The organism is Aestuariivirga sp., assembly GCF_041738905.1.
Lineage (GTDB): Bacteria > Pseudomonadota > Alphaproteobacteria > Rhizobiales > Aestuariivirgaceae > Aestuariivirga.
The window spans coordinates 1-46,965 of sequence record NZ_JBGSOZ010000132.1 but is presented as its reverse complement, the minus strand read 5'-3'; the positions used below and the strand labels follow the sequence as shown (position 1 = coordinate 46,965).

The window sequence follows — 46,965 nt, the reverse complement described above, 5'->3', positions numbered from 1 at the left end:
GCTCAATCGCTGCCGAAGGCTGGCCAAAGATTGGGAATGCTTCAACCGAAAAGCCCTCTCCTTTCTGCACCTCGCCTCAATCAGGCTCATGCTCAGGAAACTATGCAACCCAGCATGAACTCTTCGGACAGACACTTAGGTCTTCGCCCCGCGACAGCGGGGAGAAGAAAGGGGCCCGCCGCAAAGCGGTGGGATAGATGAGGGGCAACCGGGCCTTGCTCATTGGAGAAACCCGGTTGCCCCTCTCCTCCCCCAACTTCGTTGGGTCCCCTTCCTCTCCCCTCTGTCGAGGGGCGAGGACATTCATAAATCCTGCACGTCCACCACGCCGGAGATCGCCTTGATCGCGCCCTTGATCTGCGGGGTCACCGTGAACTTGTTGCCGAGCGAGACATGGACCTCGCGGCCCTTGTCCATCATCATCACCAGCCGCACCGGCGCCCGGCCGCCATTGCTCAACCGCGCAGCGATGGACTCGATCGACTTCGCATCGCGCACGAAGATCTCGAGCCCCGTCACCATCTGTGCGGCGGCCTTGTCGAGCATTTCGACGCCCTGAAGCCTGAGCTTCACTTCCTCGCCTTCGACATCCGCCTCAACCCGCGCGATGACCGCGTTGCCGGGTTCGAGGAACTCGCGGCAGGCTGCGAGCGTGTCGGAAAAGCAGATCGACTCGAACTGCCCGGTGGGATCGGAGAAGCCCACGAAGGCAAACTTGTTGCCGGATTTCGAGCGCCGCTCCTGCCGGTGGGTGATGGTGCCCGCAAGCTTCGCGGCGCGGGCACCCTTGGTCAGCGCCTTCTCGTGGAAGGAGGCCCAGGTATCCACACCAAGCTTCTGCAACGGCTTCATGTAATCGTCGAGCGGGTGGCCCGAGAGATAGAAACCCACAGCCTCGAATTCCTGCGCCAGCTTGTCCATCGGCAGCCACGCATCGCGGCGCGGCAGCACCAGATCGTCCGATGAACTCGCCATGCCTCCGAAAAGATCGTTCTGCCCCGCCTGCGCCGCGCTCGCCGCGCGGTTGGCCATGGAGAGGATGGATTCGACCGCGTCCAGCACCTGCGCCCGGTTGGGGTTGAGGCAGTCGAATGCGCCCGCCTTCGCCATGCTCTCCAACGCGCGCTTGTTCAGCATCCGCGCATCGACGCGCTTGGCGAAATCACCGATCGACTTGAACGGCCCGCCCTCCTCGCGCACCTTCACCAGATGCTCGATGGCGCCGCCGCCCACGTTCTTCAGCGCGGCCAGCGAATAGAGGATCGCGCCCTTGGTGACCGCAAAATCCAGTCCGCTCGCATTGACTGAAGGCGGGATCACCTTCACGCCCACGCGCTGCGCCTCGCTGCGGAACAGCATCAGCTTGTCGGTGTTGCCCATGTCGAGCGTCATCGAGGCGGCGATGAATTCGACCGGGTAATTGGCCTTGAGATAGGCCGTCTGGTATGAAACGACCGCGTAGGCCGCCGCGTGCGACTTGTTGAAGCCATAGCCTGCGAATTTCTGCACCAGTTCGAAGATGAAATCGGCCTGGTTGGCATCGACGCCCTTGGCGGTGGCGCCCTTCACGAAGTCCGCCTTCTGGGCGTCCATCTCGGCCTTGATCTTCTTGCCCATGGCGCGGCGCAGAAGGTCGGCCTGTCCCAGCGAATAGCCCGAGAGCACCTGGGCGATCTGCATCACCTGTTCCTGATAGACCATGATGCCATAGGTCTCTTTCAGGATCGGTTCGAGCATCGGGTGCAGATAGTCCGGCTGCTCCTCGCCCTTCTTGCAGGCGATGTAGCGCGGGATGTTGTCCATTGGCCCCGGCCGGTACAGCGCCACGATGGCGATGATGTCCTCGATGCAGTCAGCGCGCATCTTCTTCAGAACGTCGCGCATGCCCGAACTTTCGAGCTGGAACACGCCGACCGTATCGCCGTGGCCCAGCATCTCATAGGTCTTGGGATCGTCGAAGGGCACCTTCTCGATGTCGAAGCCGGGCTCCCGCACGCGGATCAGGTGCTGCGCCTTCTCGATGACGGTGAGCGTCTTGAGGCCGAGGAAGTCGAACTTCACGAGTCCGGCCTTCTCGACATATTTCATGTTGTACTGCGTCGCCGGAATCTCCGAGCGCGGGTCGCGGTAGAGCGGCACCAGTTCTTCGAGCGGCCTGTCGCCGATGACGACGCCCGCCGCATGGGTGGACGCATTGCGGTAGAGGCCTTCGAGCTTCAGCGCAATCTCGAACAGCGTGCGGACGGTCGGGTCCTTGTCGCGCTCCTCCTGCAGCTTGGGCTCGCCGTCGAGCGCCTGTTGCAGGGTGACCGGATTGGCCGGATTGTTGGGGATCAACTTCGAGAGTCGGTCCACCTGGCCATAGGGCATCTGCAGCACGCGGCCCACGTCGCGCGTCACCATGCGGGCCTGCAGCTTGCCGAAGGTGATGATCTGCGCCACGCGGTCCGAGCCGTAGCGCTGCTGCACGTAGGTGATCACTTCACCGCGCCGGTCCTGGCAGAAGTCGATGTCGAAGTCCGGCATCGACACGCGCTCGGGGTTGAGGAAGCGCTCGAACAGCAGGTTGAAGCGGAACGGGTCGAGATCGGTGATGGTGAGCACGTAAGCGACGAGCGAGCCCGCACCCGAGCCACGGCCCGGCCCCACCGGAATGCCCTTCGCCTTCGCCCACTTGATGAAGTCCGACACGATGAGGAAGTAGCCGGGGAACTTCATCGCCGTGATCACGTCGAGTTCGAAGTCGAGCCGCTTGACGTATTCTTCCTCGGAGCGTCCCTCGACCAGCCCGCGCGTGGCGAGGCGGTGGGCGAGGCCCTCGTGCGCCTGCCGCCGCAGTTCCTCCGCCTCATCGCCGTCGGCAAAGCGCGGCAGGATGGGAGCACGCGACTCCACCCGGTAGGCGCAGCGCATGGCGATCTCGATCGTGTTCTCGATGGCCTCCGGAATGTCGGCGAAGAGAGCGGCCATTTCGGACTGGCTCTTGAAATAGTGCTCGGGCGTCAGCCGCCGCCGGTCCTCGGTGATGAGAACCTCGCCCTCCGCGATGCAGATCAGCGCGTCATGCGCGGCATAGTCCGCGGCCTTGGCGAAATAGGCCTCGTTGGTGGCGACCAGCGGAATTTCGAGGCTGTAGGCCAGGTCGATCAGGCCACGCTCGGTATCGCGCTCGGCGGGCAGTCCATGGCGCTGCAGTTCGATATAGAGCCGGTCGCCGAACACGGCCTTGAGGCGCTCAAGCTGCTCGGCGGCAAGCGGCCCTTGTCCCGCGAGAAGTGCATCGTTGATCGGTCCGGCCGGACCACCCGTGAGGCAGATCAGCCCGCCAGAGTGTTCCGCCAGATAGTTCCACTGGATGTGATGCTCGGCATTGTCGGGCGTCGAGAGATAGGCCCGGCTCGACAGCTTCATCAGGTTGCCATAACCCTCCTCGTTCTTGGCGAGGAAGGCGAGCGAGGGGATGCGGCGAAGGCCGCCTGTATGCTTGAGGCCGCCCTCTTTCTGTTCCACGAGGTCTATTTTCAGCGTGCAGCCGATGATGGGCTGGATGCCCTTTTCGGCCATGGCATCGGAAAATTCGAGCGCGCCGAAGAGATTGCCGGTGTCGGTGATCGCCACCGCCGGCATGCCCGCGTCCTTCGCCATCTGGGCGAGCGCCTTGATCTGCAAAGCCCCTTCGGACAGCGAAAAGGCCGAGTGCGTGCGCAGATGCACGAAGGTGACGCGTGTGTTGACCGATTCCGCCATAGGCGCATCATAGCGCCCGGCGGCGTGGGGTTACACCTCCGGCGGCGCCTCATGCACAGGAACCGCATGCGCCCCTTCAAAGGAGGTCAGGAACATCGCGAGGTTGTCGGGCAGGTGCTCCGTCAGGTAGCCGCCCTCCTGCACGATCACTGTCGGCAGGCCCAATGAGGCAACCTGCTCCGCAATCCGCGCGAAGCCGGCTTGCGTGACCGTGCCGCCCTTCAAGGGGTCGGCCTCGTGGGCATCGAGCCCCAGCGCGATCACCAGCACGCCCGGCTTGTAGGCATCGACCTTCGCCAGCGCGAGGTCGAGTGCGGCAAGCCACGGATCGTCGCCGCTGCCGACGGGAAGCGGCAGGTTCAGGTTGAAGCCGCGGCCCTCGCCCTCGCCCTCCTCGTCCGCTCCACCCCAATAGAACGGGTAATAGCTGGCGGGATCGGCATGGAGAGAGACGGTGAGCACATCGGGCCGCGAATAGAAGATCGCCTGCGTGCCATTGCCGTGGTGAACGTCGACATCGAGGATCGCCACCCGGTCATGGACGGAGCGCAGGTGCTGGACGGCAATCGCCGTATTGTTGAGATAGCAGAAGCCACCCGCCCGCTGGACATAGGCATGATGACCCGGCGGACGGCACAAGGCATAGGCCACGGGCTCTCCCTTGAGAACCAGATCGGCCGCCGTCAGCGCCGTCATTGCGGAGGCTGACACCGAGCTCCAGGTCTTCTCGGTGATGGCACAGGAGAAATCCATCATGAACCGCCCAGCCAGCGCCAGCACATGGGTCGGGGTCTGGAGGATGGGAGCCATGGCCCTCAGACTCGGCATTAGATCCGGGCCGGTTCCCTCGATCTTCGACCACTCGTCGAACGAGGTTCTGAGAAAGTTGAGATAGCGCTGGTTGTGAACGGCGCTGATCGTCTCCTCGCCGAAGCGGCGCGATGCGCAGATCTGCGCGCCGGATTGCCTGGCCCCTTCGAGCAGTGCACGCGCCCGGTCCGGGCTTTCGGGATAACCGACGATATTGCCCTTGCTCAGAAACTTGCTCGGCGCGTGGCCAAGCTGGATGGCGGAAAATACTGCCTTCATGTCAGTCCTCGAAAATCCGGCCCTGTTCCAGCCGGGCGATGCGGCTCATGCCCCGGGCGAGTTCATGGTTGTGGGTTGCGACCAGCGCTCCAAGGCCTTCCTCGGAGATAAGCCGCAGAAGCTCCTCGTGGACGCGCGCGGCGGTCGATGGGTCCAGGTTGCCTGTCGGTTCGTCGGCCAGCAGCAGCAATGGCCGATTGGCGAGTGCGCGCGCGATTGCCACGCGCTGCTGTTCGCCGCCCGAGAGTTCGGAAGGCCGATGTTCGATTCTGGGCTCAAGTCCCATCCGCACAAGAAGCTCTCGGGCCCGGTCCGTCGCGGCCTTCTTCGGCGTACCGGCAATGAGTTGCGGAATGACCACGTTCTCGATGGCCGAGAATTCCGGGAGCAGATGATGGAACTGATAGACGAAGCCGATGCCGATGCGCCGGATGCGGGTGCGGGCCGTGTCGTCGAGCGACGCGCAGTTCTGGCCGGCGATCAGCACTTCTCCCGCCGTGGGGGCTTCGAGAAGTCCCGCGATGTGCAGCAGCGACGACTTGCCGGAGCCCGACTGCCCGACCAGGGCCACGATCTCGCCGGGCCTCACAGTGAGGTCCAGGTCCTTGAATATCTCGAGTTTGCCCTTGCCCTCGGCAAAGGAGCGCGCGAGACCGCGCAGTTCGAGCGCTGGCGTCATGCTGGTCATTCGTACCTGAGCGCCTCGACGGGATCGAGCTTGGCGGCCCGCCACGATGGATAGAGAGTTGCCGCAAACGATAGTCCCAGCGCCATCAGCACGATCAGCACGGTCTGCCACGAGTCCATCCGGGCCGGTAGCTGGGCCAGGTAATAGAGCTCCGGGTTGAAGGGATCGACACCCGACACCCACGAGATGAACTGCCGGATGCGTTCCGTGTTGAGGCAGATGAGAAGCCCCACGACGAAGCCGCCAAAGGTTCCTGCCGTGCCGATCGCCGCACCCGTCAGGAAGAACACGCGCTGGATGGTACCGCGAGACGCGCCCATGGTTCGCAGGATCGCGATGTCGCGGCCCTTGTCCTTCACCAGCATGATGAGCCCGGAAATGATGTTCAGTGCGGCAACAAGGATGATCATCGTCAGCACAAGGAACATCACGTTCCGCTCGACGGCCAGCGCGTTGAAGAACGTCATGTTGCGTTCTTTCCAGGTGTTGACCGACATGTTGGCGCCGGCTTCCGCCATCAGTGGCAGGACCAGTTCCTCGACTTCATCGGGCTTTTCGACCATCACCTCGATCTGGCTCACGCCCTCGTCGGTTACGAAATAATCCTGCGCCTCGGACATCGGCATGTAGACGACGTTCTCGTCATAGTCCGACATGCCCACCTTGAAGATTGCCACAATCGGATAATCGCGGATGCGCGGTGCCGTGCCCATCACCGTGTCGGGGCCTTCCGGCGAAATGATCGTCAGACGCGAGCCCAGCCCCAACTGGTGCCGCCAGGCCATGCGTTCGCCGATGGCGATGCCGCCCGAGGCATCGAAACCGACGAAGGAGGCCGTTTCGTCCTGCACGTCCTCCTGCTGCATGGCGGTCCGGAGATTGTCGTTGTTGAGGCTCGGCAGCTTCTGGATGTCGGCTTCCGAAATCCCGCGCACCAGCGCTCCGGTATTGTTGCGGAGGCTCGAGGCCATCGCCTGACCCTCGACCAGGGCCACGACCCGCGTGACGCCCGGAATCTTCGACAGCCGCTCCTGGATTTCCACATAGTTGAGGATCGGGCTGATGTCGGAGTGATAGACGCTGGCATGGCCCTGGAAGCCGAGGATCTTGTCCAGCAACTCACCGCGAAAGCCATTCAGCACCGCCATCACCACGATGAGGGTGGCAACGCCCAGCAGGATCCCCAGGAACGAGAACAGCGAGATCACCGAGATGAAACCCTCGCGGCGGCGCGCACGCAGGTAACGCGCCGCGAGCATCCACTCGAAGGCGGCGAAGGGCTTCGTATCGGTCTGGCTTTTCACCATCAGGAGGTGAAGCGGCCGATGATCTGGTCCAGCGCCACGTTTTCGCGGGCACCCGTCTTGCGGTTCTTCACTTCGGCGATACCGTCCTTCAGGCCGCGCGGTCCGATGATGACCTGCCACGGCAGCCCGATGAGGTCCATGGTGCCGAACTTGGCCCCGGCACGGTCGTCGCGGTCGTCGTAGAGAACGTCAACGCCCTTGGCTTCCAAAGCCTTGTAGATATTCATGCAGGCGGCGTCGGTGTCGGCTTCTCCGGCCTTCAGGTTGATGAGACCGATCTTGAACGGAGCAACCGGCTCCGGCCAGATGATCCCCGCGTCGTCGTGGCTGGCCTCGATGATGCCGCCCACGAGGCGCGACACGCCGATGCCGTAGGAACCGGACTGCACCGTCACCTTCTTGCCGTCCGGCCCCTGCACTTCGCAGCCCATGGGCTCTGAATACTTGGTGCCGAAGAAGAAGATGTGCCCGACCTCGATGCCGCGGCCCGAGAGCCTGCGCTCCGCCGGCACCCGCTTCTCGAATTCCGCAGCGTCGTGCTTCTCGTCGGTCGCGGCATATTTCGAGGTGAAGTCGTTCACTACCCTGGCGACGGCTTCGACATCATCATAGTCGATGTCGAAGGCCGACCAGTCCATGTCGAAGAAATCCTTGTCGAAGAACACGCCGCTTTCGCCCGTTTCGGCAAGGATCAGGAACTCGTGGCTGTCGTCGCCGCCGATCGGTCCCGTCTCGGCGCGCATCGGCACGGCTTTGAGGCCGAGCCTCGCGAAGGTTCTCAGATAGCTCACGAACATCTTGTTGTAGGAATGTTGGCCCGCTTCGCGCGAGAGGTCGAAGGAATACGCGTCCTTCATCAGGAATTCGCGGCCGCGCATCACGCCGAAGCGGGGGCGCACCTCGTCGCGGAACTTCCACTGGATGTGATAGAGGTTGCGCGGCAGATCCTTGTAGCTCTGCACGCCCTGCCGGAAGATGTCGGTGATCATCTCCTCGTTGGTGGGCCCGAACAGCATGTCGCGGTCATGCCGGTCCTTGATGCGGAGCATTTCCTTGCCATAGGCGTCATAACGCCCGGACTTCCGCCACAGGTCGGCGGGTTGGATCGTCGGCATCAGCACCTCGATAGCGCCGGCGCGATTCTGTTCCTCGCGCACGATCTGCTCGATCTTTCGGAGAACCCGGTAGCCCATCGGAAGCCACGAATAGCTCCCCGCCGCCTCCTGACGGATCATCCCCGTCCGCAGCATCAGCTTGTGGGAAACGATCTCCGCTTCCTTGGGGTCGTCACGCAGAATCGGCATGAAGTATTGGGAAAGGCGCATTGGAATCCCTGCTTGCGGAGAATTTGCGCCCTTTTAAGGGAAACCCCCGGGAACTCAAGACAGCGGCCCCGCAATTCGGCATTTCCCCGGAAATGGCGTGCCGCCTTGCCCGGACCAATTGTGTCCGGACTGTGACATTTTTAACTCGACAACGAATCCGGTTGTGCTAGCTTTCGTCACAATAAGAACAAGACCACGGTGTTGCACTCAGGTGGACCCAGGTCTGGGGAGGTAAGTTTCCGGGCGCGCAGTCATGTGCAGCAGCCCCGCCGGTCAGGTCACCGGACGATAAGGAAACACAGTCGTAGAGAAGGCGGGGCCCAAAGCTCCGCCTTTCTTGATTCTTGCGGCACTCACTCCGTCGGCATGTTCTTCAGGAAGGGAATGTCGTCGAAGCCGATCCAGCCATAGGTCATCTGCCCCCAGATCAGCGCGAAGACCACGCCGGCGAGAACCGTGGTGGCCAGCACCTTGCGGACGAGCATCGGATTGACGGGCGCACCCGCCTCGTTGCCCTGCTCCACGCCCACGCCCGTTTCGTTGGCATTCCGCACGCCGAAGGGCAGCACCGCGAACAGGCAGATCCACCAGATGATGAAATAGATGGCGATGGCACTGGGAATGCTCATGCCTGTTCAAGCTCCACCAGTGTTCCGCAGAAGTCCTTGGGGTGCAGGAACAGCACCGGCTTGCCATGTGCCCCAATCTTCGGGTTGCCATCGCCCAGCACCCGCGCGCCCTGCGATTTCAGGTGATCGCGCGCCGCGAGTATGTCTTCGACCTCGTAGCAGACATGATGAATGCCGCCCGAAGGATTCTTGTCGAGGAAAGCCTTGATCGGAGAAGCCTCGCCCAGAGGCTCCAGCAACTCGATCTTGGTATTGGGCAGCATCACGAACACCACCGTCACGCCATGGTCCGGTTCGGCCTGGGGTGCGGACACCTCGGCACCCAGCATGGTCCGGTAGACCTCTGTCCCCTTGGCCAGGTCGGGCACGGCGATGGCCACATGATTGAGTTTTCCGAGCATGGACGGTCTCTCCTCTTCGCGGCGGTGTTTAGAGGCGTGAGCCTGTTGGCTCAATGCGTCCTTTCGGCCAAGGCGCGCATGATCCACTCCTGCTGCTCGGGTATCTGCGCGCCGCGCGGCTCGAAGACGTGGCGGTGAAGAAAGTATCCGGTGATCCGCAACCCGTCGATCACGTCAACGGCACTGGCCGGCACGTTTCCGATGAGGAAGGGCGGAAGCCGGAACAACCTGTCGCGGAAGGGTGCTCCAGCCTCATCGGATACGGCCTTGCCGCTCCGTGGCGAAACATAGGCGAGACGGTCCTTCGCGCCGGTCGCCGCGCATTTCGAAAGGTCGAGGCCAAAACCCAGTTCGTCCAGAAGCCCCAGCTGCCATCGCACCAGCAGTGCTGGCCAGACTTCGTCATGCTCGATGGCATCGAGCACTACCCGCAGCGCCTCGTAGACCCTTCCGTGGGGCTCCCGTTCGGGCAGGAGCTGCGCCAGCCCGGCGAGCGTCGCGAGGCCAGCAAGCCGGAACGGTTCCACCATGATGGCGCCGGCCTTCAGATCAAGCGGCTCCAGCGTGTAGGTCCCGAGTTGCTCTTCAAGCCGTGCACGCCAGACCGCCTGCACCACATTTCCGGCCTGCAGGACCGGCCGCTGCGCGCGTGAACGGCCGCCGCGCACCAGCCCCATGCAGCGGCCATGTCCGGCCGTGAGAATTTCCGCGATGGCGCTCGTCTCGCCATGGCGGCGCACCGACAGGATCACCCCCTCGTCGCGCCATTCCATGGGATCAGACGTCGAGGCCCATCATGCGCAGGCGCTCCTTGTCCTCGGTCCAGTTCTCGCGAACCTTCACGAACAGGAACAGATGCACCTTGCGCTCGAAATATTTTTCCATGTCGGCGCGCGCCAGCTGGTTGATGAGCTTCACCGTCTGGCCGCCCTTGCCCAGCACGATGGCCTTCTGGCTGTCGCGCTGAACATAGATGACCTGGTCGATCTTCACCGACCCGTCCTTGCGCTCTTCCCAGCCTTCGGTTTCGACGGTCGAGGAGTAAGGGAGCTCCTCATGCAGCCGCTCGTAGATCTTCTCGCGCGTCATTTCGGCGGCCATAAAGCGGAGTTGAACGTCCGCCACCTGGTCTTCCGGGTAGAGCCAGGGACCTGGAGGCATGCGCTCGGCTATGGCTTTGCGGAGATCGGCCGTTCCCGAGCCGTTGAGCGCACTGACCATGAAGGTTTTCTCGAAAGGATAGACCTCGTTGAAGGCCGCCGCGGTCTCCATGAGCTTTTCCCGCGGCATCAGGTCGATCTTGTTGATGACGAGCATCGCCTTGGTCTTTGTTGCGCCCAACTGGGCCATGATTTCCCTGGCTTCGTCGGTGACGCCAGGGCGTCCATCGACCAGGTAGACCACGGCGTCTGCGTCGCCTGCGCCGCCCCAAGCATTGTTCACCATGGTCCGGTCGAGCAGGCGCTTCGGCTTGAAGATGCCGGGCGTGTCGACCAGCACGATCTGGGTGTTGCCCTCCATGGCGATGGCGCGGATGCGCGCCCTCGTGGTCTGCACCTTGTGGCTGACGATCGACACCTTGGAGCCGGTGATCTGGTTCACCAGTGTCGACTTGCCGGCATTGGGCGCACCGATGATGGCGCAGAACCCGCTGTGCTTCGGGGGCATTGGCACGGCCTGAGTTTCGGTCTGTTCGGTCATGGCCTTATCCCTTCGCGTTTCAGAAACAGGTCCGCCGCTTCCTGTTCGGCAGCCCGCTTGCTCTTGGCCGTACCTTCCGCGGAAGGCTTGCCCTTGACTTCGACAGATACCACGAACATCGGCTCGTGTTCGGGTCCATCGCGGCTGATGACCCGGTATGCAGGTATCGGCAATGCCCGTGCCAGTGCCCACTCCTGCAGATAGGTCTTGGCATCCTTCGCCGTCACCGAAGGATGGGCCAGCAAGGGCGCCCAGTTCTTCAAGACGAATGATCGCGCCTGATCCAGTCCGCCATCGATGTAGATGGCTGCGATCAAGGCTTCCATCACATCGCCTTGAACAGTCCGGTTCAGGTGCATGCCCTTGGCGCGCTCACTGGCTCCCGTGATGACGATATCGGAGAGCCCGATCCCTTCGCCGGCCTGGGCGCAGGCCTCGCTCCGCACCACCACGCTCAGGATCGAGGACAGTTCGCCCTCGGTCTTTTCAGGATAGGCCCGGAACAGTTCCTCTGCGATGCAAAGACCCAGCACCCGGTCTCCAAGGAATTCCAGACGTTGATAGTCGCCCTTGTGCTTCTGGGTCGAGGGATGTGTCAGCGCCCGCAGCAGAAGCGCAGGATCTTTGAAGCGATAGCCGATCCTTTTGGCAATCTCTTCAATTCGCGCCGGGGTGAAGAGGAGCAAGCGAATCAGATCAAGTTGAAGAAGCGGCTCCAGCGAACCACGAAGGGCCACCGCCACACTTCGAACAGGCTGGCATCAGGTGAGACCGAGAAGAAGATGATGTCGGCACGGCCCACGAAATTCTCGATCGGCACATAGCCCACACGGTTCATGTAGCGCGAGTCCTGCGAGTTGTCGCGATTGTCGCCCATCATGAAATAGTGGCCCTCGGGCACCACGTATTCCTCGGTATTGTCGGCCTCGCCCATCGGTTCCGTATCGAGCACATGATAGGTGACGCCGTTGGGAAGCGTCTCCTGGAACTGCGCGACGGGGGCACTCAAACCCCGCTCGGAGAGGTCCATGAAGTCCTCGATCCGCTCCTTCTTCACGGCCTGGCCATTGATGAAGAGAATGCCGTCGCGCATCTGCACGCGGTCGCCGGGCAATCCGATCACGCGCTTGATGTAGTCGATGTCGGTATCCGTCGGCAGCTTGAATACCGCAACGTCACCGCGCTCCGGCGTATCCGCCAGCACTACGCGGCCGGGGAAATCGATCGGGCAGCAACTTACGAGTTCCTTGCCGAACATGCCAAGCGAGAAGTTGAAGGAATACTTCCCATAGCCATAGGAAAGCTTTGAAACAAAAAGATAATCGCCCACTTTCAACGTCGGGTACATCGACGCGGATGGGATGTTGAAAGGTTGGTAGAAGAAAGTCCTGACGACGAAGGCGATGAGCAACGCCTGGATGATAACCTTTACGGTCTCCCACAAGCCGTCTTCCGACTTACGCCGCGTGTCCTGTGCCGCCGCCATTGTATGGTCTTTCTTGTGCATTCAAGCCAAGCCAATGCTCACTTGGTCCAATACGTCCGGCGTATAGACCTTGATCATATGTGATGCAACGCAACACGCTTCAAGCCAAGGCACTGTGGCGTTTTGGTTACACTTCATTCACCATGCCGTTCATTCACCATGCCGTCAGGCGGGCACGGCCTCGATCATCACGAAGGCATGAGCATAGGGAAAGTCGTCGGTGATGGTGAGATGGATTCGGATCGCGTGGCCGGGCGGCGTCAGCCTGTCGAGACGGTCCTTGGCCCCGCCGGTCAGGATCATGGTGGGCTTGCCTGATGGCTCGTTCACCACACCCAGGTCCTTCCAGAAGACACTGGCCCGGAAGCCGGTGCCCAGGGCTTTGGAACAGGCTTCCTTCGCAGCGAATCGCTTGGCGTAGGACGCCGCCCGCTGTGCCCGCTTCTCTGATTTCCGGATCTCGACCTCGGTAAAGATGCGCTGTACGAAGCGTTCGCCATACTTCTCAAGGGTTTCCTCGATCCGCCGGATGTCGATCACGTCATTGCCGATGCCGACGATCATTTCAGCCCCCGGCTCCCCGGCTTGATGGCGGGAATGGCTTGCAGTTCAGGCGGCAGCTTGTCTGCGGCATAAGCGGGGATGTCGAGCGTGGTCAGGGCTGCGAGCGGCACGCCGATTTCGGCCTTGCCGCCAGAGCGGTCAATGAGGCAGGCGGCACCGACCGTGCTGCCGCCCTCCTCGTTGATGCCGGCGATGCACTCGCGCGACGACAGCCCTGTGGTCACAATGTCTTCGACCATCAGCACCCTGGCGCCCTTGGGAATGGAAAAACCGCGCCGCAGCATGAGCTTGCCATCCACCCGCTCGAAGAACAGCGACGGCACCCCAAGCTGGCGGCCCATCTCATAGCCGACAACCACGCCGCCCATCGCGGGCGAGGCCACCAGATCGATGGGAGACTTCACCAGCGCTTTCACCTTGGCGGCGAGCGAGGCGCAGAGCCGTTCGGCCCGCTTCGGGTCCATCAGCACGCGGGCGCATTGCAGGTAGCGGCTGGAGTGAAGCCCGGAAGAGAGAATGAAATGCCCCTCCAGCAGGGCCCCGGCAGCGCGGAATTCGTCGAGAACTTGGTCGTGGCTCAGCATTGTCCCCTATCCTGTCTTGCGGGTCACGGTGCTCACGGCACTCTTTCCCCGCAAGCCCGTCATGATTTCATTCAGGTGCTTCAAGTCATGGACCTCGAGCGTGATGTCGAGGTCAAAGAAGTCGCGGGCTCCCTCGCGCGCCACCATTTGGAGCGCGTCGATGTTGCCGCCCAGATCACTGATGACCTGCGCCACCTGGGCGAGCGAACCCACCTCGTTGAGGATCGACACCGTGAGCCGCACCGGAAAACGCTGCTCTTCAGCTCCCGTATCCCAGGCGAGGTCGACCCAGCGCTCGGGCTGATTGTCGAACTGTTCCAATGCCTTGGCGAAGATCGGGTAGATGGTGATGCCAACGCCCGGCATGATGATGCCGACGATGCGCTCGCCCGGCACTGCTCCGGTTTCGGGCGATATCCGCAGCGCGGTGGTGCGCGATACGCCGCGCACAGGAATGGAATTGTCGTCGCCATCGGTCTTGCGGCTTGGAGCCTTTCGGCGCAGTTCCTTGAGCTTCGTGTCATCAATCGTAAGACCCATGGCCGTCAGAACGTCGACCGCGGAAAGTTCGCCCCGGCCGATCGCCGCCAGCGCATCTTCCACATTCTTGTGCCCGAGGCGAGGGATTGCGGCCGTAATTTCCTTTTCGACGAAAGCCCGGTCCAGCTTCGCCAGCATTCTCTCAACGATCTCGCGGCCAAGCCCCGCGAATTGCTTGCGTGCGGCGGCCCTGGTTGCACGGCGGATCGCGGCGCGCGCCTTGCCTGTCACCGCAAGCCCTTCCCAAGCCGCCGGCGGGGTCTGCGCTTCGGAACGGATAATGTCGACCTCGTCGCCGTTCTGCAGTTCGGTTACGAGCGGCGCATGGCTGCCATTGACCTTGGCGCCCACGCAACTGTCGCCAACGGACGTGTGGACCGCATAGGCAAAATCGATGGGCGTCGCTCCTCTCGGCAGCGCGATCAGCTTGCCCTTGGGCGTGAAGCAGAACACCTGGTCGTGGAACAGCTCCAGCTTGGTATGCTCCAGGAACTCGCGGGGGCTCTCGCCCTCCTGCAGCATCTCAACGAGATGGCGCAACCATCTGTAGGCATTGGATTCCGCGGCAGGAGCCTTGAACCCGTCGAGCGCCTCCTTGGCGTCTGGCGCGTCCTTGTAGATGGCGTGGGCGGCGACACCCCGCTCGGCGATCTCGTGCATCAGCCGGGTGCGGATCTGCATTTCGACCCGCATGTGGTGGGGCCCGATGACGGTCGTATGGATCGAGCGGTAGTCATTCTGCTTCGGTGTCGAGATATAGTCCTTGAACCGTCCCGGCACGGCCCGGTAGGTGCGGTGGACGATGCCGAGTGCGCGGTAGCACTGGTCCACCGTGCCGACGATGACGCGAAAACCGAAGATGTCGGAGAGTTGCCCGAGCGAGAGCAGCTTCCGCTCCATCTTGCGGAAGATCGAGAAGGGCCGCTTCTCGCGGCCATGAACCTCGGCCTTGATGCCGTTCTCGGCCAGTTTCTGGGTGAGTTCCTGTTCGATGGACTTCAGGATGCCGCCACTCTCGGCATGAAGCTTGGCGAGCCGGTCGAGGATGATCTTGTTGGCTTCCGGGTTCAGCACCTGGAAGGCGATGTCCTCCAGTTCGTCCCTCACCGCCTGCATGCCCATGCGGCCCGCGAGCGGGGCATAGATATCCATCGTCTCCTGTGCGATGCGCACGCGCTTCTCGGGCTTCACATGATGGAGCGTGCGCATGTTGTGGAGCCGGTCCGCCAGCTTCACCAGCAGGACCCGCACATCCTTCGACATGGCGAGCAGAAGTTTCCGGAGGTTTTCAGCCTGCGCAGCCTCCTTGGTGACAAGGTCGAGCTTGGCGATCTTGGTGAGCCCGTCGACCAGAGAGGCAATCTCGGGACCGAATTTTTCCTCGATTTCCTGGTGGGTTGCCTCGGTGTCCTCCACAGTATCGTGAAGCAAGGCTGCGGCGATGGTGGCCGAATCGAGCTTCATTTCCGTGAGGATGGCGGCCACTTCGAGGGGGTGGTTGAAATAGGCCTCTCCGCTCGCCCGCGTCTGGCTGCCGTGCGCCTTCATGGCATAGACATAGGCGCGGTTGAGGAGGTCCTCATCCGCATCCGGATCATACTTGGTGACCCGTTCCACAAGCTCGTATTGGCGCATCATGCAGGCAGCTTACGACAAAAAAGACCGGACTCTAGAAGTCCGGCCTGAAAATTGTTGATGCAAAACGGCTCAGTAGCCGTTGCGCTGGCTTCCGGGGCTCTCGGCCGGGGGCATTCCTTCGAGACCACGGAGAAGGTCTTCCTCGGTCATGCGTTCCATTTCGGGAGCATCCTCGTCGGAGGCCTGGTCATTGACCATGACCATGTCACCCGACTGCTGGATGAGTGGCACTTCCGTCGCTTCCGGCTCGTCCACCTCGACATGCTTCTGCATGGAGTGGATGTATTCCTCGCGGAGGTCTTCCGGAACGATGGTCTCGTCGGCGATCTCGCGGAGCGCAACGACGGGGTTCTTGTCGTTGTCCCGGTCCACGGTGATGGGAGCGCCCTGCGAGACCATGCGGGCGCGATGGGCGGCCAGCAGGACCAGTTCAAACCGGTTAGGGAGCTTGTCGATGCAGTCTTCAACGGTGACGCGCGCCATGGGGCTCGTGCACTCCTCTTGAATTGACGGGAATTTCGGGTTCTTAGAAGGATTTTACGGCCAAATCAAGCCCGGCCTTGACAAATCGGCAATACCTGATCCCGGTCCATGTTGGCGGATCACTTTCTATTTTCCCGTTTGGCCAAGGCTGGAAAGTCCACAAGGCAATGTTTTAAGGCTATGACTTGCGAATGACTTCTGCAACCGAACGCCCCAATACCATTCCATGGCCGCCCCTCATTTACCTGGGCTTCGCAGGTGCGGGCGTAATCTTGCATCAACTGTTGCCGCTCGGCTGGCCTGAAGGTCTACTCCGCATGGTATTGGCGGCGATAGGTCTCTGCCTTGTCTGCGGCGGGCTGGCGCTGGAACTGGTCACCGCCCTCACCTTCCGGCGCCATCGCACCACGATCCTCCCGCACAGGGGCGCAACCGCCCTCATCACCGATGGACCATTCGCCCGATCGCGAAACCCGATCTATGTCGGAAACACGCTGCTGGTGTTGGGCGCAGGCCTTCTCATGGGAGCCGCCTGGCTCATTCCCGCTGCTTTCGCCGCCGCCTTCACCACCCAGAAGCTCGCAATCGAGCGGGAGGAACGCCACCTAAGCGCTCGCTTTGGAAAAGCGTGGGACGACTATGCCGCGCGAACCCCGCGCTGGCTGGCATTCTGACGGCCGGGATGCTAGCGAGCCTGCCATGGCAAAGACATTCTTCCTCCATGCAGGACCGCCCAAGACCGGCTCGACGGCGATTCAGGAATTCTTCCGCGACAATGCCGCAGTCTTCGCCCGTCACGGGCTGTTCCGCCCTCTCACCGGAACAGAGCATCGAAGCCATTATCATTTCGATCTGGTGGAGGCCTTCCGGCCCGGCTCAAGCACCCGGCCTCTCCTTGCCCGGCTGTCACAGGAAATCGAAGCCCATGGCCGTCCGGAGCGCGTCTTCATCTCAGCCGAGCATTTTTCCCACCGGCTTTCGGACCCTGGTTATCTCGCCGCCCTCACCGGCTTCTGCAGCAATCTTGGCTACCGGCTCCATGTCATCGCCTATGCGAGGCCGCACGCGGCATTGCTCAATTCGCTCTATACCCAGAACGTGAAGAGCTGGCGGCCGGTACCGCCCATCGACGCCTTCGTCACCAGGGAAATCCAGTCTGGCCGCCATGACTATCTCCATCACTTCGCTGCGTTGCGAAACCTGAAGGAGGCCGACGTCACGCTCCGTCCCTTCAGCCGGGCGGTCTTGAAGCGCGGCCTCACAGTCGACATCTGCGCGGTCATGGGGCTGGACATGACGGGTGAAACACTGGTCGCCGCCGAGGAGGACAAGAACGCTTCACCCGGGCCCATGACCGTCGCCGCCTTCGAGCGCCTGCGCCGGAGGATCAACAGGGACCACCCGGACCTTTCGCGTGAAGCCCTTGCTCCGCTGACCTGGCCCCTGCTCCGCGCTGCCGGTGCGCTGGGTTGGAACGCCGAGAAATATGGCGGCATCTCGACTGCGGTGCACACCATGATCGAACGGTCCTTTGCGAAATCGAATGCGGAAGTCGCGCGGCTGCATTGGTCAAAGGATTGGGCTGACGTTTTCACGGAAGCCGATCTTTCACCGACGCCCTACAATGTCTTCGACCCTGCCATTGCCAACCCTCCAGCCCGCCGGGCGTTCCGGGACTTCATCGAACAATCGGCGGAAGCCATCGCGGAGATCGCGGCGCTTCACCAGGACCAGGGCCGCCGCAAGTAGCGGAGATAGGGCGAACGCGTGGCGCGCCTGTCGTAAAAGCCCTGCAACCCGGGATCATCAGTATCCACCATCCAGAACACCTGGGAGGCGTTGACGGCGTCGGCATGGGCAAAGATTCCCTCGACAAGCGCTGATCCCGCGCCGCGACCTCGTGCGTCCGGCATCACGAACAGGTCTTGCAGGTAGAGAATGTCCTCGCCCGTCCACGCAAAGAAGGTTCGGCTGACGATGCCGAAGCCCAGTGCCGCGTCGCCATCGAAAGCGAGAAGGCATTCGATGCCGCTTGCCGGTGTCACCATGTTTGTCCAGCTCCGCATGGTGACATCTGCGGGAACCTGCCCGCCCATGTGCCGCTGCCAGTTTTGCCACAAAGCCGACCAAGCCACGCGGTCCGCCTCCGTGGCCAGCCGGACGCTCAGTTCACCAGCCATATGGCCGCCAGTCCCAGAAACGAAAAGAAACCCACGACATCGGTGACCGTGGTGACGAAAGTTCCGGAAGATATCGCTGGATCGATATCGAAATGGTCGAGCGTGATCGGCACAAGGATGCCGGCCAGTGCAGCTGCCAGCAGGTTGATGATCATCGCCGCACCGATGACGAGGCCGAGGCGGTCGGACCCGAACCATGCCCATGCGAAGACGCCCATGATGATGGCGAAGAGAAGCCCGTTGATAAGACCGACCGTGCATTCGCGCATCGACACGCGAAAGGCGTTGAGCGGGCTGAGGCTGCGCGTGGCAAGGGCCCGGACCGCCACCGTCATCGTCTGCGTTCCCGCATTGCCGCCCATCGAGGCCACGATGGGCATCAGGATCGCCAGCGCCACCATCTGTTCCAGCGTTGCGCCGAACAGGGAGATGACCCACGAGGCGAGGATGGCGGTCAGAAGATTGATGAAGAGCCACGCGAAACGGGATTTCGTTGTATCGAAGACATTGCCGGAAATCGTCTCCTCCGAGCCGACGCCGCCCAGATGCAGCATGGTTTCCTCGGCCTCCTCAGAAATCACTTCCACGATGTCGTCAGCCATGAGGGTACCAAGAAGGCGGCCGCTCTCGTCGATGACTGCCGCCGACACGAGATTATATTTCTCGAATTTCCAAGCGACGTCGGCCTGCTCGTCGGTCGCCCGGAACACGGTCTGCTCGGCGTCCATGATGCCGCCGATCTTCTTCTCGCGCGCCGAGCGCATCAGGCGCGACACCGGCACCGTGCCGACGAGATGGAAGCCGGGATCGACGACATAGACTTCAATGAATTCGTCCGGAAGGCCCTTCTCACTGCGGATGAAATCGGTGGCTTCGCCCACTGTCCACACATTCGGAACGGCGACGAACTCCGTCTTCATCAGGCGGCCGGCCGTGTATTCAGGATACTCGAGTCCACGGGCGAGCGCGGCGCGCTCCTCCTTCGGCACCTTCGACAGGATCTCGCGCTGGTCCTCGTCCTCAAGATCCTCGATCAGGTACAGCGCGTCGTCGGTATCGAGCTTCTTGATGGCCGACGCGATGACGTCGTTCGGCAATGCCTCCATCAGCTCGTCGCGGACATCCTCGTCCAGTTCCGCCAGCGCTTCGGGATTGAAGGAGCGCCCCAGCGACGATATGAGCCGGACGCGGTCGGCCTGATCCAGATTTTCGATGACATCGGCAAGGTCCGCCGCGTGAAGATCGCGGGTAAGCGCGCGCAATGCCTTGGGCTCGCCCCCGTCGAGAGCCGAAACAACGCGTGCGATGAAGTCGGGGTTCACCACACCCCATTCGTCATGCGTTCTGACCGCGTCTCCTGGCTCGCTCATGCTGTCTCTCAAACGCATTCCAGCCAGTTGCGCAAGGCGAAAGCGTTTGGCTGGCCCTTCACCGAGAACTCCTTTGGCTTTAGATTTCACCGTGGGATTGGGTGAACGGAGACAGCGCCCATGTTGGTAGCCAGGCTCAGCCGAAGGTCATTGCTCGCCGCCGGTGCAGCACTTCTTGCGCCTCGCGCTGCTTTCGCCGTCTCGTCCACGAAAGCTCTCTACCAGGCGCGCACGATCGTGACCGGCCAGCGTGCCGAGACGCGGATACCGGGACTGGAGCGATGCATTGAGGAGGTGCTCGTCCGTGTCTCCGGCGACCAGCGTGTCGCCGGCCATCCTGATGTGACTGAGTTGGCAAGAACGCCAGAAGCCGCGGTCACACATCTCTATTACCGCGACCTCTACGCCTTCCGTCCGATCCGAGACGAACAGGGCACGCGCGACCGCCCCTACGAGATGACCGCCGAATACGACCCTGCGAAGATCGACATGATGCTGGCATCATTGGGTTCAAGACCCTGGCTTGCCGACAGGGCGCGGCTCGTGGTCTTCCTGGCGGCCAGGCACATCGGGAGCAGCTACATCCTCGACTCCGTCATCGACATGGGCACGCTGCAGCGCGAATCCTTCGCGGATGCATCGTGGAAATACGCCATGGATGTGGTCATTCCCTCACGCGCGACGCTGGACCGGGCGGAACTCACTTTCGGCAACCTTCCCCAGACACCGCTCAAGGACCTCGCGAAGCTCGTCGACTCATCGGTTGGCCAGATTCCTCTCGCCGGGACGCTGAGCTGGGATCGGGACCTGCTCGGCTGGGTTGCCGGGTGGCGGATGGCGGCGGGCGGCAAGGAACACAGCTGGGGAATCGGTGGCGTGAACTTCGATGCCGCATTCCGCAATGCCGTCGGCGGAGCGGCTCAAATCCTGTCCGGAAACGGCGCGCCTGCATGAAGCAGAACGCCGCGCCCCTGGCGCAAGGACGCGGCCCTCTCGTCGTCTGCTCACCGCCTGGCGGCGCCGGCCCAGTCCGGGGACGGCCCGCAAGCGCTGGACTGTCTGCTATTCCGCGCGGAGCTGGTCGGCGGAGGCCTTGCCGCTCCGCCGGTCAGTCACAATCTCATAGGAGACCTTCTGTCCGTCCTTCAGGCCTGCGAGCCCTGCGCGTTCGACTGCGCTGATATGGACGAACACATCGGGTCCACCCGCCGAGGGCTGGATGAAACCATAGCCCTTCTGGGCGTTGAACCACTTCACCGTACCTGTCTGCACGAGACTTCCTTTCGGGACCGCCTGAGCGGCGTGCCCCGGGCACAGCGCCTCTCATTTCTGCCGGTAATGCTGATTGTCGTGAGCACCTGCAAATTGAAGACTGGCCTTGAACTGGCCGGCGTCCGTCCGCTCTGCATCTGGCACGCCCTCCCCGAACTGCAAGCTATGCCAGCGCGAAACGCATGACTCTGGCTATGGTTCCCGCCGTCTTCTAAAAAAAATCTCTTGTTGCCTCCCGAGGCATCAAAACGCCATGACTGACAGTGGTGCGAGAGGTAGGCCAGCGCAACGGACAACTTTCCGGTGTGCGCCCAATCTTCGGAACGCGGCGTCAAGGAGAGCATCATGTTTGGGATTGCCAAAGAGGGAATATCTCCGCGTGTACCGAGATGGTGGGCACTCAGGGCTGCGACGGCTGCTCTTGCACTTGGTATCGGGCACCAGGCCATTGCGCAGGAGGCGGTCGGATTAGCCGTTGTCGGCTCCGACCAGATGGCCTTCAGCCGCGAGAACATGGATCCGAACGTCTCCCCCGCTCGGGATTTCTACAGGTATGCCGCAGGCGGCTGGCTGGACCGGGTCAAACGGCCCGAGCGTCACGGCAGTTACGGCTTCTTTGAAATCGTGGCAGATCGGGTCGAGGAGCAGATGCGGCAGGTATTGAAGCAGGCCGCCATGGACGCAAAGACCGCATCCAAGGGAAGCCCCGCGCAACAGGTCGGCACGTTCTATAATGCCTACATGAATGTGGATGCGCGGAACGCCGCCGGACTGGCGCCGATCAAGCCCTATCTGGAAAGCGCCTCGGCCATTCAGGACATAAATGGTCTTGTGCGATTCATGGCGCAGATGGCCGAGGTCGGTGGCCCGACCCTCTTCCTCAATGTCGGGCCCGATGTCGATTTCATGGATAACACCAGAAATGTCATGTTCATCGGCGGGGGCGCGCTGGGCCTTTCCAACATCATGGAAGACGTCTTCGAAGAACCCGACGGCAGCCCACGGATTTCCGGCTACCGCACGTTCCTGATCGAGACCTTGAAGGTGGCCGGCACGCCGGACGCCGAAGCCGCCCGCATCGCCGATCTGTCGATCGCGATCGATCGCAAGCTTCACGCAGCCAAGCTGCCCCCTGTCGAGGCCAACGACCCGAGCGTCGCCTATAACCAGACAACGCTTCCTGCGCTGCAGACCCAGATCCCGCAGCTCGACCTGCAACTCCTGCTGAAGACGCTGGACTTCCCCGTGCCCGATCGGGTCATCCTCACGGAACCCCGATATCTGCCGGTCCTCTCTGGCCTTCTGGCCGAGCGTTCGATCAAGGACATCCGTGACTACGCAAGGCTGCGGGTCATTCTGGCATTCTCATCCTATCTCGGCACGGGCTTCGACAAGCCGCTCATGATCCTCAGCCAGGCGCTGGTCGGCGTCGGCGTCCTGCCTCCCATGGAGGAGCGCGCCCTCGACCAGATCAAGGCGGCGCTTGGGCAGCCCGTCAGCAGGCTTTACGTCGACAACTTCTTCAGCGGGGAAACGCGGCAGAAGGCCGCCGAGATGGTTGGCCTGATCAAGGGCGCCTTCGCCGAGCGCATGCCCGGGCGGGCCTGGCTCTCGGACCAGACGCGCGCTGCGGCCATCGAGAAACTCGACAAGCTGTCCTACAAGATCGGTTCTCCCGAGGAGTGGGTCGACTACTCGCAAGTCGACGTGACGGATGATCTGGTCGCCACCGTGGCCGCGATCTCACGCTTCAACACCGAGCGCCAACGCAAGAAGTTCGGCCAGCCGGCGGAGCACGAGTATTTCAATACGCCGGATACCCTGCCCATGGTCGTCAATGCCGGGTACAATCCGCTGGTCAATGGCTTCGAGGTCCCCGCGGCCATCATTCAGGCCCCCATGTTCGACGCCGCGCTGGACCCCGCCCTCAATTTCTGCCGCATGGGCGCTGTTCTGGGCCATGAGATGACTCACGGCTTCGACTGGACGGGCAAGCAATTCGACCAAGACGGAAACATGAAGAACTGGTGGCAGCCCTCGGATGGCGAAGCCTTCGATGCTCTGGCGCAGAAGCTCATCACGCAGGCAAACCAGTATGAGGTGTTGCCCGGCTTCATGAACGGCAGCGGCGCGCAGCAGGTCGGCGAGAACATGGCCGATCTGGGCGGAATCACCCTCGCCCGTGCCGCGCTCCGCACCTATCTCGCAAAGCACCCCGACGAAGATGTCGTGATCGATGGCCTGACACAGGACCAAAGGTGCTTTCTGGCCTGGACACAGATCTGGGCCTGGAAGGGCAAGGACGAGCTCTTGCGGTCGCAGGTCGCCCGCGATGCCCATCCGCCCAATGCCTATCGCGCCGTGGCCCCGCTCCTGCATCTTGATGCGTTCTACGAGGCTTTCGGAATCAAGGAAGGCGACCCGATGTGGCTCGATCCCGCGAGGCGAGTCGAGGCCTGGTGAGGCTGTTCTCCAGACACGCCTGACCAGGACGGCGGCGACGCCGAGGAACTGGTGCGGGCGGTGGGACTCGAACCCACACTTCCATACGGAAAACGGATTTTAAGTCCGTTGCGTCTACCATTCCGCCACGCCCGCGAGCCGCCAGACGTGTCTACACGCAGCGGCCCAAGCGTGCCACAGCCACGTCGCCTTCCGCCGCAATTCATGACAACAAAAAGGCAGCCAGTCTGACCTGCTGCCCGTTCTTGAACTGATAACTATCCGGAGGATTGGTGCGGCCAAGAGGACTCGAACCTCCACGATGTTACTCGCTACCACCTCAAGGTAGTGCGTCTACCAATTCCGCCATGGCCGCACGCCATTTCATTGGTGGCGCGGTGTCTAACAGGCGTTCCCCCATTAATCAACCCCCTTGGAGAGGCTCTTTTCGAGCCCGGCATGGTGAATCCATTGCTAACCGAACCCCGCCATTTTGGGGGTGCGCCTGAACCCCGTCTCAAAGCCTCTTAGCTATTGTGGCCATAATAAGAAATCGGATGGGGCGTAACATGAAGATCAGGACCGCTGTGGGGGCGGCACTTCTCGGACTTCTGCTGGGATCGCAGGTGGCAGGTGCCACCGGCAACTCCGGCGAGGTTCGCAACAAGGAGCCGAGGACCCAATTCGCCACGACCTATGGCAAGGCACTTCCGCCGGTCGGTTTCGTGAACTTCTGCGCGCGGAACCCTGAGAACTGCAAGACGGGCGGCCCCAGCCGCGCAGTGAAGCTGGCGATGTCGCCGGAGCGCTGGAACCTGATCTACCAGGTCAACACCTACGTGAACGGCAAGGTTGCTCCGGTGAGCGACGAGGATCTCTACGGTGAGCCCGAGTTCTGGGCTTACCCCACCGATGCGGGCGACTGCGAGGACTACGTGCTGATGAAGCAGCGCTTCCTCGAGGGACTTGGCTTTGCCCGCGCGGCGCTGCTGATCACGGTGGTGCTGGACGAGAAGAACGAAGGCCATGCCGTGCTGACGGTGACGACGGATGAGGGCGACTTCGTTCTCGACAACCGCCGCAACGAAATCCGCCGCTGGCGCGATCTCGACTACACGTTCCTGAAGCGGCAGTCCCCGCGCGATCCGCGCGCCTGGGTATCGCTGGTCAAGGACAAGACGATCGCAAACGGCATTCTGGCCGGCGGCACGGACAGGTAACAAGGGCCGGGCGACCGCGCCCGGAGCAAAGAGTTCAGGAGAGTTTGGCCCGGTCGGCGTCCCCTCCCCATCCCCCACCAGACCGGGCTTCTAGGAGCCGGCACAGCCCCACCCTGTGCCGGCTCCACCCTTTTTTGCGGACGCACAAGGCAAGGCCTTGACCAAGCCACCGGCTTCGCGAAACCTGTGTCTTCCCAAACAGGCGGCGAACATCATGGACACGGCACAATTCTGGTCGCTCATCGACCGAACGACGTCCTTCAAGGATCAGGACGGACAGCTCGAGGCTCTCGACAGCTTGCTCGATCGCCTGCCGCCTGACGGGATCGGGGACTTCGAGCGGGCATTCCAGCATGAGCTTGCGCGGACGCGAACCTGGGATCTGTGGGGCGCCTATGCCGTCATCCATGGCGGCTCGGTCGAAGAGGGTTTCGAGTATTTCCAGCGCTGGCTGATCTCCAGGGGCCGCGACGTGTTCGAGTTCGTCCTGACCGACGCCGATGAACTGGCCGACATCATCCCGGAAGGAACGGACGAGCCCTGCGAGTTCGAGGAGTTCAGCCTGGTCGCCACCGATGTCTGGGCGCGGAAGACTGGGAACGACCCGCTGGACGATCCGTCGGGCCCCCTCAATCCCGGCCGCAAGGGGCCAGCAAAGCTCGCGGGAACGCCCGTGAAGGAAACCCCGGCGCATCTGTCCAGGCGCTATCCGCGACTGTGGGAGAGATTTGGCGACGAGCCGCTCGGCTGATCGGCTCGACCCTACCCCTTGTTCTTGTAATAGACGTCGAGGAACACGGCGAGCATCAGAACGGCGCCCTTGATCACCTGCTGCAGGTCGATGCCCACGCCGAGGATCGACATCCCGTTGTTCATCACGCCGATGATGAAGGCGCCGATGACGGCCCCGATGATCTTGCCGACGCCGCCTGTCACGGCCGCGCCGCCGATGAAGCAGGCGGCGATCACTTCCAGCTCAAAGCCGAGTCCGGCCTTTGGAGTCGCCACGTTGAGCCGGGCAGCAAAGATCAGCCCTGCCAGCGCTGCCAGCGTTCCCATGATCGCAAAGATCAGGAAGGTCATCCGTTCGGTGTTGATGCCGGAAAGCTTGGCGGCCTTCTCGTTGCCGCCCATCGCATAGACGCGGCGGCCAAATGTCGTGCGGGTGGTGATGAAGACGAAAAGCGCTATCAGCGTGAACATGACGATCAGCACGTTCGGCAGGCCCTTGTAGCTTGCCATCAGGTAGGAGAAGCCAAGGAAGGCGACCGCGATCAAGAGATTTCGCCCGTAGAAGATCACGTCGGGCTCTTCCGCCAGCCCATGCTCCTGCTGGTTTCGCCGTTCCTTGAAGTTGAAATAGATGATCGCCGCCGTGACGGCGCTTCCAATGACAATCGCCAGCCAGTTGAATGTGCCTCCGGTGAAATCCGGCACGAAGCCCGAACTCAGCAGCTGGAATTCCTTGGGAAATGGCCCGACCGATGCGCCGCCCAGCACGGTGAGCGCCAGCCCCTTGAACACCAGCATGCCGGCAAGCGTCACGATGAAGGCCGGTATCTTGTAGTAGGCGACAAGATAGCCTTGGGCTCCACCGATAATGCCGCCCAGCACCAGGCAGGCGATGACCGAGATGAACGGGTCAACCTTCCAATTCACCATCATCACGGCGGCAACCGCGCCCACAAATCCCGATACCGAGCCCACAGAAAGATCGATGTGGCCCGCCACGATGATCAGCAGCATGCCCAGCGCCATGATGACGATGTAGCTGTTCTGCAGGATCAGGTTGGTCATGTTGATGGGCTTGAACAGCGTTCCGCCCGTGGTGAACTGGAAGAAGATCATGATCGCCAGCAGCGACAGCAGCAGCGCATAGTCGCGGACATTGGCCTTGAGGAACCGCATGAGGTCCGGCTTGGCGGCGGTCTGGACAGTGGTGTCGGTCATCTTCAGCTTTCCCAGGATTTCATGATGGCCCGCATGATCTTTTCTTGGCTGGCCTCTTTCGCCGGCATCTCGGCCACGAAGCGGCCGTCGTTCATCACGTAGATGCGGTCCGAGATGCCGAGCAGTTCTGGCATTTCGGAGGAAATGACGATCACCGCCTTCCCCTCCTCCGCCAGCTTGTTGATGATGCCGTAGATCTCATACTTGGCGCCCACGTCGATGCCGCGCGTCGGCTCATCGAGGATCAGGACTTCCGGGCCGGAGAACAGCCACTTCGACAGCACCACCTTCTGCTGATTCCCGCCGGAGAGATTGACCGTCGTCTGGAACACGCCCGAACAGCGGATGGCAAGGTCCTTGCGATACTTGTTGGCGACCGTAAGTTCATTCAAGTCGTTCACCACGCCACGGCTCGAAACGCCTTCGAGATTCGCCAGTGTCACATTGTGCTTGATATGGTCGATCAGCACGAGGCCATAGGTCTTGCGGTCTTCCGTGGCATAGGCCAGCCCCGCATCCATCGCCTTGGGGATGGTGGAGACATCGACCGTCTTGCCGTGCAGCTTCACCTCGCCGGAAATTTTCTGCCCATAGGCGCGCCCGAAGATCGACATGGCAAGCTCGGTTCGTCCGGCGCCCATCAGCCCGGCGATGCCGACGACCTCGCCCTTCTTCACGTGAAAGCTCACGTTCTTGATCATCTGCCGCTCGGCATGGAGCGGATGATAGACGTTCCAGTCCTTCACCTCGAAGATCGTGTCCAGCACCTTTGCGTGGCGCGGCGGATAGCGGTCGGTCAACTCGCGGCCCACCATCGCCTTGATGATGCGGTCCTCGTCCACTTCGCCCGTCGTCACGTCGAGCATGTCGACGGTCTTGCCGTCGCGGATCACGGTGATGCGGTCCGCAACCTTCATCACCTCGTTCAGCTTGTGGGTGATGAGGATGGAGGAAATGCCCTGTTCGCGGAAGCCCTTCAGCAGTTCCAGCAGCGCATTCGAATCCGTTTCGTTGAGGCTCGACGTCGGCTCGTCGAGGATCAGCAGCTTCACCTTCTTGTTCAGCGCCTTGGCGATTTCAACCAACTGCTGCTTGCCGGTGCCGATGTTGGTGATCAGTGTATTGGGATGGTCCTTGAGGCCCACCTTCTTCAACAGTTCCTGCGTGCGCCGGAACGCCACGAACCAGTCGATCACCCCATGCTTGGCCGTCTCGTGGCCAAGGAAGATGTTCTCGGCAATGGAGAGCAGAGGAACGAGAGCCAGTTCCTGGTGGATGATGATGATGCCGGTGTCTTCGCTGTCCTTGATGGAGCCAAACTTCCGCTCCGTGCCTTCGAAGAGGATCTGCCCGTCGTAGCTCCCATGCGGATAGACGCCTGACAGCACCTTCATCAGCGTCGACTTGCCTGCGCCATTCTCGCCGACGACCGCGTGGATCTCGCCGGGCATGACGGAAAGCTTGACCTCCGTCAGCGCTTTCACGCCCGGAAACGTCTTGGTGATCCCCCGCATTTCAAGGATGGGCTGCATCGTCTCCCCACAATAGAGTCTCTTGGGACTCGCAGCCGGTTGGCCCCAGCCATCTTTCGTCTGATTTAGGCAAAAAAGGGCGGGCCCTGCAAGTCAACTTGCAAGGCCCGCCCCCAATCCGCGTCTTACTGAAGGTCTTCAGCCTTGATGTAGCCCGAGTCGACCAGCATCTTGGTGATGTCATCCTTGCCGACGGAATGCGGCGTCAGCAGGTAGGACGGAACGACCTTCACTTCGTTGTTGTAGGTCTTGGTGTCGTTGATCTCGGGCTCCTTGCCCTGCATCACCGCATCCACCATCGTTGCGGTCACCTTGGCGAGTTCGCGGGTGTCCTTGAACACGGTCGAATACTGCTCGCCCGCCATCATGGCCTTGACCGACGGCACTTCGGCGTCCTGTCCGGTCACGATCGGCATTTCGGGGCCCGGCGCATAACCAACGCCCTTCAGCGACGAGATGATGCCGCGCGACAGGCCATCGTAAGGGGCCAGAACGCCGTGCACCTTCTTGTCGGTGTAGTTGGCCGACAGCAGGTTATCCATGCGGGCCTGCGCGACAGCGCCGTCCCAGCGGAGCGTGCCGACCTTGTCCATGCCCATCTGGCCCGACACGATGGCGATGTCGCCCGAGTCGATCAGCGGCTGGATGACGCTCATGGCGCCGTCATAGAAATAGAACGCGTTGGTATCGTCGGGCGATCCGCCGAACAGTTCCACGTTCCACGGCTTCACACCGGCGAAACGTTCCTTCAGGCCGGTGATCAGCGAGTTGCCCTGCAGCACGCCCACGCCAAAATTGTCAAAGGTCGTGTAGTAGTCGACGTTGCCCGTCTTGGTGATGAGGCGGTCATAGGCGAACACCTTGGCGCCGGCTTCGTGGGCCTTGGCGAGAATGTCCGACAGCGTCGAGCCGTCGATGGCGGCGATGATCAGGACCTTGGCGCCCTTGGTCACCATGTTCTCGATCTGTGCGAGTTGGTTCGGAATGTCGTCTTCGCCATACTGCAGATCGGTTTCATAACCGAGTGCTGTGAATTCCTTCACCATCGACTCGCCGTCCGAGATCCAGCGGGTCGAGGACTTGGTAGGCATGGAGATGCCGACGAGGCCCTTGCCCTCAGCCATGGCGGGCGCGATGCCGGCGGCGAGAATGGTAGCCAGGCCAGCGGCCGAGGCGATGAGATGTCTGCGATTGATCAAGAGTAGTTCCTCCCTGATGTGTCTTGGCCGAGCTTGGAGTGGTGGTTGCTGCTCGTTGCCAATGGGCGATCATTAGAATAACACCTTTCGGCAGGCAACGGGATTTTGTATGACAAATAAGATTGCCGCATTCGGGAGATTGCAACAGATGCGTCAGCGCGGAAAGAAACCGGTCCGTTCGCCTCCACGGCGGGCGGGCAGCAGGATTCACGCCGAGCTTGCGGCCGGCATCGGCACGCGCATTCTTGACGGGACTTACCCACCGGGCACCCTGCTCCCAAATGAAGCCGAGTGGGGCCAGATGTTCCACGCCAGCCGCACCGCCGTCCGCGAAGCGATCAAGACGCTGAACGGCAAGGGCCTGCTCGTGTCGCGTCCCAAGATCGGCTCACGCGTGGAGCCGCGCGAGCGCTGGAACCTACTCGACCGCGACGTGATGGCCTGGCACTGCGCCGCGATGGACAAGACTGCTTTCCTGATCTCTTTGCAGGAGGTGCGCCGTATCCTGGAACCAGGCGCGGCTGTGCTTGCAGCAAGCCGCCGCACGCCTCAACAGCTGGCCGAACTGGAAGCGGCACTGGAGGGGATGCGCAATGCCGCCGACGCTGAGGCCATGGTCGAGCCCGACGTGCGCTTTCATCTCGCGCTGCTGGCCTGCGCCAACAACGAATTGCTGGCACCCTTCGGCATCATCATCGAGCAGGCGCTAGCCAACCTCTTCGCGTTCACCACGCGCCACAACGCCAAGCCGGGACAGGTCGTGCCGATGCATGATGACGTCGTGAGGGCGATTGCCGCGCAGGATGCGGAGGCAGCGCGCAAGGCCATGTTCGTTCTGCTCGACGACACCGACAACGTGATCGGCAAGCCGATCAACGCCGAAGTCAAAGAACCTTCAGCCCCGCCGCATAGCGCTGCCAGTTCCTGACATAACCAGCGGCCGATTTCGGCAGGTTCGCGATTGCTTCGGCGTCAAGCTCGCGCACGACCTTGGCGGGCGCACCCATCACCAGCGAATTGTCCGGGATCACCTTGCCCTCGGTGACCAGCGCATTGGCGCCGATGAGGCAGTTGGAGCCGATCCTCGCGCGGTTGAGGATGACGGCGCCCATGCCGATCAGCGTGTTGTCGCCGATGGTGCAGCCATGCAGAATTGCCTTGTGGCCGATGGTGCAGTTCCGCCCGATGACAAGCTCGAGGCCGGGATCGGTATGCAGCACGCATCCGTCCTGCACATTTGAGTTTTCGCCAACGGTGATCAGTTCATTGTCGCCGCGCAGCACGGCACCGAACCACACGCTCGCCATGCGCTCGAGCTTCACCTTGCCGATAAGAACGGCTCCGGGCGCAATCCAGCACGCGCCCTCCTCCGGCAATTCAGGAGAGATGCCGTCGAGCGCATAAAGGGTCATGTGGGAATCCTGTCAGGTGAGTCCGAAGAGCGTTGTCAGGATAAACACCCCCTGGAAGAAGCTCCAGAGCAAACCTGTCGCGAGCAGGAGCAGTCCGAAGGCCGGGTTGTGGTCGATATCGGACAGTCCAGCCTTGGTGACAGCCAAAGGCGCATAGGCAACGAGCGCCAGGGCGCGGACTGGCGTGATCAAGCTGTACTCCGAGAGCATCCAGAGTTTTGGTTCTTCGCCCGTCAGCATGGCCCAGCCATTGCCGATGAGGCCCGCAACCGTCAGGCCGGTGATTCCAGCCATGACCCAGACGAAATGATAAAGTTCCATCGCCACCTCCGTCCGTCCCCGAATGGGACAGTCCGTTTACGAAGTAGCAAGGAAGCAAGAACGAGGCCCGCGGGCCAGCGCATGGTTAAGAAGTGGTTAATGTCTCAATCTTCGTCTTCGAGATCGAAATCGAGAATCGCCATCGAGAAATTGTAGGAGAGTTCGCCATCTTCCTCGTCGCGGAAGATCACGCCGACGAATTCCTCACCGATATAGACCTCGGCCGAGTCGTCCTTCTGCGGGCGCTTCTTCACCGCAATCGAGGGAAGCTCGAACTTGGCGCGCAGGAATTTCGTCAGTTTCGCAATTTCGTCGGGCTTCAAGGCGAAAACTCCAGTTTGGGGATGGCCGCCCCTCTAGCCCTATTCCGGGGAGGCCGCAACCTGCTCCACATTGTGGTCCATGGCGCGTGCAGGCTCGGTGCAGCCGGCATAGCCAACCACCTTGGCGGGAACGCCCGCCACCGTGGTGTTGGCAGGAACGTCGTGAAGGACGACCGAGCAGGCCGCAACACGCGAGCAATGGCCGATCTCGATGTTGCCAAGAATCTTGGCGCCGGCTCCCACCAGCACGCCGCGGCGGATCTTCGGGTGGCGGTCGCCCGCCTCCTTGCCGGTGCCGCCGAGCGTCACACCCTGCATGATGGAAACATTATCCTCGATGACGGTCGTCTCGCCGATCACGATGTCATGGCCGTGGTCGACCATGATGCCCTTGCCGATCTGCGCCGCCGGGTGAATGTCCATGGCCGCGATAACCGAAAGCCGGCTCTGCAGGTAGTAGGCGAAATCCTTCCGCCCCATGTTCCACAGCCGGTGGGCCATGCGGTGGGTTTGGATCGACTGGTAGCCCTTGAAATAAAGCAAAGGGTCGATGTAGCGGTGGCAGGCCGGGTCACGGTCGAAGGTGGCGATGATGTCGGCGCGCGCTGCATGCCCGATCTCGGGTTCGGCATCGATGGCGTCGTTGAAGGCATGGACGATGAGGTCGGCGCCGATGTCGGCATTGCCGAGCCGCTGCGCCAGCCGATGCGTCAGCGCCTCCTCGAACGTGTCGTGGTTCAGCACAAGCGAGAAAATGAAGCCGCCCAAGGCAGGTTCGTGCCGCGCAATCTCCTCGGCCTCGTCGCGGATGCGATTCCACACCGGATCGAGCTTCTCGATGGATTGGGTCTGTGTGGCCTGACGCATCTTCAACTCCCATTTCCCAATCAACATCCTCTCGCGGGAGGCGCCGCGACATAGCGGCAGGGACTGCCAATATAACGTAATCCGACACATATGGGTATCCCATCGCAGGATTGTGAAGGGTGCCACTTCATTCTAGAAACCGGAGCATGACCCAGCTTCCCTCGCCTTCTCCCCATATCCAGGCTTTCGTTGACGGATCAACTGGTTGGCTGGTGCTGAACCGACCAGAGCGCCGCAATGCGCTGAACGCCGCCATGTGGGCCGCCATCCCGCCACTGATGAAATCTCTTGATGATCACCCTGATGTGAGGGTGATCGTGATGCGGGGCGCTGGCGCCGAGGCCTTCGCGGCGGGGGCCGACATTTCGGAGTTCGGCGAAACGCGGAGCGACGCGGGTGCCGCCAGGGCCTACGAGGAACTGAACGGCGCAGCCTTCGCCTCGATCCGGCAAAGTGCAAAGCCCGTCGTTGCCATGATCCAGGGCTTCTGTATCGGTGGCGGACTAGCACTCGCCCTCGCCTGTGACCTTCGCATCGCCGACGCCAGCGCCCTCTTCGCATTGCCGCCCGCACGGCTGGGGCTGGCCTATCCGCTCGACGGGCTTCGCGATCTGGTCACCACCATCGGCTTGCCCGCCGCCAAGGACATGATCTTCACCGCCCGCCGCCTCAAGGCGGAGGAAGCCTATCGTCTGGGACTGATCGACAGGCTTTTTGTGGACATCGAAGGAGATGCGAAATCACTCTGCGCCGAGATCGCCACGGGCGCGCCTTTGACCATCCTCCATGCCAAGCGAGCTCTTGACGCTGTCGCCATCCGTGCCGGTCATGTGCAGGAAGAAGACATTGCCAAACTGGCTGCCCGCTGCTTCGACAGCGAGGACTACACGGAAGGCAGAGCGGCATTTGCGGAGAAGCGCAAACCGGTGTTCAGGGGACGATGATGCCCGGCATTCAAGCGTCTGCGCCGCCCTTCAGGAAGGCCAGCACCGCCACCTTGTATCCACGGTCGCCCACCGCATTCATGTGGTTGCGGCCGGGCAGCGTCACGCCTCTTGATCCCGGAATAGCCTTGACCAGCGTCTCGACGTCGCCCGCCACATCGTCCTTTTCGCCTGCCACCACGAGAACAGGCACGTTGATGCGGCCCAGTTCCTCCGCGGTGATCTTCACCCGCGAGGACCGGATGCAGGCGGCGAGCGCTTTCAGGTCGCTCTTGGTTTGCTCGGCGAACACCCGGAAGCCGCGCGCGCCGGCATCGGCAACGTCATCGCGGCTCGGTGCCTCAAGCGCATTCGCGATGGCCTCCGACCCGCCGACGCCGGTGATCATGCGCGACGCCAGCCCCGCGAAGACTGCGCGGCGCACCCGCTCCGGATGGTGAATAGCGAGCAGAGCCGCCACGCGAGCCCCCATCGAGTATCCCATCACGTCAGCTTGGGCGATTCCCAGATGATCGAGCAGGCGGCGCGCGTCCCCGGCCATGGCGATCGCCGGATAGCGTTCGGAATCATAGAGTTTCTCGCTCGCGCCATGCCCCCGGTGATCGAAGGTGATGACCTTGTGGCCCGCGTTCACCAGCGTCTTCACCCAGCCCGTGTCCCACCAGTTGACACGGCCCGTTGACGCAAAGCCATGGATGAGCAGCACGGGGGGCCCCTCGCCCGCGACCTCATAGGCGATCTCGACGCCGTCCGAATTGAATTTGTGCATGGGCGCGAACATATGCTAATCCGCCCTCGAAACAAGTCTTTGAGGACCACATGGCATCGGGCGCAACTCCGCATTTCCACAATCAGATGGGGCTGGCTGCGATCGAAGTTGGCGCCCGCGAATTCATGTGCATCGGTTCGCTGCCGCCCTTCGACCACCCGCATATCTTCATCGATATGGGTGCCGATACTGAGACCGTCTGCCCCTATTGCTCGACGCTCTACAAGCACAATCCGAAGCTGGCGGAGACCGATTCGATTCCCGCCCAGGCCGCCTGGCACGAAGAAGCTGCCTGACAACTTCACCATCCGCGCCTACACAGAAGCCGACGCGGAGGCTGTCGTTGCACTCGCGCGGGAACTGCAGGAACATGAGGGCCGGGTTTTTGATCGGCTGAAACCTCCAGAATCCATAGGGCGTTGGTACGTTGATGGCCTCCTCAAGGAAGTGCAAACGCATGGCGGCGTGCTTCTGGTCGCCGCAAACGGCAACGGTATAGCGGGCTATGCGAACTTGCTGATCGGGCTCTCCTCCGCTGATGAGCCTGAGGAAGTCCCCTATACTTTCGCACATGTCTCGGATCTCTGTGTCGGCACGGCGTATCGAGGCAACGGCATCGGGCAAGCCCTGATGGCAGAATGCGAGCGGCGGGCAACGGCTGCGGGCGAAAAGTGGCTGCGTCTCGATGTTCTTGCTGGCAATCATTCGGCCCGCAAGTTCTACTCAAATCTTGGCATGGAAGAACTCTTCCTGACCCTGGAAAAGAAACTGATGTGAGAGCTTCCCTGTCCATCGCCCAGGCCCGCCGCGTGGCGCTGGCCGCGCAGGGCTTCACGCAACCCGACCGCACGAAGAAAGTCACATGGTCCCACATGGACCGCATGACGCGGCAGCTGAACCTGCTGCAGATCGATAGCGTCAACGTTCTGGTCCGCTCGCATTACCTGCCCCTCTTCTCGCGCCTCGGCGCCTATGCTCATTCCGCGCTGGATGAACGCACCTTCGGCAGCAAGAAACGCGCGTTCTTCGAATGCTGGGCGCATGAGGCAAGCCTGCTCCCTTTTGATCTTCACCCCCTCATGCGCTGGCGCATGGCCCGGGCGCGGTCAGGCAACGGCACCTACAGTTCGATGGACCGCTTCGGCCTCGAGGAACGAGCCTATCTCAAGGACGTGCTCGACTTCGTCACCCGCAATGGTCCGGCGGTGGCGAGCGAGGTGCCGGGCGGCGGCAAGGCCGAAGGCGGCTGGTGGGGCTGGTCGCGCGGCAAGATGGCGCTGGAAACCCTCTTCGACCAGGGGCTCGTCACCACCGCCACACGGCAAGGCTTTGAGCGGCTCTACGACATTCCCGAGCGGGTGATTCCGCCGGACATTCTGGCGCTCGAAACGCCATCGGAAGCCGATTCTATCCGCCGCCTGCTCGACCTCTCGGGCCGCGCCCATGGCATCGGCACCGAGATCGACCTCCGCGACTATTTCCGCCTCCCCGTCGCCGAGACGAAAACGGCTCTCGCCGAACTGGTGGAGGACGGCACTCTGCTGCCCGTGACCGTCGCAGGCTGGAAGCAGCAGGCCTACCTTCACAAGGACGCGAAGCTGCCGCGCAAGGCGGGGGGCTCGGCTCTTTTGTCGCCCTTCGACCCCATGGTGTGGGAACGCTCGCGGGCCGAGCGGCTCTTCGACTTCCACTACAGGATCGAGATCTATACCCCTGCCGAAAAACGAAAATTCGGCTACTACGTGCTCCCCTTCCTGCACCATGACCGGATCGCGGGCCGCGTCTGCCTCAAGGCCGACCGGCAAGCCGGCGTGTTGCGCGCCAACGCCATCCATCACGAGTCCCATGCCGAACCCGGCGAGACTGCCGAAGCACTGGCAGCCGAACTGAAGCTCATGGCGTTGTGGCTGGGGCTTTCGGGTGTTGAAGCAGGAGCGAAGGGAAACCTCGCCCGCGCGTTGAGGCAGGCCCTGTGATCGACATCGAGACAGATCGCCTGATGCTGCGCCTTGTGCCGCTGGCCGGGCTCGCCGCAACTGCTACCAAGGATGCAGAAGCCTGCCGCCGTCTGATTGGACGAAACCTGCCCAGCGAATGGTTCGAGCATGCGTGGGTCTACGAGATGCGCCTCAACCAGTGGAAGGATGATCCGGACTATGCGCCCTGGTCGATCCGCTCCATCATTCTGAAAGACACGGGAGATGTCGTGGGCAGCATCAACTGCCACGACAAGCCGCAAGCCTTCGAGCACGAGGGAGAGTCCGGGCAGATGATCGAGATGGGTTATTCCATTTTCGAACCATACCGCCGCCAGGGCATCGCCCACGAAGCCATACTTGGCCTTGCAGGTGTCGCGCGAGCCAAGGGCGTGCGCTTCCTGCGCCTGTCGATCTCGCCGGACAACGAAGCCTCCCAGGCCTTGGCAAAGAAACTGGGTGCCGAAAAGATCGGCACCCAGATCGATGACATTGATGGCCTCGAAGAAGTCTTCCTCGCGCGCCTCTAAATCACACCCTCGGCCTTGAGGTCGCGCGTGGCCTTCTCGATAGCGCCGCGCAACGTGTCGACCACGAAGTCCACTTGTTCCTTCGTGATGATGAGCGGCGGCGAGAGCACGTCGAGGTGTCCGATGGGACGCACCAGCAACCCGTTCGCCTCGCACTCGTTGGAGATGCGCTTCGAGATGTTGCAGCTGTCGGGCAGCTTCTCGCGGGTCTTCTTGTCCTTCACATATTCCACGCACATCATCAGGCGGCGGCCGCGCACGTCGCCCACGATTTCGATATCGCGGAGTTCGCCCAGGCGCTTTTCGAGGTAATCGCCCACCCGCGCGGCATTGCCGCAAAGGTCTTCGCGCTCGATGATCTCGATATTCTTGAGCGCCACGGCGCAGGCGACCGGATGGCCGGAATACGTATAGCCATGGGTGAACCATGCATCGGGGTCCGCCGCCGAAATCGTCTCGTGGATGTCGTCGGAATAGATGACAGCCGAGAGCGGAATGTAGCCCGAGGTGAGGCCCTTGGCGCAAAGGATCATGTCCGGCACAACGCCATACTCATCGTAGGACGCGAAGAAGTGGCCGAGCCGGCCGAAGGCCGTCACGATTTCGTCGGCGATGAACAGGATGCCATTCTTCGTGCACAACTCGCGCATGCGCGGCAGGTAGTTGGGAGGCGGAATGCACACGCCACCTGAAGCCTGCGCGGGCTCCGCAATGAAGCAGGCGATATTCTCCGCGCCAAGCTCCGCGATCTTCTGTTCGAACTCGGCCACGAGGAAGTCGCTGAAGGCTTCGAGGCTCATGTCCTCGGGACGGCGGTAGGGATAGGGTGCGGAGAGATGGTGGACCAGATCGGGCACGTAGCGGAAATGCTCCGACTGGTCGCCGTCGCGAAGCCCCACGGTCATGCCGAGATAGGTCGAGCCATGATAGGAGTTCTTCCGCGAGATCACATAGCGGCGCGAGCGCTCGCCCTTGCGCGACTGATAGAAATGGGCAAGCCGGATCGCCGTATCGACGGCACATGAGCCCGAGGTGGCATAGGCCACGTGATTGAGGTTGCCGGGCGCCAGTTGCGCGAGCTTCGCCGCGAGCCGGGATGCGGGCGCGTTGGTGACATCGACGAATGTCGTCGTGTAGCAGAGCTGCATCGCCTGCTCGGCCATGGCCTCGGCGATTTCCTTCCGGCCATAACCGGCGTTCACGCACCACATGCCGCCAATGCCATCGAAGTAACGGCGGCCACTTGCATCGGTGACGTAACAGTCCTCGCCCTCGACGAGGACGAGCGAACCGTCCTTCTTGAAACTGTCGAAATGCGTATAGGGGTGCAGGACATGGTCGTGGTCCTGCTGCCAGAGTTCCTGGGCGTTGAAACGGTTGCTAACCTGTTGAAGCACGATTGGTTCTCCCTTCGGAATTCATATTGAACGCGCATTCAATATCACATCCGAGGGCATTCCGCCAACCCCCTCGCGCAAAACTCGCGTGCAGGCACCGCGGAGGATAGACTTGGGCCATGGGAATCGGAGCACCGCACCACGCCTTCAAGACCTGGATTGAGGCCCGGCCGCAGGACGCCGGACTGCCATCAAACTTGGAACACGCGCTGGAAAAGGCCTTCAATGCCGGCTCCTACCCTGGCTTGCATGGTCTGCTGATCGTGCGGAACGGGAAACTGGGCTTCGAACGCCATTTTCCCGGCGCCGATGAAACCTGGGGCAAAGGCCTCGGCACCGTCAATCATCACGCGGACTTGCCGCACGATCTCCGCTCCATCACCAAATCGATCGTCAGCCTGCTCTACGGCATCGCCCTTGGCGCGGGGCTTGTACCACCTGTGGCCACAAGGCTCATGGATGCCCTGCCCGAGCACGCCGATCTTCTGGGCAATCCCCTGAAGCGGCGGATCACCATCGGGCATGTCCTGTCCATGCGCATGGGGCTCGCATGGGAAGAAGACCTAGCCTACTCCGACCCGATGAACGGCGAGCGGCTCATGGGGGAAGCCACGGACCGCATCCGCCATGTGCTTGGGCTGCCGATGGCGGAGCCGCCTGGCCGCCGCTGGGTCTATTGCGGCGGAGCCACCGTGTTGATCGGCCACCTCATAGAGCGCGGCACCGGCCAGCGGCTGGAAGATTTCGCGGCGCAGCGGCTCTTCGGGCCATTGGGAATTGACGATGCCACCTGGGCACGCTGGCCGGATGGGCGGCCGGCGGCATCCTCGGGCCTCAGGATGACGGCGCGGAGTCTCGCGCGCATCGGCCAGATGGTGCTGGACAAAGGCATCTGGAACGGAAGCCGCGTGGTGCCCGCGAGCTGGATCGTGTCGTCTCTCAAGCCGCGCGCCTGGGCAGAGCCGGGCCTCCGCTATGCCTATCATTGGTGGCTGGGCAATCTCGTCTCGAACGCGAAGCCGTGGTTTGCAGCCTATGGCAATGGCGGCCAGCGCATGATCGTGATCCCCAGCCTCAAGCTGGTCGTCGTCATCTTCGCGGGCAACTACAACACCGCCGACCAGTGGAAGATGCCGGCGAAGCTCATGGCCCGCATCGTCATGCCGGCCATCGTATGAACCGTCAGACCAGCAGTTCGCGGCGCTTGTTGATGTGCTGTTCGACAGCGCCCACCACCCGGTCGCAATCGGCATCCGTCACCATCAGCGACAGCGCCATGAAGCCGCGCTCGGCGATATAGACGCCTTGCTCCAGCAGATCGAGAAACAGCAATTGTTTCAGGTTCTTGTCGGTATGTTCTACGTCGTCGGGTGAAGTGACGTCACCGCTCATGGGATGGATCGTGAGCATCGAGCCCTGCCCCATGGCCTTCATCTTCACCTGATAGAGCATGAACAGGTCATTGAGCGCGTTGCGCAGCCGGTCGCCTCGCGCATTGAGTTCGACGCAGGCCTCTGGTGTGTAGATTTCGGTCATCGCCACGTTGCCCACCGTCATGGTCAGCGTGTTGTTGTTGAACGTGCCCGCGTGTGGCAGCGCGTTGGGCTTCGTCGGGTCGAACAGGTCCATGATGACGCGTTTGCCGCCAAAGGCGCCGAAACTCATGCCACCGCCGACATATTTGCCCAGCGCCTTGAGGTCTGGCTCGATCCCCAGCTTGGCCGACAGCCCGCCGGGATGCAGCCTTGACGTCATCACCTCGTCGAAGATCAGCACGATGCCACGCTTCGCCGTCTCATCGCGCAGCATCGTGAGGAATTCCATGCTGGCCGGAATGCAGCCGCCGCCGCCGAGCATCGGCTCGAGGATGATCGCTGCGAGGTCGTCTGCATGTTCGGCGATCAGCGCGCGCGTGCCTTCCACATCGTTGTAGTGGCCCATCACGCAATCGAAGGGCGCGTTCACGGGCGAAGCCCCATGGCTGAAATAGAGCGTGCCGCCATGATAGCCGCCATGCATGGGCATGATCTTCTTTCGGCCGGTGAAGCAGCGCGCCGCCGCCAGCGCCATCATGTTGGCCTCGGTCCCCGAGTTGGTGAAGCGCACGAGATCGAGATTGAAGCGTTTCGTCACCACTTCGGCGAGCTTCACCTCTTCCTCGTGATGGGCGCCGAGATTGAGGCCTTTCGCCAGCGCGGCATGTGCCGCCGACAGGATGCGCGGATGCGAATGCCCGTAGATGCCTGCGGAATATTCGCCCAGCAGGTCGAGGTAGCTGTGCCCGTCAACATCGGTCAGTTGCGAACCCTGAGCCTTCTCGACCCTCACCGGAAATGGCGCGGTGAACAGCACCGTGCGGGTGTTGCCGCCGGGCATGACCTCCGTCGCGCGGTCATGCAGCGCCTTGGTCATCGGTCGCGCCGCGGCAAAGGCGGCCATGGCATCGTGAAGTGCGGCTTCGGTGGCGGGCGAAGAGAGATGTTCTTGCATGTTCAGACCCAGATGATGACGGCGGCGGCGAGGGCGACATAGGTGAACTGATGGACCAGCTGGTCCACCGTCAGCGCCCACCAGAAATAGGGCTTGTCGGCCGACCACCTGTTCCGGCGCACCACCGTCTCCTTGGTGAAGTCCACATGATAATGGACGACGCTGTCAGCGAGCGCCAGCGCGAGCGAAGGGAGGGCAGCCATGCCGAAGACGAGGAACGCAGCAAGGCTGCCCAATCCATGTATGCCCGCATGCGCGAGGCCGCCGGGCCTGCCATAGAAGCCCTTTTCCCGCAGCATCCACAGCGTCTGCAGGGGTCCGTCGCAAACAGCGTGCTTGATCTGCAGCAACAGCAGCAGAAACAGGATGCCGAGGGCAGTCGCGTTCTCCATGACGCTCAGACGGTGGCCTTGTCCCCGATGGGCGGGGTGAACTGCAGGCCCATGTCCCAGGGCAGATAGATCCAGGTGTCCTGGCTGACTTCTGTGACGAAGGTATCGACCAGAGGGCGGCCCGCTGGCTTCGCATAGACGGTTGCGAAATGCGCCTTGGGCAGCATCTCGCGAACGACGCGCGCCGTGGCGCCGGTATCGACCAGATCGTCGACGATCAGGACGCCGGTCCCCCCTTCGGTGCCGGCCACCGAGGCACCGATGCTCTTCAGCACCTGGATATGGCCCTGCTTGTCGTAGTCATAGGAGGCAACGCAGACCGTCTCGATCACGCGGATGCCGAGTTCACGCGCCACCACAGCAGCAGGCACAAGCCCGCCACGCGTGACAGCCACGACAGCCGAGAACGGTCCGGCGGCCGACAGCCGCCAGGCCAGCGCCCGGGCATCGCGGTGGAACTGGTCCCACGACACCGGGAAACTCTTCTGCCACTTCTCGTCCATGGTTCCTCCCCCGAAGACTTTCGCCTGTTATGCCTGCGGCGCACATTTCACGCAATCCGCCATTAACCATCAACGGTGTATTCATGTTTTGACGTGAAAGTCGGGGTTTCCGTTCTGTCAGGTGTGAGGAGTTTTTCGTATGAGTCAAGCGGCAGGCATCGTCGCCGAGATGACGAAGGCGTTCGAGACGGCAAACGTCGAGATGTTCGCCATCGGCCTGCCGGAGGCGCGCGTGATTGCCGCCACCAGCGCTGTCATGCGCAAGTGGAATTGCACCCGCGAGGAACTTGTCGGCAAGCAGCTGGTAAAGTTCGGCACCGGCCCCCTGTCGGCCCGCCACCTGACCGAGGACACGCCCTATGGTCCGGTCCAGAAGGTTGAAGTCACCTATGTGCCGCCGCTCGGCACCACGCGCTCGATCCGCTTCACGCCGCAGAACCTCACCGACGACGGCCAGAACGTGGTCATGCTCATCGGCCAGCATGCAAGCCTCGAGGAAGCTGAAGAGGCCATCCAGAACGAGCGCCGCCTGAGCCTGGCGCTCCGCTCCGGCGGCTATGCCGCCTGGGATCACGACTACCGCACCAGCGAATCCTACAATTCACCGGAGCTCTACGATCTCCTCGGATTCGAACGCGGCATGAGTCACCTCACCTTCAACACCTTCAACGATCTGGTCCACCCTGACGACCGCGACAGAACTCTGGATGACCAGATCAAGTCCGCGCCCTTTGGCTCGGACATGTTCCAAACCCGCTACAGGGTGAAGAACGCGCAGGGCAACTATGTCTGGCTTGAATCGATCGCTGGCGTCATCCGCAGCCCGGTCGATGGCAAGCCGGTCAAATGCGTCGGCCTCTCGCGCAACATCAGCGAGCAGATGGCGGCGCTCGAAAAGATGCAGGCCTCGGAGCGCATCCTGAAGCGTTCTCAGCGCGCGGCAAGGCTCGGCAGCTTCACCGTCAACGTCGAGACCGGGCACTCGCGGCTCTCCACCGAGATGATCGCCTTGATCGGCATGGAGGACGCCATCGTCCAGCCGAATCTTGTGGTCTTCGAAAAGATGATCGAGCCCGCCGACCGCGAGAAGTTCCGCGAGGCCATCGAACTCGCAAAGCACGGCCAGAACAGCCCGGTCTTCGAGATCGGCTACAAGACCCTCGTCGAGGGCGAACTGAACTATTTCGAGGTGAAGATCGAGGCCGACCGCAACAGCCACAACCTGGTCGACCAGATTTTCGGCACCTGCCAGTGCATCACCGAGCGCAAGCTGCTGGAACGCAAGTTCATGCAGGCGCAGAAGATGGAAGCCGTGGGCCAGCTGACGGGCGGCGTGGCGCATGACTTCAACAACCTGCTCATGGTCGTGCTGGGCAACCTGCAGCTTGTCGAGCAGCTCGTGAAGGATGATGAGCGCGTGCTGAAGCGCATCAATGCCGCCTATGAAGCGGCAGAGCGCGGCTCCGAGCTGACCAAGCGCATGCTCGCTTTCTCGCGCCAGCAGACGCTCCAGAACCGCAATCTCGACGTCAACACCCTGCTCACCCGCATGCACGGCATCCTGGGCCACGCCGTTGGCGCCACGGTGAACCTGTCGATCATCCCCGCCGACGAACTCTGGCCCATCCGTGCCGACGCCACGATGCTGGAGACGGCCATCCTCAATCTCTGCATCAATGCCCGGGACGCCATGAAGCCCAAGGGCGGTGACCTGACCGTCGAGACCTTCAACCGCACGCTCGATGAAGCCGCCGCCGCCGACATGGAAGACGTGCCGCCGGGCGACTATGTCGAGATCGCCGTCACCGATACGGGCTGCGGCATTCCGGCCGAGAACATCGAGAAGGTGTTCCAGCCCTTCTTCACCACCAAGGGCCCGGAGGCCGGATCCGGCCTTGGCCTCTCCATGATCTATGGCTTCGTCAAGCAATCGGGCGGCCACATCAAGATCTATTCGGAACTCGGCCACGGCACCACCATGCGGATCTACTTGCCGCGCCTCAGGACGGCGGCCGATGAAGCGACGGTGTCAATGCCCGAGGCCGCTACGCAGATCCAGCCTTCGGCAGCGGCCACGGCCGCACCTGAGCCCATGCCAGCCGCAGTTTCGGTCCGCAGGCCCACCGTGCTCGTGGTCGAGGACAATCCATCGGTTCGCGATGTCGCAGCCGCAATGATCGAGGACATGGGCTACGACGTCATCATCGCGTCGAGCGGAGCCGAGGGGCTTCAGGCCATCGAGGACCGACCGGAGATCAACCTCGTCCTTTCGGATGTCATCATGGCGGGCGGTATGAACGGGCCCGAGATGGCCCAGCGCGCGCTCTCCGTCAGGCCGGAGCTCAAGGTACTGTTCATGTCGGGCTACGCGCCGGGTTCGCTCCGCCAGATGCAGCAGGAGCTTCCCAACGCCATCGACCTCGTGAACAAGCCCTTCACCCGCAACGACCTCACCGAAAAGGTGAAGCGCGCGCTGGCGGCTTAAGCCTCAGCTCCAGCCGCGCGCCTTCCCGGCGGCGACAAGTTCGTCCGCCATCTTGCGCACGGCTGCGAGGGCCTGTTCGAGAAGGGCTTCATCGCGTGAGCGAAGCACCAGGTTCGTGGCAAAGCCATCTGGCGCCTGGAAGGGATAGGAACCGATCACCACCGCCGGGAACGCCTTCTGGACCTCGCCCAGGGGCTTGGCCGCATCGCCCTCGCCGCCCCGGAACTCCACCGTGCGCGACTTCATGGGAACGCCCTTCGTCAGCCGTGTCGCAACATCGTCCATCATGGCATTCATGATCTTCGGCACGCCCGCCATCACGAAGACATTGCCCATCTGGAAGCCCGGCGCCTTCGACACCGGATTGTCGATGAGGGTCGCTCCCACCGGCATCCTTGCCATTCGCATCCGCGCCTCGTTCGGCTCCCGGCCCATTTCCTTGAAATAGGCGAGCAGGATCTCGACCGCCTGCTGATTATGTTCGATCGGCACGCCGAAGGCCCTGGCAACGGCATCCGCTGTGATGTCGTCATGCGTGGGGCCGATGCCGCCGGTGGTGAAGACATAGGTGTAGCGCGCCCGCAAGGCATTCACCGCCGCCACGATCTCCTCCTCCACGTCCGACACGACGCGGGCTTCCTTGAGGTCGATGCCGATCGCCGTCAGGTAGTCCGCGAGAAACCCGAGATTCTTGTCCTTGGTGCGGCCGGAGAGGATTTCATCTCCGATCAGGAGGACGGCGGCTGTGGGTTGTGGGGCGGTCATGGCGCTTGATCCTTGTTCACCGGAGGGTGTGGCAGCCGGGATGCTCCGTGTCAAAGCGCCCTTTTGCCTTGCGATCAAGGTCTTGCCTCATTATGTGGGGCTGGACGCATATGCGGAAAGCAGCGGTTGAGGCTTCTGCCCTTTCCTGTAAACTTGACGCGCAATTCAAATCCCAGCCGGCCGGGCGATCCCGGTTCTGGACATCGCATGACCCACGCCGCCGAAGACACCGACTCGCCCCGCTCCAGCCGCATCAAGCTTCATGGCCCCGCCGATTTCGAGGGCATGCGCAAGGCCGGGCGCCTGACTGCCGAAGCTCTAGACCTGCTGGTGCCGCATGTGAAGCCCGGTGTCACCACCGACGAACTCGACAGCCTCATCGTGGACTTCGCCCGCGCACACAACGCTATCCCGGCGCCCTATAATTACCGGGGCTACCCCAAGTCGATCTGCACCTCGATCAACCACGTCGTCTGCCATGGCATTCCCAACGACAAGCCTCTCCGCGACGGCGACATCGTCAACATCGACGTGACGCTCATCGTCGATGGCTGGCACGGCGATTCAAGCCGCATGTACATGGTGGGCGAAGTGAACCGCAAGGCCGAGCGCCTCGTCGAGGTCACCTACGAATGCCTCATGCGCGGCATCGCCATGGTAAGGCCCGGAGCCCACCTGGGCGACATCGGCCACGCCATCCAGACCTATGCCGAAGCCGAGCGCTGCTCCGTCGTCCGCGACTTTTGCGGCCATGGCCTGGGCCGCGTGTTCCACGATCATCCCAACGTGCTGCACTATGGCCGCATGGGCGAAGGCGTGGAACTGAAGCCCGGCATGTTCTTCACGATCGAGCCGATGATCAATCTCGGCCGCCCGCATGTGAAAATCCTCGGTGATGGCTGGACCGCCGTCACCCGCGACCGGTCGCTCTCGGCGCAGTTCGAGCATACCGTGGCCGTGACCGAGACAGGCGTCGAGATCTTCACGCTCTCGCCCAAGGGCTTCCATCATCCGCCCTACGCGGTTTAGTCCATGGCGGGGTTTGACGATGCCGGTGCCAAGCCCCCGCCGCCGCATTTCCTCGGCCATCGCGACCGCCTGAAGGACCGTTTCCGCGAAGGTGGCCCGGATGCCATGCCGGACTACGAGTTGCTCGAGATGGTCCTGTTCCGCGCCATCCGCCGTGGCGATACCAAACCCATTGCCAAGCACCTGCTCGCCCGCTTCGGCACCTTCGCGGAAGTGCTGAGTGCCGAGCCCGAGCGCCTCATGGAAGTGAAGGGCGTGGGCGAGGCCGTGGCGACGGAACTCAAGATCGTCCACGCTGCGGCCCTGAGGCTGGCGCGAGGCCAGGTCATCAACCGGCCCCTGCTCAACACCTGGAACGCCATCCTCGAATACATCCGCGCGGCGATGGCCTTCAACGAGATCGAGCAGTTCCGCATTCTCTTCCTCGACAAGAAGAACCAGTTGATTGCGGACGAAGTGCAGCAGGAAGGCACCGTCGACCACACGCCGGTCTACACGCGCGAAGTGGTGAAGCGCGCACTGGAACTCGCCGCCTCGGCCGTCGTGCTCGTTCACAACCATCCCTCGGGCGATCCGACGCCGTCGATGGCCGATATCGAGATGACCAAGAAGATCGTGGACGCCGGCCAGCGCCTCAACGTCATCGTCCACGATCATGTGATCGTGGGCCGCAAGGGCCATTTCAGCTTTCGCGCAAACGGCCTGATGTAATCGGCCTCAGAAGCCAGTGAGCGGGCGCGGCCTGCTGCCATCGGTGTAGCGGGAGAACCGGAACGGCCTTGGATCGACAACGGGTGTTTTCCCCGCCGCGATCTCCGCCGTCAGCCGCCCCGCCCCCGGACCGATGCCAAAGCCGTGGCCCGAATAACCCGACGAGAGAACAAGACCCGGAATACTGTCGACCTCGGAGATGACCGGAACAAGATCGGGCGTGGCATCGATCATGCCGCCCCAGCTTGCGGCGGTGGGCACGCCCTTGAAGGCCGGAAAAGTCGTTTCGAGATTGGCGCGGGCGCGTCTGTTCTCGGCGTCTGACGGCTGCGGATCGAGAATGCGCATTTTCTCGAAGGGCGACGTGGTGCCGCTGCTCCAGCCGTCCAGCAACCTCTGCTGGGCGAAGAAGGACTTGCCGAAGCGGAATGCGATGCCACCCCACTCCTGTTTCAGCACAGGAATGAAATCCGTGAGGAAGCGGAAATTGTCGGGCTCGATGTCGGCCACCACGCCTCCGCTCGCCACCGTGTATCCGCCATCGAGCCTTTTTCGCAGCGCAAGTCCAGGCCCCCAGGCCGCCGTATCAGGCCCGCCATCCATCGGCGCCGTCCGCAGCACCGAGGCGAGCACCTTGAGCTGCTGGAAGCGCACGCCCACGCTGCGGCAGAACAGGCTGGACCAGACACCGCCCGCCACCACCA

General features: G+C 62.3%; 48 protein-coding genes, 2 tRNA genes and 1 pseudogene. 17 read left to right on the top strand and 34 right to left on the bottom strand.

The features are described from left to right. Positions 1-118: pseudogene (locus ACEW8Q_RS12140) on the top strand (IS5/IS1182 family transposase); the annotation flags it as partial. A 185-nt stretch (positions 119-303) separates the two neighbouring features. On the opposite strand, the gene dnaE reads toward ACEW8Q_RS12140, so the two are convergent. The 15 genes from dnaE to rpoZ form a co-directional block, all read right to left on the bottom strand. Further along, a complete protein-coding gene (gene dnaE, locus ACEW8Q_RS12135) occupies positions 304-3,747 on the bottom strand; it encodes a DNA polymerase III subunit alpha (RefSeq protein ID WP_373504317.1) in 3,444 nt (1,147 codons plus the stop codon). A gap of 30 nt (positions 3,748-3,777) precedes the next feature. Further along, complete coding sequence (locus ACEW8Q_RS12130) at positions 3,778-4,836, bottom strand: histone deacetylase family protein (RefSeq protein WP_373504316.1); 1,059 nt, start codon at positions 4,834-4,836, stop codon at positions 3,778-3,780. A 1-nt stretch (position 4,837) separates the two neighbouring features. After that, on the bottom strand, positions 4,838-5,524 hold the full coding sequence (locus ACEW8Q_RS12125) for an ABC transporter ATP-binding protein (RefSeq protein WP_373504315.1): 687 nt from the start codon (positions 5,522-5,524) through the stop codon (positions 4,838-4,840). Further along, entirely contained in the window at positions 5,521-6,831 is a 1,311-nt protein-coding gene (locus tag ACEW8Q_RS12120) for a lipoprotein-releasing ABC transporter permease subunit (RefSeq protein WP_373504314.1), read from the bottom strand. The genes ACEW8Q_RS12125 and ACEW8Q_RS12120 overlap by 4 nt, the downstream gene beginning before the upstream one ends. Beyond that, complete coding sequence (gene proS, locus ACEW8Q_RS12115; protein ID WP_373504313.1) at positions 6,831-8,156, bottom strand: proline--tRNA ligase; 1,326 nt, start codon at positions 8,154-8,156, stop codon at positions 6,831-6,833. The genes ACEW8Q_RS12120 and proS overlap by 1 nt, the downstream gene beginning before the upstream one ends. Before the next feature lie 353 nt (positions 8,157-8,509). Next, complete coding sequence (locus tag ACEW8Q_RS12110; protein ID WP_373504312.1) at positions 8,510-8,785, bottom strand: DUF1467 family protein; 276 nt, start codon at positions 8,783-8,785, stop codon at positions 8,510-8,512. After that, positions 8,782-9,186: a methylmalonyl-CoA epimerase gene (gene mce, locus ACEW8Q_RS12105; protein WP_373504311.1), complete on the bottom strand. Its 405-nt coding sequence runs from the start codon at positions 9,184-9,186 to the stop codon at positions 8,782-8,784. Before mce ends, ACEW8Q_RS12110 begins: the two co-directional genes overlap by 4 nt. A 50-nt stretch (positions 9,187-9,236) precedes the next feature. After that, positions 9,237-9,959 carry a DNA repair protein RecO gene (gene recO, locus ACEW8Q_RS12100; protein WP_373504310.1) on the bottom strand — a complete coding sequence of 241 codons (723 nt, stop codon included), beginning with the start codon at positions 9,957-9,959 and terminating at the stop codon, positions 9,237-9,239. 4 nt (positions 9,960-9,963) lie between these two features. After that, positions 9,964-10,887, bottom strand: a complete 924-nt coding sequence (gene era / locus ACEW8Q_RS12095; protein ID WP_373504309.1) for a GTPase Era — start codon at positions 10,885-10,887, stop codon at positions 9,964-9,966. After that, positions 10,884-11,573 carry a ribonuclease III gene (rnc, locus tag ACEW8Q_RS12090; RefSeq protein ID WP_373504308.1) on the bottom strand — a complete coding sequence of 230 codons (690 nt, stop codon included), beginning with the start codon at positions 11,571-11,573 and terminating at the stop codon, positions 10,884-10,886. Before rnc ends, era begins: the two co-directional genes overlap by 4 nt. A 5-nt stretch (positions 11,574-11,578) precedes the next feature. Then, positions 11,579-12,394 carry a signal peptidase I gene (lepB, locus tag ACEW8Q_RS12085; protein WP_373504307.1) on the bottom strand — a complete coding sequence of 272 codons (816 nt, stop codon included), beginning with the start codon at positions 12,392-12,394 and terminating at the stop codon, positions 11,579-11,581. Positions 12,395-12,538: 144 nt separating this feature from the next. Then, positions 12,539-12,937 (bottom strand): holo-ACP synthase, encoded by a 399-nt coding sequence (acpS, locus tag ACEW8Q_RS12080; protein WP_373504306.1) that lies wholly within the window; start codon positions 12,935-12,937, stop codon positions 12,539-12,541. Next, positions 12,934-13,518 carry an orotate phosphoribosyltransferase gene (gene pyrE, locus ACEW8Q_RS12075; RefSeq protein WP_373504319.1) on the bottom strand — a complete coding sequence of 195 codons (585 nt, stop codon included), beginning with the start codon at positions 13,516-13,518 and terminating at the stop codon, positions 12,934-12,936. Before pyrE ends, acpS begins: the two co-directional genes overlap by 4 nt. Before the next feature lie 9 nt (positions 13,519-13,527). Next, positions 13,528-15,699, bottom strand: a complete 2,172-nt coding sequence (locus ACEW8Q_RS12070) for a bifunctional (p)ppGpp synthetase/guanosine-3',5'-bis(diphosphate) 3'-pyrophosphohydrolase (RefSeq protein WP_373504305.1) — start codon at positions 15,697-15,699, stop codon at positions 13,528-13,530. 69 nt (positions 15,700-15,768) lie between these two features. Next, positions 15,769-16,182 (bottom strand): DNA-directed RNA polymerase subunit omega, encoded by a 414-nt coding sequence (gene rpoZ, locus ACEW8Q_RS12065; RefSeq protein WP_373504304.1) that lies wholly within the window; start codon positions 16,180-16,182, stop codon positions 15,769-15,771. Between the two features lie 191 nt (positions 16,183-16,373). Between rpoZ and ACEW8Q_RS12060 the strand changes: the two genes are divergently transcribed. Both ACEW8Q_RS12060 and ACEW8Q_RS12055 read left to right on the top strand, forming a co-directional pair. Continuing rightward, positions 16,374-16,856, top strand: coding sequence for an isoprenylcysteine carboxylmethyltransferase family protein (locus ACEW8Q_RS12060; RefSeq protein ID WP_373504303.1), 483 nt, complete (start codon positions 16,374-16,376; stop codon positions 16,854-16,856). A 25-nt stretch (positions 16,857-16,881) separates the two neighbouring features. Beyond that, positions 16,882-17,931 (top strand): hypothetical protein, encoded by a 1,050-nt coding sequence (locus ACEW8Q_RS12055; protein WP_373504302.1) that lies wholly within the window; start codon positions 16,882-16,884, stop codon positions 17,929-17,931. Here ACEW8Q_RS12055 and ACEW8Q_RS12050 read toward each other — a convergent pair. Both ACEW8Q_RS12050 and mgtE read right to left on the bottom strand, forming a co-directional pair. Beyond that, on the bottom strand, positions 17,904-18,362 hold the full coding sequence (locus tag ACEW8Q_RS12050) for a GNAT family N-acetyltransferase (protein WP_373504301.1): 459 nt from the start codon (positions 18,360-18,362) through the stop codon (positions 17,904-17,906). The two genes, ACEW8Q_RS12055 and ACEW8Q_RS12050, sit on opposite strands and share 28 nt — an antisense overlap. Then, positions 18,347-19,732 (bottom strand): magnesium transporter, encoded by a 1,386-nt coding sequence (gene mgtE, locus ACEW8Q_RS12045; RefSeq protein ID WP_373504300.1) that lies wholly within the window; start codon positions 19,730-19,732, stop codon positions 18,347-18,349. The genes ACEW8Q_RS12050 and mgtE overlap by 16 nt, the downstream gene beginning before the upstream one ends. 120 nt (positions 19,733-19,852) lie before the next feature. Between mgtE and ACEW8Q_RS12040 the strand changes: the two genes are divergently transcribed. Further along, positions 19,853-20,686, top strand: coding sequence for a DUF2066 domain-containing protein (locus ACEW8Q_RS12040; protein ID WP_373504299.1), 834 nt, complete (start codon positions 19,853-19,855; stop codon positions 20,684-20,686). 108 nt (positions 20,687-20,794) lie between these two features. Here the strand turns inward: ACEW8Q_RS12040 and ACEW8Q_RS12035 are convergent, their stop codons facing one another. Beyond that, positions 20,795-21,004, bottom strand: coding sequence for a cold-shock protein (locus ACEW8Q_RS12035; protein ID WP_373504298.1), 210 nt, complete (start codon positions 21,002-21,004; stop codon positions 20,795-20,797). Positions 21,005-21,349: 345 nt separating this feature from the next. On the opposite strand from ACEW8Q_RS12035, the gene ACEW8Q_RS12030 reads away from it, so the two are divergent. Continuing rightward, a complete protein-coding gene (locus tag ACEW8Q_RS12030) occupies positions 21,350-23,467 on the top strand; it encodes a M13 family metallopeptidase (protein ID WP_373504297.1) in 2,118 nt (705 codons plus the stop codon). 49 nt (positions 23,468-23,516) lie between these two features. Here the strand turns inward: ACEW8Q_RS12030 and ACEW8Q_RS12025 are convergent. Then, positions 23,517-23,602 (bottom strand) — tRNA-Leu (locus ACEW8Q_RS12025). 135 nt (positions 23,603-23,737) lie between these two features. Then, positions 23,738-23,822 (bottom strand) — tRNA-Leu (locus tag ACEW8Q_RS12020). Between the two features lie 193 nt (positions 23,823-24,015). Between ACEW8Q_RS12020 and ACEW8Q_RS12015 the strand changes: the two genes are divergently transcribed. Continuing rightward, positions 24,016-24,666 carry a transglutaminase-like cysteine peptidase gene (locus tag ACEW8Q_RS12015; RefSeq protein ID WP_373504296.1) on the top strand — a complete coding sequence of 217 codons (651 nt, stop codon included), beginning with the start codon at positions 24,016-24,018 and terminating at the stop codon, positions 24,664-24,666. Between the two features lie 214 nt (positions 24,667-24,880). After that, positions 24,881-25,417, top strand: a complete 537-nt coding sequence (locus ACEW8Q_RS12010) for a DUF4240 domain-containing protein (protein ID WP_373504295.1) — start codon at positions 24,881-24,883, stop codon at positions 25,415-25,417. An 11-nt stretch (positions 25,418-25,428) separates the two neighbouring features. On the opposite strand, the gene mmsB is transcribed toward ACEW8Q_RS12010, so the two are convergent. The 3 genes from mmsB to chvE all read right to left on the bottom strand — a co-directional run bounded on the left by mmsB (position 25,429) and on the right by chvE (position 29,326). Then, positions 25,429-26,616, bottom strand: a complete 1,188-nt coding sequence (mmsB, locus tag ACEW8Q_RS12005) for a multiple monosaccharide ABC transporter permease (protein WP_373504294.1) — start codon at positions 26,614-26,616, stop codon at positions 25,429-25,431. Between the two features lie 2 nt (positions 26,617-26,618). After that, entirely contained in the window at positions 26,619-28,148 is a 1,530-nt protein-coding gene (gene mmsA / locus ACEW8Q_RS12000) for a multiple monosaccharide ABC transporter ATP-binding protein (RefSeq protein WP_373504293.1), read from the bottom strand. A gap of 125 nt (positions 28,149-28,273) precedes the next feature. After that, on the bottom strand, positions 28,274-29,326 hold the full coding sequence (gene chvE, locus ACEW8Q_RS11995; RefSeq protein WP_373504318.1) for a multiple monosaccharide ABC transporter substrate-binding protein: 1,053 nt from the start codon (positions 29,324-29,326) through the stop codon (positions 28,274-28,276). Positions 29,327-29,495: 169 nt separating this feature from the next. On the opposite strand from chvE, the gene ACEW8Q_RS11990 reads away from it, so the two are divergent. Next, positions 29,496-30,275: a FadR/GntR family transcriptional regulator gene (locus ACEW8Q_RS11990; RefSeq protein ID WP_373504292.1), complete on the top strand. Its 780-nt coding sequence runs from the start codon at positions 29,496-29,498 to the stop codon at positions 30,273-30,275. Here the strand turns inward: ACEW8Q_RS11990 and ACEW8Q_RS11985 are convergent. The 4 genes from ACEW8Q_RS11985 to cysE all read right to left on the bottom strand — a co-directional run bounded on the left by ACEW8Q_RS11985 (position 30,232) and on the right by cysE (position 32,270). Then, positions 30,232-30,759, bottom strand: a complete 528-nt coding sequence (locus ACEW8Q_RS11985; RefSeq protein ID WP_373504291.1) for a gamma carbonic anhydrase family protein — start codon at positions 30,757-30,759, stop codon at positions 30,232-30,234. The two genes, ACEW8Q_RS11990 and ACEW8Q_RS11985, sit on opposite strands and share 44 nt — an antisense overlap. A gap of 12 nt (positions 30,760-30,771) precedes the next feature. Then, positions 30,772-31,080: a hypothetical protein gene (locus ACEW8Q_RS11980; protein ID WP_373504290.1), complete on the bottom strand. Its 309-nt coding sequence runs from the start codon at positions 31,078-31,080 to the stop codon at positions 30,772-30,774. Positions 31,081-31,184: 104 nt separating this feature from the next. Further along, positions 31,185-31,403, bottom strand: a complete 219-nt coding sequence (locus tag ACEW8Q_RS11975; RefSeq protein WP_373504289.1) for a DUF3126 family protein — start codon at positions 31,401-31,403, stop codon at positions 31,185-31,187. A 39-nt stretch (positions 31,404-31,442) separates the two neighbouring features. Next, positions 31,443-32,270 carry a serine O-acetyltransferase gene (cysE, locus tag ACEW8Q_RS11970; RefSeq protein WP_373504288.1) on the bottom strand — a complete coding sequence of 276 codons (828 nt, stop codon included), beginning with the start codon at positions 32,268-32,270 and terminating at the stop codon, positions 31,443-31,445. Positions 32,271-32,416: 146 nt separating this feature from the next. Between cysE and ACEW8Q_RS11965 the strand changes: the two genes are divergently transcribed. Continuing rightward, positions 32,417-33,214, top strand: coding sequence for an enoyl-CoA hydratase (locus ACEW8Q_RS11965; RefSeq protein WP_373504287.1), 798 nt, complete (start codon positions 32,417-32,419; stop codon positions 33,212-33,214). Between the two features lie 10 nt (positions 33,215-33,224). On the opposite strand, the gene ACEW8Q_RS11960 is transcribed toward ACEW8Q_RS11965, so the two are convergent. Then, positions 33,225-33,983: an alpha/beta fold hydrolase gene (locus tag ACEW8Q_RS11960; protein WP_373504286.1), complete on the bottom strand. Its 759-nt coding sequence runs from the start codon at positions 33,981-33,983 to the stop codon at positions 33,225-33,227. A gap of 50 nt (positions 33,984-34,033) precedes the next feature. Between ACEW8Q_RS11960 and ACEW8Q_RS11955 the strand changes: the two genes are divergently transcribed. Genes ACEW8Q_RS11955 through ACEW8Q_RS11940 form a run of 4 tightly spaced genes read left to right on the top strand, consistent with a single transcriptional unit; the run spans position 34,034 to position 36,489 of the window. After that, the gene (locus tag ACEW8Q_RS11955; RefSeq protein ID WP_373504285.1) at positions 34,034-34,279 is read left to right on the top strand and encodes a zinc-finger domain-containing protein; all 246 of its coding nucleotides are present in this window, start codon (positions 34,034-34,036) and stop codon (positions 34,277-34,279) included. Then, a complete protein-coding gene (locus tag ACEW8Q_RS11950) occupies positions 34,164-34,760 on the top strand; it encodes an N-acetyltransferase family protein (RefSeq protein ID WP_373504284.1) in 597 nt (198 codons plus the stop codon). The genes ACEW8Q_RS11955 and ACEW8Q_RS11950 overlap by 116 nt, the downstream gene beginning before the upstream one ends. Further along, complete coding sequence (locus tag ACEW8Q_RS11945; protein ID WP_373504283.1) at positions 34,757-35,959, top strand: winged helix-turn-helix domain-containing protein; 1,203 nt, start codon at positions 34,757-34,759, stop codon at positions 35,957-35,959. The genes ACEW8Q_RS11950 and ACEW8Q_RS11945 overlap by 4 nt, the downstream gene beginning before the upstream one ends. Continuing rightward, complete coding sequence (locus ACEW8Q_RS11940; protein ID WP_373504282.1) at positions 35,956-36,489, top strand: GNAT family N-acetyltransferase; 534 nt, start codon at positions 35,956-35,958, stop codon at positions 36,487-36,489. Before ACEW8Q_RS11945 ends, ACEW8Q_RS11940 begins: the two co-directional genes overlap by 4 nt. Here the strand turns inward: ACEW8Q_RS11940 and ACEW8Q_RS11935 are convergent. Next, the gene (locus tag ACEW8Q_RS11935) at positions 36,486-37,886 is read right to left on the bottom strand and encodes an aminotransferase (RefSeq protein ID WP_373504281.1); all 1,401 of its coding nucleotides are present in this window, start codon (positions 37,884-37,886) and stop codon (positions 36,486-36,488) included. The genes ACEW8Q_RS11940 and ACEW8Q_RS11935 overlap by 4 nt on opposite strands. Before the next feature lie 119 nt (positions 37,887-38,005). Between ACEW8Q_RS11935 and ACEW8Q_RS11930 the strand changes: the two genes are divergently transcribed. Continuing rightward, positions 38,006-39,064, top strand: a complete 1,059-nt coding sequence (locus ACEW8Q_RS11930) for a serine hydrolase domain-containing protein (protein ID WP_373504280.1) — start codon at positions 38,006-38,008, stop codon at positions 39,062-39,064. A gap of 4 nt (positions 39,065-39,068) precedes the next feature. On the opposite strand, the gene ACEW8Q_RS11925 is transcribed toward ACEW8Q_RS11930, so the two are convergent. The 3 genes from ACEW8Q_RS11925 to gpt are packed head-to-tail and all read right to left on the bottom strand — an operon-like array spanning position 39,069 to position 41,271. Continuing rightward, the gene (locus ACEW8Q_RS11925; RefSeq protein WP_373504279.1) at positions 39,069-40,376 is read right to left on the bottom strand and encodes an aspartate aminotransferase family protein; all 1,308 of its coding nucleotides are present in this window, start codon (positions 40,374-40,376) and stop codon (positions 39,069-39,071) included. 2 nt (positions 40,377-40,378) lie between these two features. Then, a complete protein-coding gene (locus ACEW8Q_RS11920) occupies positions 40,379-40,768 on the bottom strand; it encodes a DUF3307 domain-containing protein (protein WP_373504278.1) in 390 nt (129 codons plus the stop codon). Positions 40,769-40,773: 5 nt separating this feature from the next. Continuing rightward, entirely contained in the window at positions 40,774-41,271 is a 498-nt protein-coding gene (gpt, locus tag ACEW8Q_RS11915; RefSeq protein WP_373504277.1) for a xanthine phosphoribosyltransferase, read from the bottom strand. A gap of 139 nt (positions 41,272-41,410) precedes the next feature. Between gpt and ACEW8Q_RS11910 the strand changes: the two genes are divergently transcribed. After that, positions 41,411-43,756: an ATP-binding protein gene (locus ACEW8Q_RS11910; RefSeq protein ID WP_373504276.1), complete on the top strand. Its 2,346-nt coding sequence runs from the start codon at positions 41,411-41,413 to the stop codon at positions 43,754-43,756. 3 nt (positions 43,757-43,759) lie between these two features. Here the strand turns inward: ACEW8Q_RS11910 and ACEW8Q_RS11905 are convergent, their stop codons facing one another. Then, the gene (locus ACEW8Q_RS11905) at positions 43,760-44,521 is read right to left on the bottom strand and encodes a competence/damage-inducible protein A (protein WP_373504275.1); all 762 of its coding nucleotides are present in this window, start codon (positions 44,519-44,521) and stop codon (positions 43,760-43,762) included. 207 nt (positions 44,522-44,728) lie between these two features. Here ACEW8Q_RS11905 and map point away from each other — a divergent pair, with 207 nt between their 5' ends. Both map and radC read left to right on the top strand, forming a co-directional pair. Next, positions 44,729-45,550 carry a type I methionyl aminopeptidase gene (gene map / locus ACEW8Q_RS11900; protein ID WP_373504274.1) on the top strand — a complete coding sequence of 274 codons (822 nt, stop codon included), beginning with the start codon at positions 44,729-44,731 and terminating at the stop codon, positions 45,548-45,550. 3 nt (positions 45,551-45,553) lie between these two features. Beyond that, positions 45,554-46,261 (top strand): DNA repair protein RadC, encoded by a 708-nt coding sequence (radC, locus tag ACEW8Q_RS11895; RefSeq protein WP_373504273.1) that lies wholly within the window; start codon positions 45,554-45,556, stop codon positions 46,259-46,261. A gap of 6 nt (positions 46,262-46,267) precedes the next feature. Here radC and ACEW8Q_RS11890 read toward each other — a convergent pair. After that, a partial coding sequence (locus ACEW8Q_RS11890; RefSeq protein ID WP_373504272.1) for an NAD(P)/FAD-dependent oxidoreductase occupies positions 46,268-46,965 on the bottom strand: 698 nt, incomplete at its 5' end.

Excerpts from the sequence above, each read along its gene's own strand:
- dnaE (WP_373504317.1), bottom strand. The coding sequence starts at position 3,747 with ATGGCGGAATCGGTCAACACACGCGTCACCTTCGTGCATCTGCGCACG.
- ACEW8Q_RS12130 (WP_373504316.1), bottom strand. The coding sequence starts at position 4,836 with ATGAAGGCAGTATTTTCCGCCATCCAGCTTGGCCACGCGCCGAGCAAG.
- ACEW8Q_RS12125 (WP_373504315.1), bottom strand. The coding sequence starts at position 5,524 with ATGACCAGCATGACGCCAGCGCTCGAACTGCGCGGTCTCGCGCGCTCC.
- ACEW8Q_RS12120 (WP_373504314.1), bottom strand. The coding sequence starts at position 6,831 with ATGGTGAAAAGCCAGACCGATACGAAGCCCTTCGCCGCCTTCGAGTGG.
- proS (WP_373504313.1), bottom strand. The coding sequence starts at position 8,156 with ATGCGCCTTTCCCAATACTTCATGCCGATTCTGCGTGACGACCCCAAG.
- ACEW8Q_RS12110 (WP_373504312.1), bottom strand. The coding sequence starts at position 8,785 with ATGAGCATTCCCAGTGCCATCGCCATCTATTTCATCATCTGGTGGATC.
- mce (WP_373504311.1), bottom strand. The coding sequence starts at position 9,186 with ATGCTCGGAAAACTCAATCATGTGGCCATCGCCGTGCCCGACCTGGCC.
- recO (WP_373504310.1), bottom strand. The coding sequence starts at position 9,959 with ATGGAATGGCGCGACGAGGGGGTGATCCTGTCGGTGCGCCGCCATGGC.
- era (WP_373504309.1), bottom strand. The coding sequence starts at position 10,887 with ATGACCGAACAGACCGAAACTCAGGCCGTGCCAATGCCCCCGAAGCAC.
- lepB (WP_373504307.1), bottom strand. The coding sequence starts at position 12,394 with ATGCACAAGAAAGACCATACAATGGCGGCGGCACAGGACACGCGGCGT.
- acpS (WP_373504306.1), bottom strand. The coding sequence starts at position 12,937 with ATGATCGTCGGCATCGGCAATGACGTGATCGACATCCGGCGGATCGAG.
- ACEW8Q_RS12070 (WP_373504305.1), bottom strand. The coding sequence starts at position 15,699 with ATGATGCGCCAATACGAGCTTGTGGAACGGGTCACCAAGTATGATCCG.
- rpoZ (WP_373504304.1), bottom strand. The coding sequence starts at position 16,182 with ATGGCGCGCGTCACCGTTGAAGACTGCATCGACAAGCTCCCTAACCGG.
- ACEW8Q_RS12060 (WP_373504303.1), top strand. The coding sequence starts at position 16,374 with ATGACTTCTGCAACCGAACGCCCCAATACCATTCCATGGCCGCCCCTC.
- ACEW8Q_RS12055 (WP_373504302.1), top strand. The coding sequence starts at position 16,882 with ATGGCAAAGACATTCTTCCTCCATGCAGGACCGCCCAAGACCGGCTCG.
- ACEW8Q_RS12050 (WP_373504301.1), bottom strand. The coding sequence starts at position 18,362 with ATGGCTGGTGAACTGAGCGTCCGGCTGGCCACGGAGGCGGACCGCGTG.
- mgtE (WP_373504300.1), bottom strand. The coding sequence starts at position 19,732 with ATGAGCGAGCCAGGAGACGCGGTCAGAACGCATGACGAATGGGGTGTG.
- ACEW8Q_RS12040 (WP_373504299.1), top strand. The coding sequence starts at position 19,853 with ATGTTGGTAGCCAGGCTCAGCCGAAGGTCATTGCTCGCCGCCGGTGCA.
- ACEW8Q_RS12030 (WP_373504297.1), top strand. The coding sequence starts at position 21,350 with ATGTTTGGGATTGCCAAAGAGGGAATATCTCCGCGTGTACCGAGATGG.
- ACEW8Q_RS12015 (WP_373504296.1), top strand. The coding sequence starts at position 24,016 with ATGAAGATCAGGACCGCTGTGGGGGCGGCACTTCTCGGACTTCTGCTG.
- ACEW8Q_RS12010 (WP_373504295.1), top strand. The coding sequence starts at position 24,881 with ATGGACACGGCACAATTCTGGTCGCTCATCGACCGAACGACGTCCTTC.
- mmsB (WP_373504294.1), bottom strand. The coding sequence starts at position 26,616 with ATGACCGACACCACTGTCCAGACCGCCGCCAAGCCGGACCTCATGCGG.
- mmsA (WP_373504293.1), bottom strand. The coding sequence starts at position 28,148 with ATGCAGCCCATCCTTGAAATGCGGGGGATCACCAAGACGTTTCCGGGC.
- ACEW8Q_RS11990 (WP_373504292.1), top strand. The coding sequence starts at position 29,496 with ATGCGTCAGCGCGGAAAGAAACCGGTCCGTTCGCCTCCACGGCGGGCG.
- ACEW8Q_RS11985 (WP_373504291.1), bottom strand. The coding sequence starts at position 30,759 with ATGACCCTTTATGCGCTCGACGGCATCTCTCCTGAATTGCCGGAGGAG.
- ACEW8Q_RS11980 (WP_373504290.1), bottom strand. The coding sequence starts at position 31,080 with ATGGAACTTTATCATTTCGTCTGGGTCATGGCTGGAATCACCGGCCTG.
- cysE (WP_373504288.1), bottom strand. The coding sequence starts at position 32,270 with ATGCGTCAGGCCACACAGACCCAATCCATCGAGAAGCTCGATCCGGTG.
- ACEW8Q_RS11965 (WP_373504287.1), top strand. The coding sequence starts at position 32,417 with ATGACCCAGCTTCCCTCGCCTTCTCCCCATATCCAGGCTTTCGTTGAC.
- ACEW8Q_RS11960 (WP_373504286.1), bottom strand. The coding sequence starts at position 33,983 with ATGCACAAATTCAATTCGGACGGCGTCGAGATCGCCTATGAGGTCGCG.
- ACEW8Q_RS11955 (WP_373504285.1), top strand. The coding sequence starts at position 34,034 with ATGGCATCGGGCGCAACTCCGCATTTCCACAATCAGATGGGGCTGGCT.
- ACEW8Q_RS11930 (WP_373504280.1), top strand. The coding sequence starts at position 38,006 with ATGGGAATCGGAGCACCGCACCACGCCTTCAAGACCTGGATTGAGGCC.
- ACEW8Q_RS11925 (WP_373504279.1), bottom strand. The coding sequence starts at position 40,376 with ATGCAAGAACATCTCTCTTCGCCCGCCACCGAAGCCGCACTTCACGAT.
- ACEW8Q_RS11920 (WP_373504278.1), bottom strand. The coding sequence starts at position 40,768 with ATGGAGAACGCGACTGCCCTCGGCATCCTGTTTCTGCTGCTGTTGCTG.
- gpt (WP_373504277.1), bottom strand. The coding sequence starts at position 41,271 with ATGGACGAGAAGTGGCAGAAGAGTTTCCCGGTGTCGTGGGACCAGTTC.
- ACEW8Q_RS11910 (WP_373504276.1), top strand. The coding sequence starts at position 41,411 with ATGAGTCAAGCGGCAGGCATCGTCGCCGAGATGACGAAGGCGTTCGAG.
- ACEW8Q_RS11905 (WP_373504275.1), bottom strand. The coding sequence starts at position 44,521 with ATGACCGCCCCACAACCCACAGCCGCCGTCCTCCTGATCGGAGATGAA.
- map (WP_373504274.1), top strand. The coding sequence starts at position 44,729 with ATGACCCACGCCGCCGAAGACACCGACTCGCCCCGCTCCAGCCGCATC.
- radC (WP_373504273.1), top strand. The coding sequence starts at position 45,554 with ATGGCGGGGTTTGACGATGCCGGTGCCAAGCCCCCGCCGCCGCATTTC.